The 41,765-nt window shown below is 65.7% G+C and carries 44 protein-coding genes and 1 tRNA gene; 25 read left to right on the forward strand and 20 right to left on the reverse strand.

The genetic code is table 11. The features are described 5' to 3' along the window. The 3 genes from DW298_RS01040 to DW298_RS01050 form a co-directional block, all read left to right on the forward strand. Positions 1–171, forward strand: a 171-nt coding sequence (locus DW298_RS01040; RefSeq protein WP_136040644.1) for a DUF305 domain-containing protein, incomplete at its 5' end; no start/stop codon positions are given. A 261-nt stretch (positions 172–432) separates the two neighbouring features. Beyond that, on the forward strand, positions 433–1,161 hold the full coding sequence (locus DW298_RS01045; RefSeq protein ID WP_342589074.1) for a F510_1955 family glycosylhydrolase: 729 nt from the start codon (positions 433–435) through the stop codon (positions 1,159–1,161). 420 nt (positions 1,162–1,581) lie between these two features. Further along, positions 1,582–1,845 (forward strand): hypothetical protein, encoded by a 264-nt coding sequence (locus DW298_RS01050; protein ID WP_082738454.1) that lies wholly within the window; start codon positions 1,582–1,584, stop codon positions 1,843–1,845. 123 nt (positions 1,846–1,968) lie between these two features. On the opposite strand, the gene DW298_RS01055 is transcribed toward DW298_RS01050, so the two are convergent. Next, positions 1,969–2,154: a hypothetical protein gene (locus DW298_RS01055; protein ID WP_136040645.1), complete on the reverse strand. Its 186-nt coding sequence runs from the start codon at positions 2,152–2,154 to the stop codon at positions 1,969–1,971. A gap of 175 nt (positions 2,155–2,329) precedes the next feature. Continuing rightward, the gene (locus DW298_RS01060; protein ID WP_231728840.1) at positions 2,330–2,782 is read right to left on the reverse strand and encodes a signal peptidase II; all 453 of its coding nucleotides are present in this window, start codon (positions 2,780–2,782) and stop codon (positions 2,330–2,332) included. Positions 2,783–3,040: 258 nt separating this feature from the next. Between DW298_RS01060 and DW298_RS01065 the strand changes: the two genes are divergently transcribed. The 4 genes from DW298_RS01065 (at position 3,041) to DW298_RS01080 (ending at position 5,436) form a co-directional block, all read left to right on the forward strand. After that, positions 3,041–3,400 carry a winged helix-turn-helix domain-containing protein gene (locus tag DW298_RS01065; RefSeq protein WP_061018111.1) on the forward strand — a complete coding sequence of 120 codons (360 nt, stop codon included), beginning with the start codon at positions 3,041–3,043 and terminating at the stop codon, positions 3,398–3,400. Further along, on the forward strand, positions 3,397–4,002 hold the full coding sequence (locus DW298_RS01070) for a cadmium resistance transporter (RefSeq protein ID WP_025103726.1): 606 nt from the start codon (positions 3,397–3,399) through the stop codon (positions 4,000–4,002). The genes DW298_RS01065 and DW298_RS01070 overlap by 4 nt, the downstream gene beginning before the upstream one ends. 98 nt (positions 4,003–4,100) lie before the next feature. Next, on the forward strand, positions 4,101–5,069 hold the full coding sequence (locus DW298_RS01075; RefSeq protein ID WP_231728841.1) for a permease: 969 nt from the start codon (positions 4,101–4,103) through the stop codon (positions 5,067–5,069). 139 nt (positions 5,070–5,208) lie between these two features. After that, entirely contained in the window at positions 5,209–5,436 is a 228-nt protein-coding gene (locus DW298_RS01080) for a hypothetical protein (RefSeq protein WP_136040646.1), read from the forward strand. A 669-nt stretch (positions 5,437–6,105) separates the two neighbouring features. On the opposite strand, the gene DW298_RS01085 is transcribed toward DW298_RS01080, so the two are convergent. Further along, the gene (locus tag DW298_RS01085) at positions 6,106–6,759 is read right to left on the reverse strand and encodes a hypothetical protein (RefSeq protein WP_136040647.1); all 654 of its coding nucleotides are present in this window, start codon (positions 6,757–6,759) and stop codon (positions 6,106–6,108) included. Positions 6,760–8,060: 1,301 nt separating this feature from the next. Between DW298_RS01085 and DW298_RS01090 the strand changes: the two genes are divergently transcribed. Then, positions 8,061–9,698: a CFI-box-CTERM domain-containing protein gene (locus DW298_RS01090; protein WP_240744965.1), complete on the forward strand. Its 1,638-nt coding sequence runs from the start codon at positions 8,061–8,063 to the stop codon at positions 9,696–9,698. Between the two features lie 179 nt (positions 9,699–9,877). Here DW298_RS01090 and DW298_RS01095 read toward each other — a convergent pair whose 3' ends face one another. After that, the gene (locus DW298_RS01095) at positions 9,878–11,278 is read right to left on the reverse strand and encodes a hypothetical protein (protein WP_136040649.1); all 1,401 of its coding nucleotides are present in this window, start codon (positions 11,276–11,278) and stop codon (positions 9,878–9,880) included. Between the two features lie 116 nt (positions 11,279–11,394). Here DW298_RS01095 and DW298_RS01100 point away from each other — a divergent pair, with 116 nt between their 5' ends. From DW298_RS01100 to DW298_RS01110, 3 genes are all read left to right on the forward strand, one after another. Then, positions 11,395–11,991: a hypothetical protein gene (locus tag DW298_RS01100; RefSeq protein WP_136040650.1), complete on the forward strand. Its 597-nt coding sequence runs from the start codon at positions 11,395–11,397 to the stop codon at positions 11,989–11,991. Positions 11,992–12,250: 259 nt separating this feature from the next. Next, entirely contained in the window at positions 12,251–12,787 is a 537-nt protein-coding gene (locus DW298_RS01105; RefSeq protein ID WP_205820203.1) for a DUF5067 domain-containing protein, read from the forward strand. 126 nt (positions 12,788–12,913) lie between these two features. Next, entirely contained in the window at positions 12,914–13,726 is an 813-nt protein-coding gene (locus DW298_RS01110; protein ID WP_079113007.1) for a GIY-YIG nuclease family protein, read from the forward strand. Here DW298_RS01110 and DW298_RS01115 read toward each other — a convergent pair. The 3 genes from DW298_RS01115 to DW298_RS01130 form a co-directional block, all read right to left on the reverse strand. Next, positions 13,713–14,021 (reverse strand): hypothetical protein, encoded by a 309-nt coding sequence (locus DW298_RS01115; protein ID WP_079113008.1) that lies wholly within the window; start codon positions 14,019–14,021, stop codon positions 13,713–13,715. The genes DW298_RS01110 and DW298_RS01115 overlap by 14 nt on opposite strands. Positions 14,022–14,257: 236 nt before the next feature. After that, on the reverse strand, positions 14,258–15,163 hold the full coding sequence (locus DW298_RS01120) for a hypothetical protein (protein ID WP_136040652.1): 906 nt from the start codon (positions 15,161–15,163) through the stop codon (positions 14,258–14,260). A 408-nt stretch (positions 15,164–15,571) separates the two neighbouring features. Beyond that, positions 15,572–15,955 (reverse strand): hypothetical protein, encoded by a 384-nt coding sequence (locus DW298_RS01130; RefSeq protein WP_079113010.1) that lies wholly within the window; start codon positions 15,953–15,955, stop codon positions 15,572–15,574. 323 nt (positions 15,956–16,278) lie between these two features. On the opposite strand from DW298_RS01130, the gene DW298_RS01135 reads away from it, so the two are divergent. Continuing rightward, positions 16,279–16,485: a hypothetical protein gene (locus DW298_RS01135; protein WP_136040653.1), complete on the forward strand. Its 207-nt coding sequence runs from the start codon at positions 16,279–16,281 to the stop codon at positions 16,483–16,485. Between the two features lie 1,175 nt (positions 16,486–17,660). Here the strand turns inward: DW298_RS01135 and DW298_RS01140 are convergent. The 3 genes from DW298_RS01140 to DW298_RS01155 all read right to left on the reverse strand — a co-directional run bounded on the left by DW298_RS01140 (position 17,661) and on the right by DW298_RS01155 (position 20,462). Continuing rightward, positions 17,661–18,491 (reverse strand): DUF4131 domain-containing protein, encoded by an 831-nt coding sequence (locus tag DW298_RS01140; protein WP_136040654.1) that lies wholly within the window; start codon positions 18,489–18,491, stop codon positions 17,661–17,663. 850 nt (positions 18,492–19,341) lie between these two features. Then, positions 19,342–19,881 carry an RNA polymerase sigma factor gene (locus DW298_RS01150; RefSeq protein ID WP_168429519.1) on the reverse strand — a complete coding sequence of 180 codons (540 nt, stop codon included), beginning with the start codon at positions 19,879–19,881 and terminating at the stop codon, positions 19,342–19,344. After that, positions 19,881–20,462: a hypothetical protein gene (locus tag DW298_RS01155; RefSeq protein WP_136040657.1), complete on the reverse strand. Its 582-nt coding sequence runs from the start codon at positions 20,460–20,462 to the stop codon at positions 19,881–19,883. The genes DW298_RS01150 and DW298_RS01155 overlap by 1 nt, the downstream gene beginning before the upstream one ends. Positions 20,463–20,881: 419 nt before the next feature. Between DW298_RS01155 and DW298_RS19175 the strand changes: the two genes are divergently transcribed. The 7 genes from DW298_RS19175 to DW298_RS01185 all read left to right on the forward strand — a co-directional run bounded on the left by DW298_RS19175 (position 20,882) and on the right by DW298_RS01185 (position 26,827). Beyond that, entirely contained in the window at positions 20,882–21,034 is a 153-nt protein-coding gene (locus DW298_RS19175) for a hypothetical protein (protein WP_168429520.1), read from the forward strand. A 56-nt stretch (positions 21,035–21,090) separates the two neighbouring features. After that, complete coding sequence (locus DW298_RS01160) at positions 21,091–21,666, forward strand: hypothetical protein (RefSeq protein WP_136040658.1); 576 nt, start codon at positions 21,091–21,093, stop codon at positions 21,664–21,666. Beyond that, complete coding sequence (locus DW298_RS01165) at positions 21,663–22,766, forward strand: hypothetical protein (protein WP_136040659.1); 1,104 nt, start codon at positions 21,663–21,665, stop codon at positions 22,764–22,766. Before DW298_RS01160 ends, DW298_RS01165 begins: the two co-directional genes overlap by 4 nt. Before the next feature lie 17 nt (positions 22,767–22,783). Next, on the forward strand, positions 22,784–23,374 hold the full coding sequence (locus DW298_RS01170) for an ATP-binding cassette domain-containing protein (protein WP_168429521.1): 591 nt from the start codon (positions 22,784–22,786) through the stop codon (positions 23,372–23,374). Next, positions 23,374–24,423 carry a hypothetical protein gene (locus DW298_RS01175; RefSeq protein WP_136040661.1) on the forward strand — a complete coding sequence of 350 codons (1,050 nt, stop codon included), beginning with the start codon at positions 23,374–23,376 and terminating at the stop codon, positions 24,421–24,423. The genes DW298_RS01170 and DW298_RS01175 overlap by 1 nt, the downstream gene beginning before the upstream one ends. Before the next feature lie 275 nt (positions 24,424–24,698). Then, positions 24,699–25,328 (forward strand): ABC transporter ATP-binding protein, encoded by a 630-nt coding sequence (locus DW298_RS01180; RefSeq protein ID WP_136040662.1) that lies wholly within the window; start codon positions 24,699–24,701, stop codon positions 25,326–25,328. Next, positions 25,325–26,827 carry a hypothetical protein gene (locus DW298_RS01185; protein WP_136040663.1) on the forward strand — a complete coding sequence of 501 codons (1,503 nt, stop codon included), beginning with the start codon at positions 25,325–25,327 and terminating at the stop codon, positions 26,825–26,827. The genes DW298_RS01180 and DW298_RS01185 overlap by 4 nt, the downstream gene beginning before the upstream one ends. A 37-nt stretch (positions 26,828–26,864) precedes the next feature. On the opposite strand, the gene DW298_RS01190 is transcribed toward DW298_RS01185, so the two are convergent. Further along, positions 26,865–27,497 carry an NAD(P)-binding domain-containing protein gene (locus DW298_RS01190; protein WP_136040664.1) on the reverse strand — a complete coding sequence of 211 codons (633 nt, stop codon included), beginning with the start codon at positions 27,495–27,497 and terminating at the stop codon, positions 26,865–26,867. An 82-nt stretch (positions 27,498–27,579) separates the two neighbouring features. On the opposite strand from DW298_RS01190, the gene DW298_RS01195 reads away from it, so the two are divergent. After that, positions 27,580–27,966: a helix-turn-helix domain-containing protein gene (locus tag DW298_RS01195; RefSeq protein ID WP_136040665.1), complete on the forward strand. Its 387-nt coding sequence runs from the start codon at positions 27,580–27,582 to the stop codon at positions 27,964–27,966. A 100-nt stretch (positions 27,967–28,066) separates the two neighbouring features. Here DW298_RS01195 and DW298_RS01200 read toward each other — a convergent pair whose 3' ends face one another. From DW298_RS01200 to DW298_RS01215, 4 genes are all read right to left on the reverse strand, one after another. Beyond that, positions 28,067–28,492: a GNAT family N-acetyltransferase gene (locus DW298_RS01200; protein ID WP_168429522.1), complete on the reverse strand. Its 426-nt coding sequence runs from the start codon at positions 28,490–28,492 to the stop codon at positions 28,067–28,069. A gap of 213 nt (positions 28,493–28,705) precedes the next feature. After that, a complete protein-coding gene (locus tag DW298_RS01205) occupies positions 28,706–29,302 on the reverse strand; it encodes a ComEA family DNA-binding protein (RefSeq protein WP_136040667.1) in 597 nt (198 codons plus the stop codon). A 199-nt stretch (positions 29,303–29,501) separates the two neighbouring features. Further along, positions 29,502–32,078 carry a leucine--tRNA ligase gene (gene leuS / locus DW298_RS01210; RefSeq protein WP_136040676.1) on the reverse strand — a complete coding sequence of 859 codons (2,577 nt, stop codon included), beginning with the start codon at positions 32,076–32,078 and terminating at the stop codon, positions 29,502–29,504. Between the two features lie 34 nt (positions 32,079–32,112). Continuing rightward, positions 32,113–33,435, reverse strand: a complete 1,323-nt coding sequence (locus DW298_RS01215) for an anthranilate synthase component I family protein (protein WP_168429523.1) — start codon at positions 33,433–33,435, stop codon at positions 32,113–32,115. Positions 33,436–33,476: 41 nt separating this feature from the next. On the opposite strand from DW298_RS01215, the gene DW298_RS01220 reads away from it, so the two are divergent. The 3 genes from DW298_RS01220 to DW298_RS01230 are packed head-to-tail and all read left to right on the forward strand — an operon-like array spanning position 33,477 to position 36,076. Beyond that, a complete protein-coding gene (locus DW298_RS01220; RefSeq protein ID WP_136040668.1) occupies positions 33,477–34,148 on the forward strand; it encodes a DedA family protein in 672 nt (223 codons plus the stop codon). Positions 34,149–34,152: 4 nt separating this feature from the next. Next, a complete protein-coding gene (locus DW298_RS01225) occupies positions 34,153–35,178 on the forward strand; it encodes a phosphatase domain-containing protein (protein WP_136040669.1) in 1,026 nt (341 codons plus the stop codon). Positions 35,179–35,194: 16 nt separating this feature from the next. After that, a complete protein-coding gene (locus tag DW298_RS01230; protein ID WP_136040670.1) occupies positions 35,195–36,076 on the forward strand; it encodes a 3-methyladenine DNA glycosylase in 882 nt (293 codons plus the stop codon). 3 nt (positions 36,077–36,079) lie between these two features. On the opposite strand, the gene DW298_RS01235 is transcribed toward DW298_RS01230, so the two are convergent. Genes DW298_RS01235 through DW298_RS01250 form a run of 4 tightly spaced genes read right to left on the reverse strand, consistent with a single transcriptional unit; the run spans position 36,080 to position 39,312 of the window. Continuing rightward, positions 36,080–37,285 (reverse strand): glycoside hydrolase family 3 N-terminal domain-containing protein, encoded by a 1,206-nt coding sequence (locus DW298_RS01235; RefSeq protein WP_240744967.1) that lies wholly within the window; start codon positions 37,283–37,285, stop codon positions 36,080–36,082. 26 nt (positions 37,286–37,311) lie between these two features. After that, positions 37,312–37,968: an SDR family oxidoreductase gene (locus DW298_RS01240; protein WP_136040671.1), complete on the reverse strand. Its 657-nt coding sequence runs from the start codon at positions 37,966–37,968 to the stop codon at positions 37,312–37,314. 28 nt (positions 37,969–37,996) lie between these two features. Next, positions 37,997–38,524, reverse strand: coding sequence for a hypothetical protein (locus DW298_RS01245; protein WP_136040672.1), 528 nt, complete (start codon positions 38,522–38,524; stop codon positions 37,997–37,999). Next, on the reverse strand, positions 38,521–39,312 hold the full coding sequence (locus DW298_RS01250) for a hypothetical protein (RefSeq protein WP_136040673.1): 792 nt from the start codon (positions 39,310–39,312) through the stop codon (positions 38,521–38,523). Before DW298_RS01250 ends, DW298_RS01245 begins: the two co-directional genes overlap by 4 nt. A 138-nt stretch (positions 39,313–39,450) precedes the next feature. Here DW298_RS01250 and DW298_RS01255 point away from each other — a divergent pair, with 138 nt between their 5' ends. Continuing rightward, positions 39,451–40,473: a DUF2804 domain-containing protein gene (locus tag DW298_RS01255; RefSeq protein ID WP_136040674.1), complete on the forward strand. Its 1,023-nt coding sequence runs from the start codon at positions 39,451–39,453 to the stop codon at positions 40,471–40,473. On the opposite strand, the gene DW298_RS01260 is transcribed toward DW298_RS01255, so the two are convergent. Further along, positions 40,460–41,530 (reverse strand): NAD(P)-binding domain-containing protein, encoded by a 1,071-nt coding sequence (locus tag DW298_RS01260; protein ID WP_136040675.1) that lies wholly within the window; start codon positions 41,528–41,530, stop codon positions 40,460–40,462. The genes DW298_RS01255 and DW298_RS01260 overlap by 14 nt on opposite strands. Positions 41,531–41,667: 137 nt before the next feature. Here DW298_RS01260 and DW298_RS01265 point away from each other — a divergent pair. Further along, positions 41,668–41,740 (forward strand) — tRNA-Ala (locus tag DW298_RS01265). Positions 41,741–41,765: the final 25 nt, after the last annotated feature.

Raw genomic sequence — 41,765 nt, forward strand, 5'->3', positions numbered from 1 at the left:
AGCCGCCTGTTCCTCGAGCAGATGATCCAGCACCACGAGGGTGCCGTCGAGATGGCCCAAGAAGAGGTCGACAACGGCCAGAACAGCGACGCGGTCGCTCTGGCCGAGACGATCATCGAGGCGCAGACCACGGAGATCGCCACGATGAAAGACCTCCTCGCCACACTCTGATCTACCTTCGGGGGTGCGGCGCTCGCCCGCACCCCCGAAATGGCCATCTCGCAGTAACCCACGCCACCGCGCTGGTGCCCTGTCGCGACTCTCATTCGCGTACCGCTCGCGCACCCGCATGCATTTCTTCACGTCGGAGTCTCATGAACCGCCACTCGCCCCTACCCGCTTTCGCGATCGCTCTCGTAGCCGTCGCCCTCACCGGCTGCGCCGTGCCGCAGGCCTCCGGCACCAACGCGGCCCCCCCCCGTCATCCAACACATTCACGGTGTTGCCGCTGACCCCCGCGGTGAGGACCTCTTCGTAGCCACCCACGGAGGGCTCTTCACCCTCACACCCGAAGGTGCGATCGCCGGTCCCATCGGAGGCCACGATTTCGATGCGATGGGCTTTACCGTCCTCGACGACGCCCTCTTCGCATCCGGACACCCGGGCACACAGACACCCGCAGAGCTCGGCTCCCCGAACCTAGGTGTCATTCGCAGTGACGACTTCGGCGAGTCGTGGTCACCGATCGCGCTCACTGGCAGCACGGACTTCCATGTCCTCACCGCCGGACCGGACGGCACTCTCTACGGGATCGCCTCCGATGGCGTCGATCTGCTCATCAGCACTGACGACGGTCTCGAATGGACCCGCGGCGCAACGCTTGCCGCGGCAGACCTCGCCGCCACCGGCGACGGTCTCTACGCGGCCGCAGAAGAAGGACTACTCCTCAGCACCGACAACGGCGCCACCTTCACCCCCATCGCCGACGCCCCACTGCTCTACACACTCGACGCCAAACCCAATGGCTCGCTCGCAGGAGTCGGAACCGACGGTGCCCTCTGGTCACAGAACACCGAAGGAACATGGCAACGCCTCGACGCGCTTCAAGGGGCCGCTCAGGCCTTCACCGCGATCGACGACAAACGCTTCATCGTTGTCGACGACCGCGGCATCGTCCAGATCACAGCCGACGACACGACCATCCTCGCCCCCGCCCGGTAGAGAACGCCACCACCAGAACGGCCACCCATGGTCCCCCGCCGCAATCCCTTCCGACGCATATCCGTCTTCATCGCGTGCGCCACAGTCCTCGCCCTGCTTCTCGCCCTTGCGAGCTTCTACCTCATCGGAGCCATATTCAGATGACCCGCCACCTGCACCCAGCTCGGCACCGTCCACGAACACACGTTCCCACGCGCACCAGCCACATGTCCCCACAGCGGCGTCACGATCGCCTCGTACGTGTCGGGGCCTTCCTTCTCCTGGCCGCCGTCGCACTGATCGCAGCTCATCTCCTCATCGACACAACCGTTCCACACCAATGGTCACTCTGGGCATACACGCTCGGAAGCTACGAAACAGCGTTCATCCTCGCGATCGTCGGACTGGCGCTCGTGCTACGTGAACCCCCGGGAGGCGCGGATGAATCTCAATGACTACTGGACCAACGCCTTTTGGTCCGTCATCCCCACGATCGCCGTCGTCGCAGCATTCTGGTTCGTCCTGCGGTCCATCATCAGAGCCGACCGCAACGAACGAAAAGCACACGCCAAGATCGAGCAACAACTCCGCGCGGAACGAAACCAACCACGCCAACTCGCATCGACGGACGACGAGCGAGCGCAGCAAGACAAGCTACCTGAACGCCGGAAACGTCTGCCGAAAGCAGATACCGGCGAACGTTAACGGCGGGCGCACGATGACGTGCGACGCGAACCCGCCAGAACGATCGTTTACGGCGATTCTCGGACATGCTGCAGTTCGCGCACGCCCCGTTGAGTGCCACCGAGGATGCCTGCCTGATGTGAGCTAGTTGAGAACTCTCGTCTTAGCGTCGGCAAAGGGTCCCCCGATGACGGCGTCGGCGATGCGCCGGCAATCTGCTTCGTTTCTATAGCCTCGTCCCCCGTCGGTGGCGATGACGTGGCCCTGGGATGTGAGCTTCCATGCCCATTTACCGTCGGTCCGCTTGTAGATCAGGCGCTCAGCCGCCATGTCTCCTCCTCACGTCGCTTGACATTTGAACCCTCTCGCGTCCGCCCACTAGATAAGACGTCTCATTCTTTGGTCTCATCACCGCCGCGGATCATAAGGAGCGCTCCGGTGATTGCAGCGGGGAAGATCCTCACAGGACCCAGCTCGAGCAGTGTGCCGCGAGGTTTCGGCGAGGTCAAGCGGCAGCGGACTGTCCACGGGGAAGCTCAGGACGGGGATTCAGGATGATCTGAATGAGCCCCAGGCCGACGCCGATGCCGATGGAGATATCCGCGATGTTGCCAATGAAGAGGTTGCCGTAGGCGAGGAAATCGGTCACGTGACCGACACCGAACGCGGGCGGGGCAAGGAGGCGATCGATGAGGTTCCCCACTGCTCCGCCCCAGACGAATCCGATAGCGATCGCCCACGCGATCGACTTGGATCGCCAAGCAGCGTAGAGCAGCGCGATCGTCGCTGCGGTTCCGATCACGGTGAACACCCACGTGCTCCCCGACCCGAGCGACATGACTGTGCCGGGATTGAATGCAAGTTGGAGGCCCAGCAGGTCACCGACTAGGGGAATGCGCTCGTTCTCGCTGAGCTGGGCCAGGGCTAGAGCCTTCGAACCCTGGTCGATCACGGTCATACTGAACGCGATCACGAGCGCAACAACCAGCCTCCGACCTCGATCCCGCCTCACCATGTGCCACTCATCCGGCGAAGACGGTGTGCGGCTGCGCGGTGGCCGGGCCCGGATAACGAAGAAGTGTGCATGATGGAGGTTCCTTGACGTCGAGCGCTGCACTAGCGGGTAGACCCAGGTAGTCGAGACGCTTCGGATCGCGCCTTGTCGGATGATCTGGCGCGGTATCCGATCATACATCCAAGCGTGTATATTCATTGAGTGCTGACTATTACTACTCGCTTGGACGTGATGAATCGCCTCGGCCGCGCTATGGCCGACTCGACGCGATCACGCATTCTCATGTCACTGCTTGACGGCCCGATCTATCCGGCGGCGCTCGCCCGCGAGCTGGGCCTGAGCCCATCGAACGTCTCCAACCATCTCACGTGCCTCCGTGACTGCGGCATCGTCGTGGCAGAGCCCGAGGGGCGGCGCACTCGATACGAGGTCGCAGATCCTCGGTTGACCACGGCGCTGACCGCTCTACTGGATACGACCCTGGCCGTGGATCACGAGGCCGAGTGCATCGACCCCACGTGCACAGTTGCGGACTGCTGCACGATGGAGGTCAGCGCATGATCTTCCTCTCCATCCTGCAAGCAGTTGGTCTGTTCCTGGTAACGAACATCGACGACATCATCGTGCTCTCTCTGTTCTTCGCCCGAGGTGCGGGCCAACGAGGTACAACGACCCGGATTCTGCTCGGGCAGTATTTGGGGTTCGCTGGCATCCTCGGCGCCGCCGTACTCGTTGCTCTCGGCGCAGGAGCGTTCCTCCCTCCTGAAGTCATTCCCTACTTCGGCCTCATCCCCCTGGGTTTGGGTCTCTGGGCGGCATGGCAGGCGTGGCGCAATCGCGACGACGACGATGACGACGAGGGCAAGATCGAAGGAAAAAAGGTCGCGGTCTGGGCTGTGGCCGGGGTCACCTTCGCCAACGGCGGTGACAACATCGGCGTCTACGTTCCCGTGTTCCTCAGCGTGGGTCCCGCCGCGGTCGTCGCGTACTGCGTGGTGTTCCTGGCCCTCGTTGCCGTCCTGGTCGTTGTCGCAAAGTTCATCGCTACTCGTCGACCAATCGCGGAGATCCTGGAACGTTGGGAACACGTGCTGTTCCCGCTCGTCCTGATCGGTCTGGGCATCTTCATCCTGGTTAGCGGTGGCGCATTCGGGCTGCGATGAGCCGAGCACAGATGACACGGTCAACTGAGCCAGAACAGGTGACCACCAGGGCGAGCAGCGGGACACCTCCTGCTGCTCGCTCGCGTGCTGCGTGGGCGATGGTCGGTGTCGGCGTGTGCGTGATTGCGTCACTATTCCTGATCGAAGTTTTCGCGCCGACGTTCTTCCCGGTCTCCCTCCCGACCCGCGCGCAGGACGGCCTCACACTCGCTGTCAGCGTCCTCATTGAGTCGATGCCATTCGTCACCCTCGGCGTGGTCTTGTCGATCATCGTGCAGGTGTGGATTCCCGCCGGAGTGCTCGAACGCTGGATGCCGCGACGAGCATGGCCGCGTCGGATGGTGCTCTCGCTCCTGGGCATGTTCGTCCCCGTCTGCGAATGCGGCAACGTGCCGTTTGCTCGGGGACTGCTGATGCGCGGCTTCACTGTCCCTGATGCGCTCACATTCTTGATCGCAGCCCCGATCGTCAACCCGATCGTCATTCTCACGACCCACCAAGCCTTCGGATTCGATGACGGCATCCTGATTGCGCGCCTTCTCGGCGGCTACGCCATCGCCAACCTCATCGGCTGGCTGTACAGCCGTCACCCCGATCCGGGAACTCTCCTCACTGACCAGTTCCGTGATACATGCGACAGGGCCGCCCACGAGTCAGGCAGCCGTGGCCGCGGTCGGCGTAGCCTCACCCAGTTCGTCGTCGAGTTCCGCGCAGTCATGCCCGCACTCGTGATTGGCTGCGCACTAGCCGGTGCTATCCAGGTGCTAATCCCCCGTGAGGTTCTCCTGTCTGTCGGATCCAATCCGGTTATGTCGATCGTGGCAATGATCTTGATCGCGATGGTCGTATCGATCTGTTCGAACGTGGATGCGTTCTTTGCCCTGTCGTTCGCGTCATTCTTCTCCGCAGGATCAGTCGTCGCCCTCCTCCTCGTCGGCCCCCTCGTCGACGTCAAAATGCTCGCTCTCCTGCGCACCACGTTTAGCACCCGGACTCTCGCGGGCATCGTGGCAGTCGTGCTCCTCGCAGCCTTCACGATCGGGCTGGGACTCAACGTATGGGCGTAGCGGCGATGACGGGTTCCGAGCCGATGGAACGCCATTCGAGCCCTCGAGGCTCCGAGTGGATAATGCCCGTTGGGGGACAAGCCAGAAACGCCCGCCGAAAGCAGGTACCGGCGAGCACTAGCGGCAGGCGTCTAAGGACGTGGGATCCGAGCTCGCCGGAAACGATCGTTTTCGGCGGGCGTCTCCAGGATTCGACGATGCTGGCAGCCGGTATCTGGGTGCGAGTCTTCTGCGGCATGCGTGGACCTTCACGGACGACGATATCCAGGCGTTCCGGGATGAGCTGAAGAAGCGCTCCCTCGGCATCGCATCTCACTGGCAGCACGAGGACGGCATCGCATTCATCGTCGCGGACGGCCGCGACTGAGGCTCCTGGCCGCTCCGGGCATCAAGTCATCACGCGGCGGCGCGTCGCCTGAAATCATGCGGAACGCGCTCTCACCTGCTCAGCCCATCTCACTTCCCTATCTGGCCCTTTACCGACGATAAGACCAGTTATCGCAGCTATCCGAGCCACTTGTGCTGCCGTCCATTGCTCGTCACCTGCGCGGCCGCGACCAATTCCCGACTGCGACGTAGGTGTGCATCGTGTGCATCGTGTGCATCGTGTGTATCGTGTACAACGAACGAGCCGTGTACACCGCCTCATCCGAGGCGGACGCGCCAGCGGCGACTATGGACTCATCGCGACTTTGCAGATCCCTCAGCCTGAGGCAGTCGCGCTGGTTGGCTTCGAAGCGGACTCCCCGCCCTTGGGCAACCTCGGTGTCAGGCCAGTTCGTAGCAACTCAATGCGCGCCTCATCTTGCACGAGAAACAACTCCGCAAACTCATCCTCGAGAGCCCTCTGGCCTTGGGGACCATACTCGTCCCATGCATCCCAGTCTTCCGACGCCCGTCTCTGCCATTCCACGTAACGCTTCGCAGTCTCATGAACTAGGGCGACCTGAAATGCCGACCACTCGCTTCGCCAGTCAAAGCCCACTTCTCACCTCACCCCGGATCCATCGCGAGTTCCTGAGCGTCACGCGGCGACCTACCGCCATTTCTGGGCCTGCAGGGTCTGCTCGAGAGCGTCCAAGTCGCCCCCGCTTCGGAACCACTCGACGGGCGTCTGCTTGCCATGAGCGACCATGGTCGACTGTGGGGTGGACATCAGCCCCGAGACCGAGATCCAGTCCTTGCCCTTGAGAAGCGCGATTATCTCCTTCAGGTGCGGGAGCACCTTGCCCGGCGACGAGAGACTGAACTGCCAGGACGGAAATCGCTGGTGGCCCTCGAGGTTGACTGCATATAGCCGACCTTCACTGACGAAGTCTCGGAGTTCTGTCGGGGTCAGATCTAGGAATGCCGCAGCATCGTCCGCAGACATGCTCTGGTTCAAGCTCGCGAGGAGCGTCGATGTTGCCCTGGCGGGGAGATCCCCGCGGGCGACGCGGAGAGAGAGTTCCTCGAACTCCTCGGCCGTAAACGTTTCGGATCTGATCAGGAAGTCGATCTCCTGGGGAGACATCTCCTCCTCGCCTTCGATCGGTCGTTCCGACAAGAGCGACTCAGTCAGCGCGCGAGCAATGAAGTCGCCATCGCCGTTGAGCCTTGTGATCGCATCAGCGAGCGCCTGGATGACGTCTTCAGACGGTCTCGCTTTCATGCGGGAGCGGTCGGGCGGGGCGGGCTTTCGAGCGTCCATAGGCACAGCGTAGGTTAGACGTGCGACAACAGGAGACGCATCCGGCCTACTCGATGCGCCTCCTGTCTTCAGCTCACAACTGGGCCTCCACGCCGCCCGTCAGAGTCGCCGCGGGCGCGCTCTCGTCGATCTGAGATCCGTCTCGAAGCGTTTACGAAGCGGTTGACCGTTCGCGATCGTCGTACCGAGCCAGCGATCCACGTAGGCCGGCCACCGATTCGAGGCACGTCCACGCTTCGGACCGCTCGGCCGCATCCGTTTCACTCAACAGGTGCTCACGGGGACATCCTCTGTTTTTGCGCAACTGTTCATGCCAAGGTTCACCGCGTCGTACGTTCCCTATCCGCTGCTCGAAGAGCTATGCCTCTGGTGGGTGGGCGAACAAGCGGGCCTCGGTGTCACGCGAGCTCAACCTGGGCACGGCTTTTCGCAGCAGCTCGTCGCCGCGATAGCCATGGTTGGAGGGTAGCGCAAGCAGCGACGCTAATGGAATGAAGATCCTTCCCTCATCAACGGCTAGCTCCGTCTGCTCGTGCACCACTGGCAGTTGCCACCACCAGGTCAATATCTTGCCGGATATGCACGGAGATAGAGCGACGAACGCCCGAGTAGCCAGGCTGTAGCTCGGTACTTGAGTGGCGCTACCCAATCGCTACACAAAAATGCAGGATGACCTGGGAATTCAATGAACTGTAGCTTTGTAGCGAGTAAATCAAGGAAACCGCCGATCTTGACTATGGAACGGCTAGACACCTCACCCCCGCCGCGAACCTTCGACGCTGGGCTACCTCGCTACGCAACTGGAATTTTCCTGTTCAGGTGGACATTCAACTACCGGTGCGCTAGATACTCTTGCGCTACCTGACGGCTACGCGAAATAGCGATAGCTGAACTAGAGGAAGTGGCTGGCGGTCATTCAACGCGCTGTTGCCAGCGCCGGCATGCACCGCAAGCCGACCCCAGTCTTCCCGAGGTGCAGGCGAGCGCTAGAGTCCCCTCATGACCTGCTCCCGGCACGCAAGCCCAACGTTCTGCATCACATCGGATGGAGTTTGCCGAGCATGAGGGTCCGCGCAATTGCTGCAGGGTCAGAGCACTGCCTCGCGCTCACCACCGACGGCCGTGTGTTGTCGTGGGGGAACGCTGAACCTCCGCCGGAGAACCTCCGTGACGTCACGGCAATCGCCGCCGGCACATTTGTGAGTCTCGCCCTCCTCTCTGACGGCTCAGTCGTCGGGTGGGGCGCGACCGGGGTTCCGGATGGCCTGAGGGATGTCACAGCAATCGCGGCCGGAGGTGGGATGTGCTTCGCGACGCAGACCGATGGAACAGTTGTCGGCTGGGGAAAGCACTTCGTGCACGACGCCATGGCCGCTATAGAGTGGCAAGCCTCATCGCCGCCGTCCGTCGTCTCGAAGAGCGGAGGTTTTGCTCTGTCGATCGATGCCAATGGCGCCGTGTCGCGGCAGAAGTTAGGCGACTTCATGATGGGCGCTGTGCCGGATCCGCCGCCTGGGGCATCGCGGAGCGTTGCATCCGTCGGCGCCGGTTTCGCTCACGGTCTGGCTGTGCTGGAGGACCGATCGGTTCTGACTTGGGCCGAACAGGACCAGCTTCGCGACGCCAACCTGACGCCCCCGACGAATCTCAAAGACGTCGTGGCTGTGGCGGGAGGCGGTGCCTTCAGCCTCGCGCTACGGGCAGACGGTCAGGTGGTCGGCTGGGGACAAAACGAGTTCGGACAAACAGACATCCCAGACGGGCTCGGGGACGTGGCCGCCATCGCAGCTGGAACACATTTCGCTGTTGCCCTTACAACAGCCGGGAAGGTGGCCGCATGGGGTCGCAAGCAGGTCGGGCAGACATCGGTTCCGTCTGTCATCGCTGACAGCCTCGCGATGGCCGCGACCAAGCGCCCGCTAGGACCCATCGCGCTCAACAAGGAAGCGCTGCCAAAGGCACTGATCCTCAAGGGGTCACCGGACGAAGATCAGGAGACCTCGCTGTCGCGCCTTCCCGATGATGCTTCGCTTATCGGGACCATCGAGCAGATGTCTCGCTTGGTGGATGCGCAGGGATTTCAGTATGAGGCACGCCGAAGCGTCGCATGCTCCTACAACAATTTTGCCGCTCGCCAGATCGCTATCGGTGACAACGAGGATGTCCAGGCCGCGATAGGGGCGCTTTTTCGAGCAGACGAAACTCTCGACGCAATCCCCTATGGTGCGGACGGGATCCCCCGGGACTTCGAGACGCGCTTGATCATCCCCGTTGCGCGCGCCGTTCTCAGAATCAACCTCGCACTGGCCTTACACCGCTCGGGTGATGTAGCCCGCGGCGAACCTCTACTGCGCGAAGCTAGGCGACTCATTACCCAAGCCGAGGCGGACCCACTGGCCTCTCGAGGTTCGGACTCGGAGCACGCCAAACGCGTCCAGATGGTGCTTTCCATCTTGCGGCAGGTTGAAGCGCAGACGATGGCAGCAACGTCCGCGGTTGCCTCACGAAGGCCGCAGCCGGAATCTTCGACCGACACGAAGTCGTCCGGGGGTTGCTACATCGCAACCGCCGTCTACGGTTCGTACGATGCGGCGGAAGTGCTCGTCCTTCGCCAGTTCAGGGATGAATGTCTGAACACGACCGCTCCCGGCAGAACACTTGTCCGCATCTACTATGCGCTCAGCCCTCGCGTCGCAGGAGCGTTCCGAGACAGACCCTCAGTCAACAGAACCGCGAAGCGGGTACTCGATCGGATCGTACGACGACTACAGGCCCGTTATCCCGTTCAGGAACACAAGCGGCGAACTCGACCTTGTGAGCTCGAGAGTGGAGGCTCGTTGCTCTCCCGCGTAGCCGAACAGGAGATGACAAGCACGCACTTTGCGGGCACCGATGCACTCACCGAGACAGGCTCCACGCGTCGTGCACAGATCGAGTAGTCACCTTAGCTACCTGCTCCAGGCGACCATGACGGGCCGCGCCGCGACCAACGCCGTTGCAGAAGAGCGGAACGACGAAACGAGCCAGTGCGAACTCATCACCTCTGACGGCGTTGCGATGACCGAATGAGCAGAACCTCGAAGGAGCTCTGCGCACAGCTGGCGGGCTTTCGGGGTGATCACAGAGCATCCAAGATGAGGGCACGCAAACGCCCAGCCTCATCCGAGTCGATAGCTCCGCGATCAACGAGATACTCGATCCGCTCGAGCTGTTCGATCGCCCCGCTCGCACTCTCAGAGCTTCCGACAGCCGTCGGCGATTCGGCGAGCGGCGGCTTCTCGAGCGATGACGCGACTCGATTCACCTGCTCCGCGATCGCCCGGGCACTATTCACTGCACCTGGTGCGATCCGGATCCTCAACTGCCATCCCACCGAGCCGATCTGAAACTCCGCCTCACGAGTATCGATGGTCGTCTTCTTTTGAAGAGCCATTCCCGCGATGATCGCCGAACCGGGAAGCGGCGACAGCAATGCCATGCGAGTGAGTGTAGGGCGCTGCACCACCTGAGTCTGGCCATCGAGGTACACCTGCGCGGACGTGAACTCGTCGATAAGTCGGGCAGTATCACCAGCGATGATTCGGTCTGACCTCACCTCGATTGACTTCGCGTCGCTACCCCCGACACCCACGAGCGTTCCCTTCCGAGACCATTGCGCGAGAAAGCCCTCCGAATCGACGATGCCGATCCGCCGCGACCCAACGCGCACTTCCCCCTGAACGTCACGGCGCATAATCTCTTTGGTCGTGCGCTTGCGTTCTTTCCGATCCCCGTGAACGCGTGCATAGTTGATCGCATCGAGGATGTACTTCTCTTCGAGGAGAACATCCCCAGCGCCGCCCGCGCTGCCTGCCAGATTCAGGAGTTCGTCAATGACCTCCGAAACGGTGCGATCGCCGGCAACGTCGACGAGTTCGCTCGAGCTGGGAAGCGCAGTCACCTCTCCTTCAGCCAGATCAAGAATCGTTGCCACCGCCGCGATCTCCGATGCCGACTCTTCGCCGGCTGAAGAGCCAAGGCCCGCACGTGACGCTTTAGCGTTCGCGGCGCGTTCGCGCCATTCATCCGCGATCACCTGATTGGCCGACTTCCACTGCTCAAATTCTCGCTGCCTCTTCCGCCTCACCTCGTCCATGCGCTCGCGAGTTCGAGCGTTATCGGCTGCAAGTCTCGCGGCCCAGGCGTCGAGCTTCTCGTTCGCCAGCTTGCCGGTCGGGACCGCATCAGTTGGTGCTTTCGCGGCGTCCTGCAGCTTCTGAAAAAGGGCCTCAGCGTCAGCGCTCGATTTCTTCAGGAAGTGGATCAGAGTGACACCGACACCACTTTGGATCGAGATCAGGCCGTTGGCAAGAAGCGTCGGCTTTTTCAGTTGTAGCGCCGTGATCTCCGCAACGGGTATGTCTCTAGTTGTCGCGCCCAGTGAGATCTTCGTCGCGCCGTTAGATGCCCCTACACTAAGGACCCCGTCGTCGAGGCGCACCTTCGAGCCGTACCCTTTGAACTCCACCAGCTCCCCCATCGTCCAACTCTTCAGCGAGAGTACCGCGAGACTGCGGATCGCGCGGGATCCGGTATAGGACCATGGCAGGGGACCCCATCGCGCCATCTCCCCACCCTCCTGCCAGAATGATCGACATGCCGCTCACACCCGAGAACGTCAGCCCCGATGTTTTCGCCCGCATGGTCACAGACCCGGAACTGCGCCCGCTGCTGGGTCTCGAGATCTCCGACTCGACAGCCGAGACCGTCGCCGCTTCACCAGGCTTATCCGCGCACTTCTACGAGCGGTGGGCGGCGCAGCACGCCGAGGTCACCCCGGTGCAAGCGTCGTCTGCCTCATCGTCGGCAGTCGCAGACGCACGCGTTGCGACCGCCGATCACGCACCTGTCGCGGTACCGCTCGATCTCCGGCGGGGTGTCCACGCCCTCATCTGGCCCGCCGCGAGCATCCTGATGATCGGCCTGACTCTCGTCCTGGTCATCGCCCTCGCGCGCAGCGACGACCCGAACCTTGGCATGCAGGCGGCCACCTACTGGACCGGCGCGGGATACTTCTTCGCGATCATTCTGGGTATCCTCGGAGTCGTCTTCGGGATCAAGTCGATCCACCAGGGATTGACTGCCGCCGGCGGCACACCGCGTCGGGGCGCGGCGATCGTCATGGGCACGATCGGACTCATCGCGAGCGCCTGGTTCATCCTCAGCTGGCTGGTCGGCTGGGTCACGCTTTGAGCTTCGAGTTCCAGGATTGGCAGTCGCGCGGTTCAAAAAGCACTAGCCCGTCGAGCGCCCAACGCAGTGCCGAGGAATGCCCTGCATGCTCGTGTGCCGTCCGATGACGGGCTGATAACGATCGCCTCCTCGAATCTATCCACGCACTGTGCGGCGCCTGTGTGCCGCTAGCTTGAGATTCGCTGACGTGTCGTCGGCATTCACACACACACACTTGTTGGGGGATGCGCTCATGCGCCTATCGAAGAAGAACTCTGCCGTGCTCGCTCTTGGGGTCGTCGCCTTGCTGCTCAGCGGATGCTCGGCTCCGGCCGCCGAGCCGAAGCCGGAGACGACCACTGCTGTCTCCGAGGACACGGCCACCGTCGAGGAGGCGAGCAGCGATGCATCGTTCGTCGACAACGTGCTGACCCTGCCCGAGTACACGGTCACCATCACGGACTCGAAGAAGATCGCGGTCGGCCAGCCCGGGAACGAGTACGGCGAGAAGCCCGTTATCGCGTTCTGGTACGAGGTCACCAACACCTCCGACGACGCGATTGATCCGACGACCGCCTGGATCGGCACCTTCACTGCGATTCAGGACAACGACCCGAACGCTGTGAACGAGCTCAACGTCGCCTCCCTCCCGGACGCTCAGTTCCTCGACTCGCAGCTTCAGGACATTAAGAACGGCGGGACCGTCGCCAATGCCGTCGCCTACGAGCTGGACGACGAGACCACCCCCGTCGAGCTGGTCGCCTCCAACGACCTCGGCATGACCGAGATCGGGCGCGCGACGTTCACCCTGCAGTGATCTGCTGAGCACTACTCGAACGGCCCCTGGCGCACCGCTGGTGGCCGTTTCTGCCGGAGCCTCGGGTTCTCGAGTGGATCACCGTCACCGACGTCTCTCGGCCTCCTGGTCGATAGTCTCAGTTCCATGCCGTTGACGCTCGGAACGATCCTCGACTCGGAGTCGCTGTTCATCCAGGACGTACTGGTGATCAGGCATGCCTATAACGCCGAGCCGGCGTCGAGCCGCCTTGCTGGCGTCCACGCAGGCTCGATGGACGACGAGATCCTCGCGTACACACGCCGCCAGTCGGCGAAGTCGCAGATCTTCCCCGCGACGCCTCCACGATTCTGGGTCGTGCTCATGCCCGAAGGCGGCGATCGTGGCCGCCTCTGGCGCGTCGTGGAGAACCGTGGGGAACTGTCCAACGACGGCGAGCTCCGTGAGTTCGACCTCGTCGACACTGACTACATGCAAGATCTGCTCAACCGGCTCGTCATTCGGTGGAAGGCAGGACGGGTGTGGCGAGTCTTCGGCCCGACCGCCGCGACGTATCCGGTGCTCGAGCTCGCCGACGCCCAGCCTCCGCGCTTCCCGGGATTCGACCAGCTGGTCGTCTCGTATGACGTGCTGAAGGCGGTCGTGAAGGAGCGCCCATATGCCTCCTGGCAGACCGCGCTTTCGTCGGTCGTCGGGATCTATCTGATTACCGACACCCGCGACGGTCGCCACTACGTGGGTAAGGCAGACGGCGCCGAGAACATCCTGCAGCGATGGCGCACCTACGCCACCAATGGGCACGGCGGCAACGTCGCGCTGAAGGAGCGAAATCCGTCGACCTTCCGATACTCACTACTTCGGGTCTTCGACCCCTCGACGCCACTCCGGGATATTAACGCCGCTGAGAGTCACTTCAAGCGAGCGTTGGACAGCATTACCCACGGGCTCAACCGCGGCTGAGCACAGGCAGGTCCACACGCCACAGGCCGTTACCGCGGTCGCTCGGGCGCTTCGAACGCCCGCCCGCAGCTACCGCGGCTTCTTCCTCGGAGACGAAACCGCTAACGGATCCCAGCCCGATCTGAATCTCAGGCTTTCCGTCGAGGCGCTGAGCGATGATCAGGTCTTTGCGCACCTTGATCCCGGGCGCGAATCCCCCGACCACGTTCTTGATCTGGTAGATCGCGGCGTGGTTCTCCATGGGCATCCTGAACTCTCGGAGAGCCGAAGAGAGGTCATCGAAGTGCTTCACCATGTCCCGACCGTATCTGACGCCGCGCTGACCACTCGTCTGGGCTTGAGGACGTGCAGGCTAGTACGAGATCTAGCGCGGGGTCATAAGCCCCGACGGGTCGCCACCCTTTATGACCCCGCACGCGACTGCCCCAGAAGCACGCGGATCCTCGCTGCTCTGCCGCGCTCGATTGCTGGGGCGCTTCGTCTTATATTCCTAGCAATCGAGCGGAAGTGAGTGGTCGCCGGGGTCTCCTTCTACCCCGCAGGAATCCATAGGCCGCAGCCGTTCGTCGTGAAGCCCTCTCCAGAGTTCACCGTCACCGTGACGCCGTTGTGCGCAGCTCCGACGAAGTTGTTGTCGAGGATGTCACCGGAGCCGTCGTTGCGCTCCCAATAGCAGTCCTTCACTCCCGTCGCCGTCCGGTACGTCCCCGGCTGGATCGTCTGACCGACGATGTGATCACCGTCGTAAAAGCCACCGAGCACCATGTCCATCTTCGGAGCAAACTCCGGGCAGTACACGCGCACCGCGGCGATATCGATCTGACGTGACTCGGTCTGGTCTCCCCACAACATCGGATACACGTTGTCTGGGGTGTAGTACTCGTGCAGGTACTCGCAGTACTCGCGGCCGTCGAATGGAGGGGACATGCCGTTCCCCTCGAATGACGCCGCCATTGTCTCGTACTGATTGTCGAGCGCCTTCTCCGCCGCAGCTGCCAGCTCTGCATCGCGTTGCTCTTTCGAACCGACCAGCAGGATTGCGATGTCCACAGAGGTCGCCGCGTCCTTCAACTCCTCGGTCGTCGGCTCCGACGAGTCGAGCAATCTGGTGAGGGCGTCGATCTCCGTCCGAAGCTCTTCCCGCTTCGTAGCGTCGCCGTAGGGTTCTGACTCGACGTAGCGAAACTCGCCCGCTTCCAACGCGGTCTGCGCCTCCTCGAGTGCGTCTGCAAGGTCCTGTTCCGCCTGGACGCGCTCAGCCTCGGCTTGCGCATCGGCTGCAGCCTGGGCCTCGGCGCGAGCATTCGCATCTGCTACAACGACACCCGTCGTGATGCCCGCCGCAACAAGAACCACCACGGCGACAGCCGCGATGATCAGATTCCGCTTACGGTGACCAGCCGACAGTGCCGCCGGAGACTCGGATTGCTCGTTCATGAGCCGAATCCTATCGACCCGACTCGTCCTACGATGATTAGCGGCTGCGCGCTACAAGCGACAGGGCGACATTGCGCGTTCCTCACCGCCTAATCGAAGAGCGGGCACACCCACCCGGTCTGCACCGCTCTTTGGTGTGCGTCAGGTGGTATGCGCTCGGCGGCGGGCGCGCAGGAGCAGGATTCCTGCAACGATCACGCTGCCCCCGATCAGGCCCAGCGCAAAGAGCGGTGCGCCACCGGTCGCGGCGAGCTCTACAGCGCCGCCCTGGATCGCCCGGTTGCTGGGCAGGCGGCTTCCGACTCCAGAAACGTCACTACGGGAGCAGTCGCCCCTGGCGATCGCTGAAGGAGATCAAGCGCGCCCTGACGGCTGGCGAGATCACGTGAAGCCCGCCGTCGCCCTCGCTTAGTTGCACCTCAGGGTCGATAGCTCCGTGCTCGCAGCTCCGGCTTCCGAGATCAGCATCTCGAACCTGCCATAGTCACCAGCCTTAAGAGCGGGGAGCGTGGCGTTCGTCATACCGATGACGACGCCACCTCCGTCCAGCACCCTCGCCTCGATGTAGGCGCCATTCGGGCAGTCCTGGATCGCGAACGCCTCCACGACACGGCATCCGACGCTCGAGATAGAGCACACGGTACCGTCCGGGGCCTCGCGAATTGCGAGTTCATTCTCAATGTTCTGGTACCCCTCGGGGGCGTCGAGCAACGACGGCTTCGTCGTTGCTGAGCATCCACTCAGGAGGAGGGTAGCGAGGACAGCGACGGCGGCGAGCGACTTCATGTTCACGGTCGAAGCGTATCGGTCCGGTTGCTGCCCGAATCTACTTTGCAGACGATCGACCCCTCGCGATCCCGCTCGAGCACTGCTCAGACGCCGATCAGCAACTCAGCCCCACCTCACTTCAACGTCTGGCCCACTGGGCACGATAAGACCCCTTATCCCGACTATCGGCGCGTACCCCTCTCCGAGGGAGAACGCGCCAGGGGTTCGAAGCCGTGAGGCCAGCATGTGCCATCCTGCGTCTCTGAGTAGGTGGGCGTCGATTTTCGGTGGTCGGGCAGGACTACGCTCAGGGGGACTTTGATCCGACCGGTACAAGGAAGCAGACTATGGATGAGCAACGGCTAACGCCCGCGCAGGTAGATCACGCACTCGCGGCGATCGAGAAGGGACATCAACTCGAGGGCCAGCAACCGAGCGCGAGAGCCCTCGATCGTGCCCGGCGCATCCTGAGTGGCGAGCTCAGCGCGGGCGAGGCGGAAATCGAAATGCAGGACGCGGTCAACAAGATCGTCGAACGCGAGAGGAACAAGTAGCTAGCCCCCGCTTCCCAATCGAGGTAGCGGCGCCGCAGGCTGGCGGCGAGAGCTGCCAGGCCTATGCCGTTCGCCACCCACGAGACCACCTGTCGCAACCATCCGGCGTACCCCATTCTGCATCCGACCACGTCCGCGCGTAGCCGGCGAACACCCGTCTAGAGCGGAAGATAATCCGACCTTGCCGAGCACCTAGAGCCCGTTGCGGCCCAGGGATTCGCACCACGTCACAAAAATTCTGGATGGCCGCGTCACTCTCCTTGAGGCCGCGCGCTCGACGGTAAAGAAGCGCGCGCCGATTCCGAGTCGAGGAGCCTGCTCCGTAACGTCCGGACCCGCAGTCGACGGCAACAGATGCGCTGTTCGAGTGCGAGCAAACCCCAAGGCGAATCTGACCGGCAAAAGCGCTCAGCAGAGAGGTGTGGGCATAGCTCTACTCACGGCCCACGGCGGGACTCGAACCTCGTCACGACATCGCCCCCTGCAACAACGGACGGCAACGTCCCCGGCGCTTGCGATAAACGAGCGATTCAGTGATCGAATCGGTGCCTACATCCGACGAGCTCCTCTCTGCACCTACCCGAATAGAGACCTCGGCATTCACCGAGAAGACAGCCAACGGGCTTTGAATCATCTAGGGCTACGACATGCTCAAGGATGTGTTGATCATGCCATCGACGTTTGCCCGAGACTCTTCTGAGTGTGAGGAGTCCATCAGTCCAAATTCGTTCTAGGAGAGCCTTTCAACAGCGTTGCCGGAGTTCGTCGGGCAACGCTGACGTCCTTCCTTGCTCGCTCATTCGGCGACCGCACCGCTTGCCACCGCAACTTCTCTGCTAGCTGGTGACGAAGGCGTGGGCCGGGAGGTCGATCCCAACTCGCTCAAGCCCAGCAGGATGGTTCGTCTCGTCCTCCCCCGCGTGCTCGTAGACGGGCTCGTTAAAGCGCGCGTCCTTGCCCTTTAAGTCGTACACATGCTGTACGTAACCGGGGTGATGCAGTGAGTTCAAATGTAGCCGTTCGACGACCACGTCGACTTCGTGGTGGTCCATCCAGCGGTCCGCCAATTAGGACCACCCTCGTCTTTGTATCAGTCATGCGCATACCCTAGAGCCGCGGTGCACTGCACCGCGATCGGTCTCTCCGGACATGAATAACGGTTGCCTCCCCCTCGCTCATGATGGCGAGCAGCGGCTGCGCGGCAAGAGCGCGCTTGACCCACCTGTCTTCTCAACTGTGTCTCCACTCACCGCGGTCAGGTGGCTGAGACCGCTCGTGCGCATGTCGTCGTTCAACTCCGCGCTCACAGCACGGGTGTCGCCGACCGCGAGGCCCGGCAGAAGGCCTGCGCCGGGCTCGGGGAGTCGCAGGGACCGCTCCACGAAAGCGCGCTTGAGGCTCGCCGCGACGGCGAACACTCCGGAGGCGGGCTCGACGACCTCGGTCTCGTTCGCGAAGACGACGAGGGCCGAGCGCTCACCCGCATCGGTCGTCCGCACCTGTCCGACCACTCGAACCCGGGCACCGAGATCGAAGCCGTCGCCCGGCTCGACTCCTATGCGCACCGGCGCAGTGAGCGCGGCTGGTCGATCTCGGGTGCCGATGGTCATCGTCTGCGCATCGAACCACAGTCGTCCGTCCCGACCGATCGACGCCGACGAAGTCACCTCCGCACTCACCTCCGCCACTCGCCCGGACCAGTCGGCGGCCTGCGCACGCGCGGGAAGGGCGAGTGCGACAGCAAGGCCGGTGGCTGCCATCGCCGCGAGAAGCACCACGGCCAGACCTCCGCCGCCGTGAAGCCGCAGTGCCCGTCTCCGATACATCGCGAGCACCATGAGCACCGCGCCCATGGCGCAGCCGCCCACCATCCACCACGAGGACCTCGGCACGAAGACGCACAGCAGGGCCGCCACCCACACCACCGCGAGCAACGGCAGCAACCGCAGATCGCGCCGTTTCAGGCTCGGTCTCGGCTGCTCCGCGCGGGTTCCTGGCTGCGACATCCCGTCACGCTACGAGAGCGCAACGACCAGACATCACCGCGAGCCCGCGAGCTGCGGACAACCGCAGCCAATCACCACTGGTGCAGAGACAGAACCTCGCTACGGCCGCTGACGTCGCGAGAAGGCACCGGAATGGCAGACATGGCTATCGCGGACGCCGACGCCGACGCCGACGCCGACGGGCGAGTTGCGCCCCGTTCGGTTATCGGTGGACGACCCCTCGCATCTCTTCGGTCGTTCGCATCTCTCGCCCCACAGATACCCGTGGACGTGTCACGCGAGAGTGATGAGGCGGCGGGGTCAACAGGCCGCAGGCGCGAACGGCTTCGAGTCGAGTGCTGACCTGCAACGTCGCGTAGGCGTCGTGGAGATGCCGCTTGACAGTTCCCACGGAGATGACGAGCGCTTCAGCGATGTCCTGGTTCGTCGCCCCTTGTGCTGCGTGAGTGAGGACCTGCCACTGCCGCGGTGTGAGCAGAGCCTGTGATGCCCCGCGCGTCATGCTGATTCGCACTTCCGTGAGCAGTGCGCGGATGCCGCCTCCTGCCGAGATGTGGCAGACACAGGCGGGATACTCATGCGTCGATGGCACCCCGGACTCGTGCAACAGGATCGTGCGCACACGCCTTGTGCGACGGGCTTCTCGCGGTGGAAGCATTGTCGGATCGCTGACCAGCAGGTCTTGCGGGCGCAACAAGTCCACCTCCGGATCAGCCATACGCTGCACCCGGTGGCCATCTGCGAGGAGAGCGTGCTCCACGGCATCGGTCAACCACTCCGATGCCAGACACACGCTCACCTGGGGTCTGGTACTCGGCAAGGCGTCGTTTCGACGACTGGCAGAACGTTCTCAGGCGTCGCTCTGGAGGGTGAGATCAGCCCGAAGCTTCGCCCGCGCCCGCGCATACCTGCTGCGGACGGTCGCCGGCTTCCTGCCGAGGATCTTCGCCGCCTCCGCGAGGGAGAACCCGTCCCAGTGGACGAGCTGGATGACCTCGCGATCGCCCGTGGGAAGTGCCTCGAGTGCCTCCCACACATCGTCGCGCACAGGGCGGGAGTCGCCGCTGATGAGCGCTTCTCCCTTGAGCCTGTCGTTGAGCTTCCGCCTGCGCGAGAGCGCGCGTCTGTGGTTGGCAAGCACCTTCCGGGCGATCCCGAACGTCCACATCCGTGCCTCGATGCGGTCGGACGGCATGGCCTCGACCTTGCGCCACATGGTCAGCAGCACCTCACCGGTGAGGTCCGCGGCATCGTCAGTGGAGACGACCCGTCGAACGAAGTACGCGAACAGTGCCCGCTTGCTTTCATCGATCAAGCCAGGAAGGTCGAGCCTGTCGTCGCTCCACATCGACACCAGCGCCTCGAGGGGCTCCTCGGAACGGCCGGGCATCAGTGCCGCACCCATGTGCACGTCGAAGTGCCGGAGGTGCCGATACCGGGTTCGTTGATCAATTCGAACGGGATTTCATTCCCAATGGCGTTTTCGATGCCTCTGAACACTGTGATCTGGTCGACGTCCTCCTGGGTGAGCTCGGGATCGACGTCACCGTCCCCGACGGAGACTGGGTTCTGCTCGCCGAGGTCGTAACCGCGTTGGCCGATGCCGGTCCAGTCATGCGAGGCGATCCACTCCTTCGCCTCCGTGACGTCCGTGCCATCCCACGACCTGACGGCGAGCGAGTACGTGCACTCCACTGTTGTACCCTCGTCGGTGACGTAGGAGATCGGGATGACGGCATCAGGCGTGAAGTTCGGAGCGATGTAGACGGCTGCCGCTGTCGCTATGGCCCCGACGCTCAAGAGTGCAGCGACGGCCGCTGCGATGCGGACGCCACGCGGGCGAAGCGAGGGCCGTGCGTGCTGCTCTGCGGCATTCCTGGCAACGCGTTCGAGCATTGCGTCAAGAACCTCCGGTGACTCCGACCACTTGTCGTGCGGGGTGAGCAGTCGGTTGAGCTGTGTGTCGTCCATGAGTTTTCTCCGATGATCCGTTCACTACCGCTCATGTCCGATCATCGCCGAAGTGTTGCAGCGGCGCAGGACAAATCTGCAAAGAACGCAAGATATGTATCCATCGGTACATATCATCCTCCGCGCGCGTGTTCCACGCTCGAAGCAGGTCAACTCCGACCTCTGAGAGAAGTGAGGAATCCATGAGTCGTACACGTTCAGCGGCGCCGCGCCGCCGCGGTAGTCGTCCCCTCGGTATCGCAGTAGCTGCAGTGATCGCTTCGATGGGTCTCGTCGGCGGCATCGCCGCACCTGCGATGGCGTGGGGAAACGTCACGGTTGGGGCGCCTGCCGGGTGCACGGGGAGCGCCAAGGGCAGCAGCTGGAAGAGCGGTTCAACCGCACGCGCAAGCACGGCTGAGTCCGGCAACATCTGCCTCGTGATCGTCCCTGTCCAGGCCGGTCTGCGCCTGCCGAACAGCAGCACTCTGTGGAACGGCACGACCGGTGTGGAGTACACATCGGCGTCAGCGATCGCATCGAACGGCTACGTCGGTGGATGGCACCGCTGGGGCGGCAAGGTCGCGAGTTGAGCCGATTCTCTCGGGGCCCGCTGCTCAGGACCCTCGTCATCGCGGGTGCCGCGAGCATGCTGTTGCTGACCGCATGCTCCGTACAGACGCCGGGTCAGAGTGGCGGGCCCTTGTCAGCGGAGCAGATCAAGAGCACCGCAGACAAGTTCCGTGAGGAGGGCAACGAGTGGCTGGCAGGCTTGCTGGAGGACGGTGAAGTCGACGCTGCCGACTACGCAGCCGCGTCGGAGCGCTATGCCTCGTGCATGCGCGGACTCGGATACGAAGTTCCCGCGCCCATGGTGAACCCGACGAACTCGATGACGCACATCTACGACATCGACATGGGCACGCGTGAGCCGGATGCCTTCGGGGAGGACGACCTCTCGTGCAAGGACCCTGACCTGAATGTCATCGAGGCGGCCTATCTGAACACGGGCGTACAGCGGATGGACGAGTCGCTTCGCATCGCCGCACAAGAATGCATGGCCGAACTGGACTACGAGATCCCGGACGATGCACGAGACATTCGCGCTTTCAGCGGTGATCCGACGGCCGACGAGGGCGCACAGCGCGAAGCAGCCGCGACATGCATTAGTGACGAGGCGCTGCGCCTCTTCCCGGAGTTGCCGTACGTCGGAGTGGCGTATTGAACAAGACCGCTGAGCAATCCCCGCGCCGACGCCGTGACGCAGCCTTCTGGGTCGTCGCGGTCTGCTGGATTCTGGCGCCAGTCATCGGCGTGGGGATGCTCTATCAATACCTCTCCACGAAGACCGTCGTCGCGACTCAAGAAGTCTGGGCGCCGGCGCTCAGCGCCGAAGAAACGCGCGCCCAGGCAGTCGGCCTCGCACTCGAGTGGAGCGACGGTGCCGAGATCCCCGCGCCTGCATGGTCGGGGACGGTCGTTCGCGTCAACGTTCAACCTGGTGGCGTGCTCAAGAGCGGAGACGCGGTCGTCGATGTCGATGGCGTGAAGCGCATCGCGGCCTTCATGAATGTACCTCTCTACCGCGCCCTCGTTCCCGGATCCACCGGGGAGGACGTTAAAGCGCTGCTCGAGTTCCTCAGCACCCGGGGCATCGACGTCCCGGACAGCGACCGACTCGGCTGGGACGCATGGCTGCAGGTCTCCGCGTTCGCGAAGTCCATCGGCGTCGACACCACACAGGGATTGGCGTCCTTCGATCCAGGGTGGCTGGTCTTCATCCCGGCAGCCGAACTCACCGTCAGCGAAGTGCATGTGAAGGCGGGTCGACCGGCTCCCGCCAGCGGCGAACCCGTTGTCACAGCCATGGACCAACTCGTGTCGGCGCCCATCGTCACGCCCGAGGCCATCGCTGAGGTCACGGAGGACAACCCGATCAGCCCAGACGCGATTGCCTCTTCAACTGTCGCTGTTCCCGAAGGTGCCGTCGTACTGTTCGGCCAGAAGGAACTCGCAGTCGACGAGGCTCGGACCGCAATCGATCCCGCAGCGCTCCCCGAGATAGCTGCTGGGGTCACACAAGGAGCTCTCACCTCATCTGCACGCGTCGTCACCCCTCAGCCCGCGGCGATCGTCGTGCCCGCCGCCGCAGTTCTCACCGGCACAGATGGCACCTGTGTCATCGTCCGTGACGGAGAAGAGCGTCGAGTGGTTGCCGCTGAGACGATCGAATCGGTCGACGGCACCTCGCTGATAGCGGCGAAGGTGAAGTCCGGCGAGAGCGTGCTCGTCAACCCCTCAGCTACCGGTGCAACATGCGCATAGTCGCGCGAGACCTCGCCATGAGATTCGGTTCTCGATGGCTGTTTCAGGGCCTGGAATTTGCGTGGGAGTCGCCCGCCTTCGTCAGCGTCACCGGCCCCTCCGGTTCCGGCAAGACGACTCTTCTCGGTGTCATCTCCGGATCCATCTCCGCGACGGTCGGCGACTGCATCGCCGAAGCCGATGAGACGGGAGTGCCTTCGTCCGCGGGATGGATCGTGCAGAACAGTCCCCTTCTCGTCAGCCGGACGGCGCTGGAGAACGTGGCGCTCGGCCCTCTCTTTCAGCGCGTTCCACAGTCCGAGTCGCTGGCTCGGGCGGGGCAGGAGATGGCTCGTCTGGGCATCGAACATCTAGCGAACGTCCGCGCCAAGAAGCTCTCCGGTGGCGAGCGGCAGAGAGTCACTGTCGCTCGCGCCCTCGCATCCCAGGCGCGACTGATTCTCGCCGATGAGCCCACATCCTCTCTCGACGCGGAGGCGAAATTGCGGGTGGCTACCGCCCTCCGCAGTGCAGCCGACGGCGGTGCCCTGGTCATCATGGCGACGCACGACAAGGACGTGGCGGCCTTCGCCGACACGGTGTTCGACATCGGGCAGAGAACTACCTGATGAAGATCGTCGACTGCGTCTCCGAAGCGATCAGCAACGCCTTCGCCCGACCCCTTCAGACAGCGCTGATCGCCGTGCTCTCGGCAGCGCTGGCATTCGCGGCATTCATCCTCCCGTGGGCGACTGTCTCGCAGGCGCACGCGATGCTTGAGCAGGACATCGCCGAGGGGCGATCGATCATCGTGGTCGGCAGCAGTGGAGGACGAATCTCCACGGAGCGCTGCGACCTGCTCCGTTCGGTTGTGGGAGTCACCACCGCCGGTGCCATCCTGCGACCGGTGGAGTTGAGATCCACCGGCGGAAGACCGATCTCCGCTGTGCTGGTCACTCCCGGGTTGCCGGCTCTGCAATGGCCGGAACTCCCAGACCTCGCCCCAGGAACCGTCGTCGTGCCTTCGACCGAGAACGCTCTTGCAAGCGGCGTCCCCACCCCGGCGATGATCGACGGCACCGAGCGTCAACTCACAGCCGGGGGCACCGCCATCTCGGCAGGACGCATCTCCAGCCTCCATGCGAAGGTGATGATCCCGTCATCGACCCAAAGCGTGGCCACCGAATGTTACGTCGAGGCGACTCCAGGGGCCGAAGCAGGGATCACCTCGGTAGCCGCAGCATGGTTCCCGGCCACAGAGGGTGCCCGCACCATCCCGCTGGTGCCGGGGAAACCTGCTGGAGCGACAAGCCAAGAGCACCTCTCCTCCAGCCCTCAACTCTGGGTGATCCTCTGCGCCATCGGCACCATCGTGTTCGCTGTCGGATCGTCCGTCTGGAGCCGGCGCCATGACTTCGCCGTCTACCAACAACTCGGACTCTCACACCGAGGGTCGCTGGTGATGACTCTGGTCGAGTCCACGATCACGGTCTACATCCCTGCCGCAGGGGGAGTACTCGCGGCCGTGGCTGTCGCCAGCCTCGGCGACGTGCGCACGGAGGCGCTCGAGTTCGCCAGCACCTCTGCGGCGATGTTCATGGTGGGTATCACAATCGTTCCGATCGTTGCGACCTTCATCTGCCTCTCCGTCGGCCGTTCGAGCGCCGGGAAACTCTGAACACTCCACACGAAGATCAGTGCCGGCCGTGGCTATACGGCTTCGTCGAACTCCTCACCGGCTCCGAGGGCGTCGCCGACAGCGGGCTGCACGCTGCCGCCGCCCTCCTAGACTCGGCGAACGTCTCCGCGCAGAAGTTCTCCGGGCTCGGGTTCGTTCCGACCGTGGTCGTACGCCTTGGTGAGCGCACCCGACGAGCGACTCTCGTGCAACTTCGGCGCGTCCTACGGGTCGGCTCACATCCTCTCCCGTAGCGACCTGCGAGGATGATTCGCATGATCGAGGTGGATGAGGTCACGGTGTCCGCTGGCGAGGTGACGCTTCTGCGTCCCGTGACGATGACGGCCACGCGGGGTGAAGCCGTGGTGATCCGCGGCAGGAACGGCACCGGCAAGTCCACCCTGCTCCGGGTGCTCGCCGGCACCCAGAAGCCGTCGAGTGGGATGGTTCGGATCGCCGGAGAAGCGGTGGCTCCGCGTGACCGGGCTTTCCGGCGCCGCGTCGCCACCATGATCGGCCTGCCCCCGATGGCTCCGGACCTCACAGTGTCCGATCACGTCCTGCTGGTCGCGACGACCTGGGTGGACGATCCGGATGCGGCGACCGCGCTCGCCCGTCGTGTCCTCGCCGAGTTGGACTTGACCGCCTTCGGGCAGCGGTTCCCGCACGAGCTGTCGTCGGGCCAGATCCAGCTGTTTGGCATCGCCCTGGCGCTCGCTCGGCCGTTCGACGTGCTGATCCTCGACGAGCCGGAGCAGCGTCTGGACCCGGAGCATGTCGAATCGGTGATCCGGGTGCTTCGCGCGCGACGCGACGAGGGCGCGGCAGTCATCGTCGCCACCCACAGCCCGCTCCTCGCCGACGGACTCGCCGACCGCGCGCTCTGGTTGGATGCCGCGGCATGACACGTCGTGCGTCCGCGGCCATCCGGATCTGGCATGCCAGGAACACCCGCACGAGCGGCGACCGGGGCTATGCGGTCTACCTGTTCCTGATGGTCGCACTGGTAGCTGTGGCGCCGGTCGTACGAGCCGCCTGGCTGACGGTGGCGAGTACGGAGGGCATCTCGCTCCTCTCCTCGCCCACCTCGAGGGAGATCACCGTCCTCGTCGCCGCGGGGCTGTGGGCGGGCGCGCTACTGCTCGGTCGCGACCGCGGTCCTGCCCTGTATCCCCCGTTCCTGACTCATGCCCTCGCCACGAGCGAACTGGCCGGATCCGACGCATTCCGGCGCCCGATGCTGCGCGCCGGTTCACTCGTGTCCGCGGCGACCGCCGCGATCGCCGCGCTGATCGGTGCGGCGCTGGCATCGAGCGGGACCATGGCTCCCCTCGCCGCGGTCGCCTTCGTCGCCGTCGGCGCACTCGTCGGCGTGATCACCACCGTCGCCTGGCTCGCCGGCCAGGTGCTCCCCCATGCTGCGGTGGCGCTCGCCCTCGGCGTCTTCGCGCTGGGGGTGATCACCGCTTCCGTCCCCGCGATGCTGGCGTTCACGCCCTGGGGGTGGGTCGGACTCGCCTATCCGGGCATCGGATCGCCGCACTCACCCGCCGCGTTGATCGCGCTGATCGCGCTGAGTGCGATGCTCGTGATCTCGACGCCGATGCTGATGAACCGGCTCGGCCTCGCCGAGCTGATGGTCCAGGCCGCGCGGTGGGACTCCGCGACCGCACACGCGACGGGCATGGAGTTCAGCGCTGCCGCGACGATCTACCGGCAGCGACCTCAGCTCGGTCGCCGCTTCCGCGCCGTCCGACCGCTCCGACGACACGAGGTGACCTTCTTGGTCCGCGATGCGATCGGAGCGGTCCGAACCCCCGGCCGCCTCGCCGTCGGTGTCCTCGCTCTCGCCGCAGCTGGCGCGCTGACCGCACTCGCGTTCTCCCCGGCCTCCCCCGGCTGGGCGCTGGGTGCAGCGGCCGGACTGATCCTGTTCGCCGGACTCGGACCCCTCACCGACGGCATCCGGCACGCCGCGAGCATCGCGTCCGATATCCCGCTCTACGGGATCAGCGACGAGCAGCTGCTCGCCAGGCACGCGCTCTTCCCGCTGGCCGTGCTGATCATCGTGCTGCTCGCGGCGTCCGTCATGTGCGCGGCCGCGGCGGGGCTCGCGGCGGCAGGACCGATCACGGGTTCGATCGCGCTCGGGCTGCTCACCCTCGTCGCCCGAATCAGCGACGCGATGAAGGGTCCGCTGCCACCCGCGCTGCTCACCCCGATCCCGTCGCCGATGGGCGACCTCGGCGCCGCCGTGCGACTGGCCTGGTCCATCGACGGCCTGCTTCTCGCCGCATTCGCCGGCGCCGCAGCCACACTCGTCTTCGAATCTCCCCTCCTGCTCCTCGGCGCCGCCGTCGTCCTCGTCGGCATCGGCCTCCACCGCTGGCGACACCGCGCGTAGCCCGGAACGGTGTCGGCGGCGACGAGCCGACCCCGCTTCAGTCGACTCCTGGGACGGCTGAACGGGGGTCGATCCCCGCGAACGCCAGCGCGATCACCATGCCGGCCAGTTCCTCGATCTGACGCGCGCGGTGCAGTCCGCCGACGGTGTGTGGGGTTGCTCCAACGGACCGGACGAGGCGGCCCACGGTATCGAGCGCGAGATCGTCGTCGCCGGCCAGCGCCACGACATCTTGCGCCGTTGCTGCTTCCCACCGATCAGCCGGGTGCACGTTGAACGCCTTCACGACGCGAGCTCCCGGAGCACGCTGTGCGATGTGTTCGGCTGCCGATCCGCGGTCGAGGAGGTGACGTCCGACGCCGTGCTCGACCGGGTTCGTCGGATCGATCACGACCTTGCCCGCCAGGGCGCCGTGCACAGCTCCGGTGCGCGCGATCACATCGTCGATGCTCCGCCAGGGCACAGCAAGAAGGACGACGTCAGCCGCCTGGATCGCGTCAGAGGGCGCCACCACGGTCGCCCCTTGACCGATCTGATCAGCGAGGCGCCGGGCGCTGCCGCTCGATCGTTCGCCGATGATGATCTGGTGCCCCGCGTCAGCCCACCTGGAGCCGAGGGCGCGCGACGTTGCCTGCGCCGATGAGCGCGATACGGAGAGAGGAGGAGTCAACGGGGGTCGTAGCTGTCATGTCTCGACCGTACGCAGGCCCCTACGCACCGGACGGTGCGTACCGATCGGAGACAATAGAGGGATGTTCGAGAGAACCGGAGACGTCGATGAGCGCGTGGCGGATTGCCGCGTGCGTGCGGCGACCGATGTCCTCAGCCACCGCTGGGACGGCGTCGTCCTCGCCGCTCTCGGCGCAGGACCTCGTCGTCGCGTGGAGCTTCTTGCGGCCATCGGGCAGATCAAGGACAAGCCTCTGACCGAAGCGCTCTCCCGCCTGATGACCGCGAACCTCGTCGCACGTCGGCACGACGCGGGGTCTTCGCCGATCAATCGCTACGAGCTCACTCCCCTGGGCCGCAGCTTCCACGACGGGCCGCTGCAGACGCTGGCCGCCTGGGCTGAGCAACACGGTGAGCAGCTCCTCGACACCAGCGCCTGCCCGACCGAACCGGAGACTACGGCGCTGTAGCCCGCAACGGTGACTCATGAGGGTCAGCCGCGGCGAGGATGCCGTGGTCCCAAGACGACGGCATGCCGAAGGCTGGCGGAAGTGCAGATCGCCGCTCGCCTCACGCTCGGACGCGAAAGTATCGACTGATCCAGAGGCCGGGAACCGGCTCAGCATCCGACTGGTGCACGAAGCCGAGGGACTCGTACAGCGCTCGGGCCGTCGCATTGTCGCGCCCGGTCGCGACGACCGTCTGGGGCGCAAGCGACATGACCTCCATCACCAACGCAGTGCCGAGGCCCTGTCGGTGATGGGCGGGGCCGACCATGAGACGGTCGAGGTCGGCGACGTCATTCTCCATCGCGTATCCCGCTGCCGCCGCGATCTGATGGTTCTCGTCGATAATGACGAGCCAGTCCAGGCCGGACGACAGCAAGTCGGACTCCGTCTCGTGGAGCGGCGGAATGCGGTCATCACCGATCAGCTGGGCCTCGACGGCATACGCCGCGTGCTGAAGCTCAAGGAGGTGCGATGCGTGAACACGCACTTCATCTGGGGTGAATCGACGCGTCCGCATGGTCGGTCCCCTCACGTTCACATGGTGGAGCCGGTACGACCATTCCGGACGGCCTTCCTCATACCGCTCCTCGCTTGGATCCTCATCGCTGCTCAGCGACCGAAGGCGCGACCGAGAAGGGGACGAATCGCGCTTCGATGTTCGAAGAATACTGAAGGACCGTGTTCGCTAGCGAGCGCGTCGTCACACCCGTACCCCATCGCGCAGGCCGGCGAGCAGCTTCTCACCGATACCGGGCACGGCGAGCAGGTCGTCGACGGAGCCGAAGCGCCCGTTCTCATCGCGCCAGGCGATGATGCGTTCGGCCAGTGCCGGACCGATGCGCGGCAACGTCTCCAGAGCGGCCTGATCGGCGGTATTGAGGTCGACGCGGTCGTCTCCCGGCGGTCCCGCTCCCGGCGCAGCGGCCGCCGACCCCGCGGTCGGAACGACGATCTGCTCGCCGTCTTCCAGCAGCCTCGCGAGATTGACCGCCGCCAAGTCAGCATCGTCGTTCGCGCCACCCGCCGCCGCCAATGCGTCGACCAGACGTGCGTCCAGGTCCAGCACGTAGATGCCGGGGTGGGCGACCGCCCCCAGAACGTGCACGTACAGCTCCCCGGAACCACCGGCGGTCGACGTCTCATCCGGCAACGGCACGGATGCGGTCGGGGATGCCTGGCCGCGCAGAAGACCGAGGCCGACGGCAGCAGACAGCACGACGAGCGCGAGAACGACCCCGGCTCCGATGCTCAGGCGCAGTCGACGCCGTGGCGGGGGTGGTGCCTGCGGGGATGCCATCCAGCCAAGCTAGGCGCGGGAAACGGACTCCCCGGGCACCGAAGACCCGAGTCGTGGACAACCGCTACCCCCGTGCAGGTGGTGCAGAGCGGCCGGCCCGGGCATTTCCGCAGCACGGCCGACAGGGATGACGGCGACGGCCCCTGACGCTCACCGAAGCGAGCACCAGGGGCCGAAAGTCATCCGCGGCGAGAGGAGATCAGCCCTTCACGACGATGCTGACGATCTTCGGCGCCCGCACGACGACCTTCACGATCTCGCGATCGCCGATCGAACGGATCACCCGCTCGTCGGCACGAGCCAGGGCTTCGAGCTCGGACTCGCCGATGCGCGCCGAGACCTCGAGCTGTGCACGGACCTTGCCGCCCACCTGCACGACGGCGGTGACCGTGTCCTCGACCAGCAGCGCGGGATCGGCGGACCTCCACGTCACGAGGCCGACGGAGGGCTCGTGACCGAGCATCTCCCACATCTCCTCCGCGGTGTGCGGTGCGATCAGGTCGAGCATCACGGCAATCGTCTCGGAGGCCTCGCGCACCGCCGGGTCCGCAGCGCCGGCGTCGCCGTCGATCGTCTTACGGGTGACGTTCACGAGTTCCATCAGGCGAGCGACGAGCACGTTGAACTTCGTCTGCTCGACCAGAGCGGGAGCCTCCGCGAGCAGCTTGTGCGTCGCGCGACGCAGTGCCGCATCGCCGCCGTCGAAGACCACGTCCACGGGGCTCGAGACCTCGCCGGCGACGCGCATGGCCCGCGCCAGGAACTTCTGAGCGCCGGTCGTGGAGACGTCGGCCCAGTCCTTGTCGTCCTCGACCGGACCGGCGAACGCCAGCCCGACCCGGAGCGCGTCGGCGCCGTGGGCATCGAGCTCGTCCTGGAAGAGCACCAGGTTGCCCTTGCTCTTCGACATCTTGGTGCCGTTGAGGATGACCATGCCCTGGTTGATCAGGTTCGAGAACGGCTCCGTGAAGTCGATCAGGCCCATGTCGAACAGCACCTTGGTGATGAAGCGCGCGTACAGCAGGTGCAGGATCGCGTGCTCGACGCCGCCGATGTAGGAGTCCACCGGAGCCCAGCGAGCCGCCTGAGCGGGATCGAACGCCACGGTGTCGCTGTTCGGCGACAGGAACCGCAGGAAGTACCACGAGCTGTCCACGAACGTGTCCATGGTGTCGGGATCGCGCAGCACCGGGTCACCCGTCGCCGGATCGGTCGTGCGCACCCAGCTCTCGGCACCGCCCAGCGGCGACGTGCCCTTGGGCTTGAGGTCGAGTCCCTCGACGCTCGGCAGCTTCACGGGGAGCTTGTCCTCGGGGACCGGGATGATGCTGCCGTCCTCGGCGTGCAGCATCGGGATCGGCGTGCCCCAGAACCGCTGGCGCGAGATCAGCCAGTCGCGCAGCCGGTAGTTCTTCGCGGCACGGCCGGTTCCGGTGGACTCCAGCTGCTCGATCGCGCGGGCGATCGCGTTGCGCTTGGAGAGACCGTTCAACGCACCGGAGTTGATCATGCGACCATCGCCGGTCAACGCGATGCCGGTCGATGCCGGGTTCTGCTCCTCGAGCGCGGCGCCGGTGTCGATCGGCACGCCCTCCTCGTCGACCTCTATCACGGGCATCGCGCCGGTGACGGGAGCGGTCGTGTCGACGACGACCTTGACCGGCAGGTCGAACGCGCGGGCGAAGTCCAGGTCGCGCTGATCATGCGCCGGGACGGCCATGACTGCACCGTGACCGTAGTCCGCCAGCACGTAGTCGGCCGCCCACACGGGCAGCTTCTCGCCGTTGACCGGGTTGATCGCGTAGCGCTCGAGAAAGACACCGGTCTTCGGGCGGTCCGTGGACTGCCGGTCGATGTCGGTCTCCTTCTGCACCTGCTCCAGGTACGTCTGGAAGCGCTGGCGCACCTCGTCGGGCGCCTCGGCCGCGAGTTCGGATGCCAGGTCGGAGTCCGGGGCGACGACGAAGAACGTGGCGCCGTGCAGCGTGTCAGGGCGCGTCGAGAAGACCGTCACCGGCTCCGGGCGACCCTCGATCACGAAGTCGACGTCCGCGCCGATCGAGCGGCCGATCCAGTTGCGCTGCATCTGCAGCACCTTGTGCGGCCAGAAGCCCTCGAGCTGGTTCAGGTCGTCGAGCAGTCGATCGGCGTAGTCCGTGATGCGGAAGTACCACTGTGTGAGCTTCTTCTTGATGACCTCGGCACCACAGCGCTCGCAGCGACCGTCGACGACCTGCTCGTTGGCGAGCACCGTCTGGTCGTTGGGGCACCAGTTGACCGGGCTCTTCTTGCGGTACGCCAGACCGCGCTCGTGCATCTTCAGGAACAGCCACTGGTTCCAGCGGTAGTACTCGGGGTCGGACGTGTGCAGCACGCGGGTCCAGTCGAACGAGACTCCGTACGCCTGGAACCCCTCCTTCTGCTGCGCGATGTTCTGGTAAGTCCACTCGCGGGGGTCGGCCCCACGGCGGATCGCCGCGTTCTCGGCGGGCAGACCGAAGGAGTCCCAGCCGATCGGGTTCAGCACGTTGTGCCCGCGGTGGCGCCAGAAACGGGCCACGATGTCGGAGTAGAGGTAATTCTCCGCGTGCCCCATGTGCAGGTCGCCCGAGGGGTAGGGGAACATCGCGAGGACGTATCGCCGCGGCCGGGTGTCCTCGTCGCCGCCGGTGAGGAACGTACCGTTCTCCGCCCAGTACTTCTGCCACTTCGTCTGGATGGCGTGCGCCGACGGGGCCTCGTCGTCGGCGGGAGCGGTGGACAGGTTCTCAGACAACGAACGCACGACCAATCTGAAGGAAAAAGCGGGATCAGTTCAGGATATCGGAACGCCAGAGCGCAGGCATTTCCGCACCGAGCGCGGCCAGGGGCGCTCGCGCCTTCGTCGCCACCTCGGCGACTTCGGCCGCCGGCGCGGAACCCCAGGTGATCCCTCCCCCGGCGCCGACGACCGCCCGTTCCCCGTCGATCAGGATGCTGCGGATGACCATCGCGAGGTCGAGCGCACCATCCGCCCCGATGTAGCCGAAGCAGCCGGCGTAGACGCCGCGCGGCCCGCCTTCCAGCTCGTGCAGTCTCGTCATCGCCGAGAGCTTGGGCGCACCCGTCATGCTGCCGGCGGGGAAGGCGGCGTCGAGCAGAGAACCGACGGTCGTCCCGGCCGCAGCGACACCGCTCACCGTGCTCACGAGCTGATGCACGGCGGGATAGCTCTCGACCACCCACAGCCCGTCCACCCGGATGCTTCCCGGTTCGCACACGCGGGAGAGGTCGTTGCGCATCAGATCGACGATCATCACGTTCTCCGCGCGCTCCTTCCGATCGAGTGCGAGCTCTGCGGCCAGAGCGACATCCTCCACCGGGTCGGCACTGCGGGGACGGGTGCCCTTGATGGGGCGGGTGCGGATGACGCCGCCGTCGACGTGGAGGAACTGCTCGGGGCTGGCGCTGAGCAGCGTGCGGTCGCCGATCCGGAGGAACCCGCCGTGGTGCGCGGGGGTCGCGGCGCGCAGGCGACGATAGACGTCGACGGCATCATACGGGCCGACCACGGTGAACCGCGTCGTCAGGCACAGCTGGTACGCGATGCCGGCGCGGATCAGATCACGGCAGCGTTCGATGAGCGCGGCGTACTCCTGCGGGTCGTGTCGCCCCTCGGCGACACGGGAATCGCCGTCGGGTAGCGCCTGCGGGACAGTCTCGTCCGGCGCGTCCTCGACAGCGGAGACTCGAGCCGCCCAGGCCGGGAGGTCGCCGTCGTCGCTGAGCGCCCAGACGCGCCGCGCGGCGTGATCGAAGGCGACCACGTGCGTGGCCCGCAGCCAGACGCCGCCGGTCTCGTTGACGCGCCCGCTCACCGGGGCACCGGCGGCCGCGGCTCCGGACTCGTAGTCGAGCCAGCCCACCCATCCTCCGGAGAACGGCGGAACGGTCCGATCGGCAGGAGCGCCACCCAGTGCCACCTCCCGCGGCAGGGACGAGCGCTCCCCCGTGCCGACGAAGCTCCAGCCCTCCGTGGCATCCGCTCCCGCGTCGAGCCAGAAGAGATCCGCGACCTGCGCCTCGAGCATCCGGAACACGGACGACGGCTTCACCCAGGAGGGAAGTCGTCGAGCAGTCAGCTGTTCGGGCACCTTTCCAGCCTAGGACCGGGCCGCTCCCGTATTCTCATGACGTGGACGACCTCCTGCTCTGGCTCCTCGACACCGTGCAGTCGATCGATCCGGTCACGCGCACTCTGGTCGCAGGTCTCGCCGTCATGCTGGAGACCAGCATCCTCATCGGGCTCATCGTCCCCGGGGACACCATCGTCATCATCGCGTCGATGGGCGTCGCCACCGTCTGGGAGGGCATCGCGATGGGCGTCGCCGTCGTGATCGGCGCGCTGATCGGCGAGAGCATCGGATTCTGGCTCGGCCGTTGGCTCGGCCCGCACATCCGCGTGTCCTGGCTCGGCCGCAAGATCGGCGAACACAACTGGGTCAGGGCAGAGAACTATCTCGAGCGCCGCGGCGGCATCGCGATCTTCCTGTCGCGATTCCTCCCGGTGCTGCACTCCCTCGTCCCCCTCACCGTCGGTATGAGCGAGTACCCCTATCGCAAGTTCCTGGCATGGACCGCCCCGGCATGCATCCTCTGGGCGACCGCGTATGTGAGTGTGACTTCCCTCGCGGCCGGCAGCTTCCGCGAGCTCGTGGATCGCGTGCACTTCGCGGGCTACATCTTCGTCGGCGTCATCGCGCTCTTCCTGCTCCTCGCGTACTTCGGCAAGAAGCTGCTGCAGCGGCTCGAAGCCCGCCATCAGGAGGCACCGGAGTCGGCGACCGACTCCGACGTGAAAGACTGAGTCAATGGCATCGGCTCCCCCAGCCCCCCGGATCCACTGGTTCGCCCGACTCGAGCATCGCTTCCATGTCTGGCGTGAAGGTCGTGCGCGCCGCCGCGGCCGTGTCGCCACGATCCTCCCGTTCCCCGGTTACGGCGGCCCCGGCTGGGTGCGCGTGGTCGGCCGAGTGCTGATCGTGCCCCCGCAGCGGCGCACCCGCGACGGTGAGCCGGCGAGTGTGCGCGGCTGGCGCAGCTTCGTCGGGATCCCCGTCGGGTACGCATCCGTGACCGTGCATTTCGGAGAGACGACGCATCAACTGGTCGCCGATCGCGGCGGCGTGGTCGATGCGAAGATCCCCGTCGACCTGGAGCCCGGCTGGCAGACGTTCATGATCTCGGTCGAGGGACAGGAACCGGTCGAGGCGGGCGCCTTCATCGTCGCGGAGGGGACCACGTTCGGCGTCGTGTCCGACGTGGACGACACCGTCATGGTCACAGCCCTGCCGCGTCCGTTCATCGCGTTCTGGAACTCGTTCGTGCTCGACGAGCACGCCCGTCTCCCCGTCCCCGGGATGGCCGTGCTCCTCGACCAGCTGCTGCGGCAGCACCCCGGCGCGCCGATGGTGTACCTGTCCACCGGCGCGTGGAACGTCGCCCCGACCCTCTGGCGGTTCCTCGGTCGTCATCTCTTCCCGGCAGGCTCGATGCTCCTGACCGACTGGGGTCCGACGCATGAGCGCTGGTTCCGCAGCGGGCGTGAGCACAAGCTCACCAATCTGCGTCGACTGGCGACGGAGTTCCCCGACGTGAAGTGGCTGCTGATCGGCGATGACGGTCAGCACGACGAAGCGATCTACTCGCAGTTCATGGACGAGCATCCCGATTCGGTCGCCGGCGTCGCCATCAGACGCCTGCTGCCCGCCGAGGCCGTGCTCGCCGGTGGACGCGCCGACCGCGAGCCGCATTCCGAAGACGTGGCACCGTGGGTGAGCGCGGAAGACGGCGCCGGTCTCCGCGACCTCCTCGGCGAAGTCGGCATCCTGCACTGACGAGAACACGGCAGACATGGACACGCTCGTCGAGAAGGCGATCCCCCGCGATGAATGGCTCGACCGTGAGCAGGCGCATCAGGATCGCGCGGACACCCTGACGGCCGGACATCGTGAGCGCGCCGCCCGATCCGAGAAGCACCCCGTGTGGGACTTCCTCCACACCTACTACTCCTACAAGCCCGCGCAGCTTCGGCGCTGGCATCCGGGAGCGGGCGTCGAGCTGCAGGATGCGCCGGAACGCCTCTCATGGCGCTGGTATTCGCCGGGTGACACCGCTGGCGGCGCCGTGCCCGACCCCCGGTCGTTCGCACAGGAGAAGGCCGACCTCGCCGCCCTCGTCGAACGGATGCTGCGCCGCACGGCCTCGCGCCCCGGCCAGTTCGGCTGTTTCGGACTGCACGAGTGGGCCATGGTGTACCAGGCGGACGAGCATCGCCACGCGGTACCGCTGCGTCTGGGACAGGCGGGCACGGATGCGGTCGTCGAGAACCATGACCTGCGCTGCACGCACTTCGACGCATTCCGGTTCTTCACCCCGGAGGCCGTTCCCCGCAACCGCACGCCCCTGAGCCGTGAGGATCAGCCGCTGTTCGAGCAACCAGGGTGTCTGCATGCGGGGATGGATCTCTACAAGTGGGCGACGAAGCTCGGACCGCTCATCCCGGGCGAACTCCTCCTCGACTCGTTCGAGCTGGCGCGCGACATCCGGCTGCTCGACATGGAGGCCGCGCCCTACGATCTCTCCGCGTGGGATGTCACCCCGGTGCGCATCGAGACGCCCGAGGGCAAGGCGGAGTACGTGCGTCGGCAGCGCGGATTCGCCGAACGCGGTGCCGCTCTGCGCACTGCCCTGCTGGCCGCGTGGCTCGGCGACGGCGCACGAGAAGCGGCCTGAGCGTCACTGCACCGGTTCGCAGTCGGCGCAGAGCGTCCATCGCGCCGATGCCGCTGCCAGCTGCGCGCGCAGCGTGAGCACCCGCGTCGCCGCCTCTTCGAGCCGCTCCTTCGGAAGCGTGCCCGCCTCGACCGCGTGCGCGATGCCGGCCGCCATCTTCCCCGCCGTCTGCCCGTCGGAGCCCGCGATCATCAGCACCAGGTCGTTGCCGGCGGCGATCGCGGCGACGCCGTTGGCGACCGGATCCGCGTAGGCGGGATTCCCCGACGACAACAGCATGCCGAGGTCGTCGGTCACCGCCACCCCGTCGAAGCCGAGCTCCTCCCTGGCGATCGCGTGCCACTTCGGAGAGAGGGAAGCAGGCAGGGCGTCGACGGCGGTGTAGGCGAGATGCCCGTACATGAGCAGAGACGCTCCGGCATCGATGCCCGCCGCGAACGGAACGGCCTCGGTGCGGCGCCATTCGTCGAGTCCCATGCTCGTGCTCGGAATCGCGGAGTGCGAGTCGCCGGGGGCGGCACCGTGTCCGGGGAAGTGCTTGAGCGTCGACGCGACGAACTGCTCCTGTGCCGTGGTGGCGGCCGCCACCCGATCCGCGGAGCTCGCAGGGTCGGTGCCGAGCGCGCGGCCGTAGATGAACGTTCCCGACTCAGCCGTGAAGTCGGCCACCGTGCCGAAGTTCACCGTGATCCCCGCCCGTGCCACGAGAGACCCTCGGGCCGTGAACGCTGCGGAGGTGTCATCGACCGGCTGCCCCTTCAGCGTGGTGGAGGACGCGTAGTCGTCGCCGTGCAGCCGCGAGACGATGCCGCCCTCCTGGTCGACCGCGATCAACGGGGGCAACGCGGGATCGATGGTCATCGCGGCGGTGAGAGCCTGCAGCTCGGTCTCCGTCGCGGGGATGTTCGCCCCCATCAGGATGAACCCGCCGAGACCGGACTGCATGTAGGTCCGGAGCGCGGCCGGGTCCGTGCCCGACACGTGGCCCATGACCACCGTGGAAGCCTGCTCTGCCACGGACATCCCCTGCACCAGAGCGGTCGCATGCGCGGCCGGGCCGGTGGTTTCCCCGCCCGAGGAGACGGCGGTCGGGGTGTGGGAGCCAACCGTCGACGGGATGGGCGACGCGACGGCTGCCGGCGAGGCGCACATCGCTGCCGTCGCGACGACCGCCAGCGCTCCTGCGGCCCAGCGACGGTATCGAGACATGACGGGTCCTGTGCGGTGTGGACGCGTCAGCAGCCGAGCGCCTCGGCGATCGGCACCGAGGTGGCGGGGTCGCCGTTGCCGAAGCGGATCGTCCGTCCGATCGTGCACGGTCCGTGGAGCGCTGCCGCGATGACCGCGGCGACATCGGCCCGCGAGACGGCTCCGCTGCCCGCGGGGTCGATCTGGATCCGAGAGGTCGGCTCGTCGAACGTGAGCGTGCCAGGGGCGAGGATCGTGCCGTCCAGCGCACTGCCGCGCAGATGCTCGTCGGCGGCCCACTTCGCGTCGGCGTAGGGGAAGAAGGAGTCGTTCTCTGGCACACCGTGATCGGCCGTGGAGCCGAGCCACGACACCATCACGTAGCGGCGGACACCTGCACGCTCGGCCGCGTCCATCGACCGCTGCGCGGCATCCCGATCGACCGCGTACGTGCGCTCCGGGGATCCGCCGCCGGCGCCGGCCGACCACACGACCGCATCGTGTCCGCGGATGATCTCGGCGATCTCCTCCACTCCGAGATTCTCGACATCGGCGACGAGAGCCGTGGCCCCCGTCGCTTCGACATCGGAGGCGTGCTCCGGGTTGCGGATGACGCCGGTGACCTCGTCGCCGCGGGCGACGAGCAGTGGCGCGAGCCGAAGGGCGATGCGGCCGTGGCCGCCGAAGACGATGATGCGCGACATACCCTCACCCTACGCGCCTGCTCCGACGTCAGCGCGGGGTCTGATCGCTGTCGATCACGAACGCCTGAGGATGGCTCGGCAGGTAGCGGACGACGACCGGCTCGCCGCTCGTCAGGAACGCATCTCGATCCGGGTACACGGCGGGCGTGAAGAAGTTGCTCTCCAGCGTGTACTCGACGCCCTCGGCGGTCGTGAAGGTCACCCAGTCCCCCTCCAGCGTCCCGGTGGTGGGGCGGCCGTTGTCGTAGATGTACGCCCGGGTCACGGGCACTCCGGTGAGGCTGAGGATCCCGATCACGAGGGATCCGACCATGAGGAGCGCCAGCACGCGGGCCCCGATGCGGACGACGCCACCCCAGAACCGACCTTGCGGGCGTTCCGTGGGGTGCAGCAGTCCCTCCCGCTCCCGGATGCTCCGCAGCGCCTCGCCCGGCACCGCACCCCGAACCGACAGCGCGAACAGCCCGAGAGTCGAGAACCCCGCGATGAAGACCATGGCATAGCCGTGCGAGGCCGGGAAGTTCACCAGCCAGATGAGGGTGTCCATCGGGTTCATCGGGCCGTCTCCTTCTCGATGGTCACCGCGACGGTCTGCGGATCCTCCCGGCGATAGAACGCCCACACGGGAGCGCCGACCTGCAGATGCGGGATCGCCTGGGGGTACACGAACACGGTCGTGTCGGCTTCCCAGGTCGCCGCGCCTTCCGGCGCCATCAGCACCCGCAGCGCGAGCTCGCTCTGCCCTTCACGACGACGGCCCGTCGGTCGCACCTCGAGCACCGACGCCGGTACCTGGATGCCGGTGGTGCGCGCCTTCACCAGCCGGGGGTCGATCAGCCCCCGGTCGATGCGCCACTGCAGCATCGCGTCGCCGACGGCGGGGTCGCTGAGGTCAGCGAGTTCGACCGTGTCCTGGTCGGTCAGGCTGTAGCGCACCGCAACCGGCAGCCCGACCTGGAGCGTCGCGAGGTCGGTGGGCTGCACGAGCATCCGCAGCTGGCCGATGAAGTCGTCGGCGGCGCTCGGGGTGACACGGATGAAGAGGTCGTACTGCGGGACGTCGTTCACCGTCATCCCGGTGCGGGAGACCTCGACGATCGTGCCGACGCCGATCTGCGCCTCACCGCGCGGAGTCCTGCGACGCGCGATGCCCGACAGCATCCCGCCGAAGGTCAACAGCAGCCCCCATGCGACTCCGATGAGGATCGGACCGCCGAGGGTGTCCTCGCCGGCGAACGGGAGGATGGACCGGCGCTGATCCACCCCGAACAGCCCTTCGCCTACCCAGATCACGAGCCAGGCGGACAGCAACAGCCAGACGACGAGGAGCACGATGCGGAGCATGTGCTCAGCGTAGCCAGGCACCGTTCTCCACCCGTGCATAAATCTGCGTGCAGGGCCCTCGTCCGACGCGGCGGGGTCCTCTACACTCAGGGCAACGATGCCGACCCGAACGGCATCCCTCCCGACAGCAGGACGACGATGCCCACACCGCTGATCGAGCGCGAGATCACCGCGCCCGTCTCGCTCACGACTCCCGACGGAACGCTCAACCGCGATGCGCTCGGCTGGTCCCGCCTCCCGCTGCACGACACGTCCGGGATCCCCGGACGTGGTCGCTGGGGGCGCAACAAGCGCTGGGAGTACTGGAACGTGATGACCCCGTCCCACATCATCGCGTTCACCGTGTCGTGCGTCGACTACCTGGCTCTCCACGAGGTCTGGGTGCTCGACCGCGCGACCGGGGAGGACATCGGCTCGACGGTGGTCTCCCCCGGAGCACGCTCCGCGACCCTCCCGCCATCGCTCGGAGACGGCTCGACACAGGCCCGCACCCGCCGGATCACGCTCGACATCGACGAGACGTTCGACGGCACGCGCCTGCGAGGCACCGCGCCCCGGGTGTCGTTCGACATGCTCGCCGCCCGGCCGCCCGAGCATGAGGCGCTCGGCGTGGTCGTGCCCTGGCGTCGTGGAGAGGATATCCGCCGGTTCCAGTACACGGTGAAGGATGTGGCGCGGCCGACGACCGGCACCGTCGCGATCGACGGCCGAGCCTACGACGTTCCGGTGGGTAGTTGGGCGGTTCTCGATCACGGCCGCGGGCGCTGGCCGTACCGCGTGCACTGGAACTGGGCGGCGGGCAGCGGCATCGTCGACGGCCGCACGATCGGGTTGCAGCTCGGCGCGAAGTGGACGGACGGTTCCGGAGCCACCGAGAACGCACTGCTCGTCGACGGCCGCCTGTCGAAGATCAGCGAGGAACTCGTGTGGGATTACGACTCCGAGCGTTTCATGCGCCCGTGGCGGGTGCACGGCGCGGCGGCCGACCTCACCTTCTCCCCGTTCTACGACAAGAGATCGCGCACGAATGCGCTCGTCATCGCCAGTCGGACGGATCAGCTGTTCGGCGTCTGGACGGGATGGGTGCGCGACGACACGGGTGCGCAGGTGCGCGTGGACGGTATCGAGGGCTTCGCCGAAGAGGTCGTCAACCGGTGGTGACGCTCGCCCCCGCGGACCGCAGCGCGCGCTGCACGCCCTTGGCCGCGGAGCGCCCGGCACGATTCGCGCCGATCGTGCTCGCCGAAGGCCCGTAGCCGACCAGCTGCACTCGCGGATCGGCGACCGCGGTCGTGCCGCGGCCGTTCCGGTCGAGCTGGATCCCCCCGGCGGTGCTGCGCAGGTGCAGGGGCGCCAGGTGGCTGATGGCCGGACGGAACCCGGTGGCCCAGAGGATGACGTCCACGCGCTCGAAGCTGCCGTCGGCCCAGCGCACTCCGTCGGGCTCGATGCGCGCGAACATCGGGCGGCGTGCGGCGTAGGCGCCCAGCCGCTCGGCCTCGCGTTCTTGCGGACGCAGCATGAGTCCGGTGACGCTGACCACGCTCTCGGGAGGGAGTCCTGCGGCGACACGCTGCTCGACCAGAGCGACCGCGGCCGCCCCGGCTTCGGGTGTGAAGTCATCGGTCCGCCACACAGGTTCCCGGCGCGTGACCCAGAGGGTGTCCGTGATCGGGGCGAGAGCGCCGAGGAACTGCACGGCGGACGCTCCCCCGCCGACCACGAGCACGCGCCTGCCGACGAAGTGCTCCGGCCCCGGGTAGTCGACCGTGTGCAGCTGCTCCCCGACGAAGGTCTCCATACCGGGGAAGTGTGGGAGGAACGGATGCGACCACGTCCCGGTCGCGTTCACCAGCGTGCGGGTCGTCCACTCTCCCTCGCGCGCTCGCACGACCAGGAGTCCGTCTCGGTCCTCGACCCGTTCGACGTGCACCGGGCGGAGCACCGGGAGCGCATGCTTGCGCTCGTAGGAGGCGAAGTACTCGGGGACCGCGATGTTGGCGCGGGCGCCGTCACGCGGCGGAGGCGTGTCGTCGGGAAGTTCGGCGACGCCGTGCACGTCGCGCATCGTCAGGGCGTCCCAGCGGTGCTGCCAGGCTCCGCCCGGGCGCGCATCGGCATCGAGCACCACGTGCGAGATGCCCAGTCGCGACAGGTGGAACGATGCCGAGAGACCGGCCTGCCCTGCGCCGATCACCAGACTGTCGAGGATGCTCACGATGAACAGAACGCTCCGCTCCTCGCGGTTGTTCCAGCCGCAGGACGACACTCCCGGGCGGCCGCCGCCGATTGGTGCTCGCGCGGATTCGTGTAGTACTCTTTTCAAGTTGCTCCGGCTTCTACGGAGCGGCATCTGGGCCTGTGGCGCAGCTGGTAGCGCACCTGCATGGCATGCAGGGGGTCAGGGGTTCGAGTCCCCTCAGGTCCACAACGAAACCCGCGAGAGATCGCGG

It is taken from the genome of Microbacterium sp. A20 (genome assembly GCF_004794515.1).
Taxonomy (GTDB): Bacteria; Actinomycetota; Actinomycetes; order Actinomycetales; family Microbacteriaceae; genus Microbacterium.

What these genes read in the sequence shown, in the direction of transcription:
- DW298_RS01050 (WP_082738454.1), top strand. Translation starts at nt 1,582, where the DNA reads ATGAATCTCAATGACTACTGGACCAACGCCTTTTGGTCCGTCATCCCC.
- DW298_RS01055 (WP_136040645.1), bottom strand. Translation starts at nt 2,154, where the DNA reads ATGGCGGCTGAGCGCCTGATCTACAAGCGGACCGACGGTAAATGGGCA.
- DW298_RS01060 (WP_231728840.1), bottom strand. Translation starts at nt 2,782, where the DNA reads ATGACCGTGATCGACCAGGGTTCGAAGGCTCTAGCCCTGGCCCAGCTC.
- DW298_RS01070 (WP_025103726.1), top strand. Translation starts at nt 3,397, where the DNA reads ATGATCTTCCTCTCCATCCTGCAAGCAGTTGGTCTGTTCCTGGTAACG.
- DW298_RS01075 (WP_231728841.1), top strand. Translation starts at nt 4,101, where the DNA reads ATGGTCGGTGTCGGCGTGTGCGTGATTGCGTCACTATTCCTGATCGAA.
- DW298_RS01085 (WP_136040647.1), bottom strand. Translation starts at nt 6,759, where the DNA reads ATGGACGCTCGAAAGCCCGCCCCGCCCGACCGCTCCCGCATGAAAGCG.
- DW298_RS01090 (WP_240744965.1), top strand. Translation starts at nt 8,061, where the DNA reads ATGTGCTTCGCGACGCAGACCGATGGAACAGTTGTCGGCTGGGGAAAG.
- DW298_RS01095 (WP_136040649.1), bottom strand. Translation starts at nt 11,278, where the DNA reads ATGGGGGAGCTGGTGGAGTTCAAAGGGTACGGCTCGAAGGTGCGCCTC.
- DW298_RS01100 (WP_136040650.1), top strand. Translation starts at nt 11,395, where the DNA reads ATGCCGCTCACACCCGAGAACGTCAGCCCCGATGTTTTCGCCCGCATG.
- DW298_RS01110 (WP_079113007.1), top strand. Translation starts at nt 12,914, where the DNA reads ATGCCGTTGACGCTCGGAACGATCCTCGACTCGGAGTCGCTGTTCATC.
- DW298_RS01115 (WP_079113008.1), bottom strand. Translation starts at nt 14,021, where the DNA reads ATGGTGAAGCACTTCGATGACCTCTCTTCGGCTCTCCGAGAGTTCAGG.
- DW298_RS01120 (WP_136040652.1), bottom strand. Translation starts at nt 15,163, where the DNA reads ATGAACGAGCAATCCGAGTCTCCGGCGGCACTGTCGGCTGGTCACCGT.
- DW298_RS01135 (WP_136040653.1), top strand. Translation starts at nt 16,279, where the DNA reads ATGGATGAGCAACGGCTAACGCCCGCGCAGGTAGATCACGCACTCGCG.
- DW298_RS01140 (WP_136040654.1), bottom strand. Translation starts at nt 18,491, where the DNA reads ATGTCGCAGCCAGGAACCCGCGCGGAGCAGCCGAGACCGAGCCTGAAA.
- DW298_RS01150 (WP_168429519.1), bottom strand. Translation starts at nt 19,881, where the DNA reads ATGCCCGGCCGTTCCGAGGAGCCCCTCGAGGCGCTGGTGTCGATGTGG.
- DW298_RS01155 (WP_136040657.1), bottom strand. Translation starts at nt 20,462, where the DNA reads ATGGACGACACACAGCTCAACCGACTGCTCACCCCGCACGACAAGTGG.
- DW298_RS01160 (WP_136040658.1), top strand. Translation starts at nt 21,091, where the DNA reads ATGCTGTTGCTGACCGCATGCTCCGTACAGACGCCGGGTCAGAGTGGC.
- DW298_RS01170 (WP_168429521.1), top strand. Translation starts at nt 22,784, where the DNA reads ATGAGATTCGGTTCTCGATGGCTGTTTCAGGGCCTGGAATTTGCGTGG.
- DW298_RS01175 (WP_136040661.1), top strand. Translation starts at nt 23,374, where the DNA reads ATGAAGATCGTCGACTGCGTCTCCGAAGCGATCAGCAACGCCTTCGCC.
- DW298_RS01180 (WP_136040662.1), top strand. Translation starts at nt 24,699, where the DNA reads ATGATCGAGGTGGATGAGGTCACGGTGTCCGCTGGCGAGGTGACGCTT.
- DW298_RS01185 (WP_136040663.1), top strand. Translation starts at nt 25,325, where the DNA reads ATGACACGTCGTGCGTCCGCGGCCATCCGGATCTGGCATGCCAGGAAC.
- DW298_RS01195 (WP_136040665.1), top strand. Translation starts at nt 27,580, where the DNA reads ATGTTCGAGAGAACCGGAGACGTCGATGAGCGCGTGGCGGATTGCCGC.
- DW298_RS01205 (WP_136040667.1), bottom strand. Translation starts at nt 29,302, where the DNA reads ATGGCATCCCCGCAGGCACCACCCCCGCCACGGCGTCGACTGCGCCTG.
- DW298_RS01225 (WP_136040669.1), top strand. Translation starts at nt 34,153, where the DNA reads ATGGCATCGGCTCCCCCAGCCCCCCGGATCCACTGGTTCGCCCGACTC.
- DW298_RS01230 (WP_136040670.1), top strand. Translation starts at nt 35,195, where the DNA reads ATGGACACGCTCGTCGAGAAGGCGATCCCCCGCGATGAATGGCTCGAC.
- DW298_RS01235 (WP_240744967.1), bottom strand. Translation starts at nt 37,285, where the DNA reads ATGTCTCGATACCGTCGCTGGGCCGCAGGAGCGCTGGCGGTCGTCGCG.
- DW298_RS01240 (WP_136040671.1), bottom strand. Translation starts at nt 37,968, where the DNA reads ATGTCGCGCATCATCGTCTTCGGCGGCCACGGCCGCATCGCCCTTCGG.
- DW298_RS01245 (WP_136040672.1), bottom strand. Translation starts at nt 38,524, where the DNA reads ATGAACCCGATGGACACCCTCATCTGGCTGGTGAACTTCCCGGCCTCG.
- DW298_RS01250 (WP_136040673.1), bottom strand. Translation starts at nt 39,312, where the DNA reads ATGCTCCGCATCGTGCTCCTCGTCGTCTGGCTGTTGCTGTCCGCCTGG.
- DW298_RS01255 (WP_136040674.1), top strand. Translation starts at nt 39,451, where the DNA reads ATGCCCACACCGCTGATCGAGCGCGAGATCACCGCGCCCGTCTCGCTC.